General features: G+C 70.3%; 54 protein-coding genes (1 of these 54 cut by a window edge). 22 read left to right on the top strand and 32 right to left on the bottom strand.

Annotated elements, in window-relative coordinates; translation table 11 throughout:
• A protein-coding gene (locus ACFWM2_RS15185; protein WP_383278620.1) for a Maf family protein crosses the window boundary here: on the top strand, positions 1 to 548 show its 3' portion. Its footprint begins 67 nt before the window's first position; 548 of the gene's 615 nt are visible here — the last part of the coding sequence; its start codon lies off the left edge, out of view; the stop codon is at positions 546 to 548.
• A gap of 94 nt (positions 549 to 642) precedes the next feature.
• Here ACFWM2_RS15185 and ACFWM2_RS15180 read toward each other — a convergent pair whose 3' ends face one another.
• On the bottom strand, positions 643 to 1137 hold the full coding sequence (locus ACFWM2_RS15180; RefSeq protein WP_383278617.1) for a hypothetical protein: 495 nt from the start codon (positions 1135 to 1137) through the stop codon (positions 643 to 645).
• 352 nt (positions 1138 to 1489) lie between these two features.
• Between ACFWM2_RS15180 and ACFWM2_RS15175 the strand changes: the two genes are divergently transcribed.
• Positions 1490 to 3262, top strand: a complete 1773-nt coding sequence (locus ACFWM2_RS15175; RefSeq protein ID WP_383278614.1) for an acetyl/propionyl/methylcrotonyl-CoA carboxylase subunit alpha — start codon at positions 1490 to 1492, stop codon at positions 3260 to 3262.
• 629 nt (positions 3263 to 3891) lie between these two features.
• On the opposite strand, the gene ACFWM2_RS15170 is transcribed toward ACFWM2_RS15175, so the two are convergent.
• Together ACFWM2_RS15170 and ACFWM2_RS15165 are read right to left on the bottom strand one after the other, a co-directional pair.
• Complete coding sequence (locus ACFWM2_RS15170) at positions 3892 to 4851, bottom strand: DeoR/GlpR family DNA-binding transcription regulator (protein WP_383278611.1); 960 nt, start codon at positions 4849 to 4851, stop codon at positions 3892 to 3894.
• Between the two features lie 312 nt (positions 4852 to 5163).
• Complete coding sequence (locus ACFWM2_RS15165; protein ID WP_383278608.1) at positions 5164 to 6612, bottom strand: NAD(P)H-quinone dehydrogenase; 1449 nt, start codon at positions 6610 to 6612, stop codon at positions 5164 to 5166.
• A gap of 107 nt (positions 6613 to 6719) precedes the next feature.
• Here ACFWM2_RS15165 and ACFWM2_RS15160 point away from each other — a divergent pair, with 107 nt between their 5' ends.
• From ACFWM2_RS15160 to ACFWM2_RS15150, 3 genes are all read left to right on the top strand, one after another.
• Positions 6720 to 7157 (top strand): gamma-glutamylcyclotransferase, encoded by a 438-nt coding sequence (locus tag ACFWM2_RS15160; RefSeq protein ID WP_383278605.1) that lies wholly within the window; start codon positions 6720 to 6722, stop codon positions 7155 to 7157.
• A 138-nt stretch (positions 7158 to 7295) separates the two neighbouring features.
• Positions 7296 to 8120, top strand: a complete 825-nt coding sequence (locus tag ACFWM2_RS15155; protein ID WP_383278602.1) for a purine-nucleoside phosphorylase — start codon at positions 7296 to 7298, stop codon at positions 8118 to 8120.
• A 205-nt stretch (positions 8121 to 8325) separates the two neighbouring features.
• The gene (locus tag ACFWM2_RS15150) at positions 8326 to 9981 is read left to right on the top strand and encodes a phospho-sugar mutase (RefSeq protein WP_383278600.1); all 1656 of its coding nucleotides are present in this window, start codon (positions 8326 to 8328) and stop codon (positions 9979 to 9981) included.
• 164 nt (positions 9982 to 10145) lie between these two features.
• Here ACFWM2_RS15150 and ACFWM2_RS15145 read toward each other — a convergent pair whose 3' ends face one another.
• Positions 10146 to 10787, bottom strand: a complete 642-nt coding sequence (locus ACFWM2_RS15145; protein WP_383278597.1) for a PH domain-containing protein — start codon at positions 10785 to 10787, stop codon at positions 10146 to 10148.
• Between the two features lie 112 nt (positions 10788 to 10899).
• Here ACFWM2_RS15145 and deoC point away from each other — a divergent pair, with 112 nt between their 5' ends.
• The 3 genes from deoC to ACFWM2_RS15130 are packed head-to-tail and all read left to right on the top strand — an operon-like array spanning position 10900 to position 14205.
• On the top strand, positions 10900 to 11856 hold the full coding sequence (gene deoC, locus ACFWM2_RS15140; protein WP_383278595.1) for a deoxyribose-phosphate aldolase: 957 nt from the start codon (positions 10900 to 10902) through the stop codon (positions 11854 to 11856).
• 5 nt (positions 11857 to 11861) lie between these two features.
• Positions 11862 to 13304: an aldehyde dehydrogenase family protein gene (locus ACFWM2_RS15135; RefSeq protein ID WP_383278593.1), complete on the top strand. Its 1443-nt coding sequence runs from the start codon at positions 11862 to 11864 to the stop codon at positions 13302 to 13304.
• Entirely contained in the window at positions 13297 to 14205 is a 909-nt protein-coding gene (locus tag ACFWM2_RS15130) for an aldehyde dehydrogenase family protein (RefSeq protein ID WP_383278591.1), read from the top strand. Before ACFWM2_RS15135 ends, ACFWM2_RS15130 begins: the two co-directional genes overlap by 8 nt.
• Before the next feature lie 153 nt (positions 14206 to 14358).
• Here the strand turns inward: ACFWM2_RS15130 and ACFWM2_RS15125 are convergent, their stop codons facing one another.
• The gene (locus ACFWM2_RS15125) at positions 14359 to 14760 is read right to left on the bottom strand and encodes a hypothetical protein (protein ID WP_383278588.1); all 402 of its coding nucleotides are present in this window, start codon (positions 14758 to 14760) and stop codon (positions 14359 to 14361) included.
• Positions 14761 to 14887: 127 nt separating this feature from the next.
• Here ACFWM2_RS15125 and ACFWM2_RS15120 point away from each other — a divergent pair, with 127 nt between their 5' ends.
• Entirely contained in the window at positions 14888 to 15523 is a 636-nt protein-coding gene (locus tag ACFWM2_RS15120; protein ID WP_383278585.1) for a uridine kinase, read from the top strand.
• Between the two features lie 209 nt (positions 15524 to 15732).
• On the opposite strand, the gene ACFWM2_RS15115 is transcribed toward ACFWM2_RS15120, so the two are convergent.
• Positions 15733 to 16470, bottom strand: a complete 738-nt coding sequence (locus ACFWM2_RS15115; protein ID WP_383278582.1) for a SigE family RNA polymerase sigma factor — start codon at positions 16468 to 16470, stop codon at positions 15733 to 15735.
• 261 nt (positions 16471 to 16731) lie between these two features.
• On the opposite strand from ACFWM2_RS15115, the gene afsQ1 reads away from it, so the two are divergent.
• From afsQ1 to ACFWM2_RS15090, 5 genes are all read left to right on the top strand, one after another.
• Positions 16732 to 17409 carry a two-component system response regulator AfsQ1 gene (afsQ1, locus tag ACFWM2_RS15110; protein WP_153288946.1) on the top strand — a complete coding sequence of 226 codons (678 nt, stop codon included), beginning with the start codon at positions 16732 to 16734 and terminating at the stop codon, positions 17407 to 17409.
• Positions 17406 to 18971, top strand: a complete 1566-nt coding sequence (locus tag ACFWM2_RS15105) for an ATP-binding protein (RefSeq protein WP_383278579.1) — start codon at positions 17406 to 17408, stop codon at positions 18969 to 18971. Before afsQ1 ends, ACFWM2_RS15105 begins: the two co-directional genes overlap by 4 nt.
• Positions 18968 to 19588 carry a hypothetical protein gene (locus ACFWM2_RS15100; protein WP_383278576.1) on the top strand — a complete coding sequence of 207 codons (621 nt, stop codon included), beginning with the start codon at positions 18968 to 18970 and terminating at the stop codon, positions 19586 to 19588. Before ACFWM2_RS15105 ends, ACFWM2_RS15100 begins: the two co-directional genes overlap by 4 nt.
• Positions 19589 to 20116: 528 nt before the next feature.
• A complete protein-coding gene (locus ACFWM2_RS15095; protein ID WP_383278573.1) occupies positions 20117 to 20668 on the top strand; it encodes a VanZ family protein in 552 nt (183 codons plus the stop codon).
• 92 nt (positions 20669 to 20760) lie between these two features.
• Positions 20761 to 20961 (top strand): PspC domain-containing protein, encoded by a 201-nt coding sequence (locus ACFWM2_RS15090; protein WP_383278570.1) that lies wholly within the window; start codon positions 20761 to 20763, stop codon positions 20959 to 20961.
• Between the two features lie 182 nt (positions 20962 to 21143).
• Here the strand turns inward: ACFWM2_RS15090 and ACFWM2_RS15085 are convergent, their stop codons facing one another.
• On the bottom strand, positions 21144 to 21500 hold the full coding sequence (locus ACFWM2_RS15085; RefSeq protein ID WP_383278566.1) for an ATP-binding protein: 357 nt from the start codon (positions 21498 to 21500) through the stop codon (positions 21144 to 21146).
• A 137-nt stretch (positions 21501 to 21637) separates the two neighbouring features.
• Positions 21638 to 22786 carry an adenosine deaminase gene (locus tag ACFWM2_RS15080; RefSeq protein ID WP_383278564.1) on the bottom strand — a complete coding sequence of 383 codons (1149 nt, stop codon included), beginning with the start codon at positions 22784 to 22786 and terminating at the stop codon, positions 21638 to 21640.
• A 113-nt stretch (positions 22787 to 22899) separates the two neighbouring features.
• Here ACFWM2_RS15080 and ACFWM2_RS15075 point away from each other — a divergent pair, with 113 nt between their 5' ends.
• Positions 22900 to 23664 carry an alpha/beta hydrolase gene (locus ACFWM2_RS15075; RefSeq protein ID WP_383278561.1) on the top strand — a complete coding sequence of 255 codons (765 nt, stop codon included), beginning with the start codon at positions 22900 to 22902 and terminating at the stop codon, positions 23662 to 23664.
• Positions 23665 to 23721: 57 nt separating this feature from the next.
• Here ACFWM2_RS15075 and ACFWM2_RS15070 read toward each other — a convergent pair whose 3' ends face one another.
• A complete protein-coding gene (locus ACFWM2_RS15070) occupies positions 23722 to 24675 on the bottom strand; it encodes a LysR family transcriptional regulator (protein ID WP_383278558.1) in 954 nt (317 codons plus the stop codon).
• A 62-nt stretch (positions 24676 to 24737) separates the two neighbouring features.
• Between ACFWM2_RS15070 and ACFWM2_RS15065 the strand changes: the two genes are divergently transcribed.
• Positions 24738 to 26015, top strand: a complete 1278-nt coding sequence (locus tag ACFWM2_RS15065) for an MFS transporter (RefSeq protein ID WP_383278555.1) — start codon at positions 24738 to 24740, stop codon at positions 26013 to 26015.
• A 148-nt stretch (positions 26016 to 26163) separates the two neighbouring features.
• Entirely contained in the window at positions 26164 to 27171 is a 1008-nt protein-coding gene (locus ACFWM2_RS15060; RefSeq protein WP_383278552.1) for a sigma-70 family RNA polymerase sigma factor, read from the top strand.
• Here ACFWM2_RS15060 and ACFWM2_RS15055 read toward each other — a convergent pair.
• The 19 genes from ACFWM2_RS15055 to ACFWM2_RS14965 form a co-directional block, all read right to left on the bottom strand.
• Positions 27064 to 27450: an STAS domain-containing protein gene (locus ACFWM2_RS15055; protein WP_383278549.1), complete on the bottom strand. Its 387-nt coding sequence runs from the start codon at positions 27448 to 27450 to the stop codon at positions 27064 to 27066. The genes ACFWM2_RS15060 and ACFWM2_RS15055 overlap by 108 nt on opposite strands.
• 79 nt (positions 27451 to 27529) lie before the next feature.
• Positions 27530 to 28813, bottom strand: a complete 1284-nt coding sequence (locus tag ACFWM2_RS15050; RefSeq protein ID WP_383278546.1) for a thymidine phosphorylase — start codon at positions 28811 to 28813, stop codon at positions 27530 to 27532.
• Between the two features lie 66 nt (positions 28814 to 28879).
• Positions 28880 to 29326: a cytidine deaminase gene (locus tag ACFWM2_RS15045; RefSeq protein WP_383278543.1), complete on the bottom strand. Its 447-nt coding sequence runs from the start codon at positions 29324 to 29326 to the stop codon at positions 28880 to 28882.
• Positions 29323 to 30585 (bottom strand): ABC transporter permease, encoded by a 1263-nt coding sequence (locus ACFWM2_RS15040; RefSeq protein ID WP_383278540.1) that lies wholly within the window; start codon positions 30583 to 30585, stop codon positions 29323 to 29325. The genes ACFWM2_RS15045 and ACFWM2_RS15040 overlap by 4 nt, the downstream gene beginning before the upstream one ends.
• A complete protein-coding gene (locus ACFWM2_RS15035) occupies positions 30582 to 31709 on the bottom strand; it encodes an ABC transporter permease (protein ID WP_383278537.1) in 1128 nt (375 codons plus the stop codon). The genes ACFWM2_RS15040 and ACFWM2_RS15035 overlap by 4 nt, the downstream gene beginning before the upstream one ends.
• Positions 31706 to 33370, bottom strand: coding sequence for an ABC transporter ATP-binding protein (locus ACFWM2_RS15030; protein WP_383279738.1), 1665 nt, complete (start codon positions 33368 to 33370; stop codon positions 31706 to 31708). The genes ACFWM2_RS15035 and ACFWM2_RS15030 overlap by 4 nt, the downstream gene beginning before the upstream one ends.
• A 213-nt stretch (positions 33371 to 33583) precedes the next feature.
• Positions 33584 to 34636: a BMP family protein gene (locus ACFWM2_RS15025; RefSeq protein WP_383278534.1), complete on the bottom strand. Its 1053-nt coding sequence runs from the start codon at positions 34634 to 34636 to the stop codon at positions 33584 to 33586.
• Between the two features lie 303 nt (positions 34637 to 34939).
• Positions 34940 to 36007 (bottom strand): BMP family protein, encoded by a 1068-nt coding sequence (locus tag ACFWM2_RS15020; protein ID WP_383279735.1) that lies wholly within the window; start codon positions 36005 to 36007, stop codon positions 34940 to 34942.
• Between the two features lie 231 nt (positions 36008 to 36238).
• A complete protein-coding gene (locus ACFWM2_RS15015) occupies positions 36239 to 37474 on the bottom strand; it encodes an amidohydrolase (RefSeq protein WP_383278531.1) in 1236 nt (411 codons plus the stop codon).
• A 354-nt stretch (positions 37475 to 37828) separates the two neighbouring features.
• Positions 37829 to 38515: a contact-dependent growth inhibition system immunity protein gene (locus ACFWM2_RS15010; protein ID WP_383278527.1), complete on the bottom strand. Its 687-nt coding sequence runs from the start codon at positions 38513 to 38515 to the stop codon at positions 37829 to 37831.
• A gap of 22 nt (positions 38516 to 38537) precedes the next feature.
• Positions 38538 to 38837 (bottom strand): RNase A-like domain-containing protein, encoded by a 300-nt coding sequence (locus ACFWM2_RS15005; protein ID WP_383278524.1) that lies wholly within the window; start codon positions 38835 to 38837, stop codon positions 38538 to 38540.
• A 12-nt stretch (positions 38838 to 38849) separates the two neighbouring features.
• Complete coding sequence (locus ACFWM2_RS15000; RefSeq protein ID WP_383278521.1) at positions 38850 to 39407, bottom strand: hypothetical protein; 558 nt, start codon at positions 39405 to 39407, stop codon at positions 38850 to 38852.
• Between the two features lie 29 nt (positions 39408 to 39436).
• Positions 39437 to 41137, bottom strand: a complete 1701-nt coding sequence (locus ACFWM2_RS14995; protein ID WP_383278518.1) for an RNase A-like domain-containing protein — start codon at positions 41135 to 41137, stop codon at positions 39437 to 39439.
• Entirely contained in the window at positions 41122 to 41442 is a 321-nt protein-coding gene (locus tag ACFWM2_RS14990; RefSeq protein ID WP_383278515.1) for a WXG100 family type VII secretion target, read from the bottom strand. Before ACFWM2_RS14990 ends, ACFWM2_RS14995 begins: the two co-directional genes overlap by 16 nt.
• 52 nt (positions 41443 to 41494) lie before the next feature.
• Positions 41495 to 41926, bottom strand: a complete 432-nt coding sequence (locus tag ACFWM2_RS14985) for a WXG100 family type VII secretion target (RefSeq protein ID WP_383278512.1) — start codon at positions 41924 to 41926, stop codon at positions 41495 to 41497.
• Between the two features lie 115 nt (positions 41927 to 42041).
• Positions 42042 to 43139 (bottom strand): hypothetical protein, encoded by a 1098-nt coding sequence (locus tag ACFWM2_RS14980; protein WP_383278509.1) that lies wholly within the window; start codon positions 43137 to 43139, stop codon positions 42042 to 42044.
• 29 nt (positions 43140 to 43168) lie between these two features.
• On the bottom strand, positions 43169 to 44107 hold the full coding sequence (locus ACFWM2_RS14975; RefSeq protein WP_383278506.1) for an N-acetylneuraminate synthase family protein: 939 nt from the start codon (positions 44105 to 44107) through the stop codon (positions 43169 to 43171).
• Positions 44108 to 44121: 14 nt separating this feature from the next.
• On the bottom strand, positions 44122 to 45435 hold the full coding sequence (locus tag ACFWM2_RS14970) for a cytidylyltransferase domain-containing protein (RefSeq protein ID WP_383278503.1): 1314 nt from the start codon (positions 45433 to 45435) through the stop codon (positions 44122 to 44124).
• Positions 45436 to 45467: 32 nt separating this feature from the next.
• The gene (locus tag ACFWM2_RS14965) at positions 45468 to 46775 is read right to left on the bottom strand and encodes a DUF6716 putative glycosyltransferase (protein WP_383278500.1); all 1308 of its coding nucleotides are present in this window, start codon (positions 46773 to 46775) and stop codon (positions 45468 to 45470) included.
• 198 nt (positions 46776 to 46973) lie between these two features.
• On the opposite strand from ACFWM2_RS14965, the gene ACFWM2_RS14960 reads away from it, so the two are divergent.
• The 3 genes from ACFWM2_RS14960 to ACFWM2_RS14950 are packed head-to-tail and all read left to right on the top strand — an operon-like array spanning position 46974 to position 50457.
• Positions 46974 to 47954, top strand: a complete 981-nt coding sequence (locus tag ACFWM2_RS14960) for a glycosyltransferase family 2 protein (protein WP_383278497.1) — start codon at positions 46974 to 46976, stop codon at positions 47952 to 47954.
• Positions 47951 to 49285: an alpha-2,8-polysialyltransferase family protein gene (locus ACFWM2_RS14955; protein ID WP_383278494.1), complete on the top strand. Its 1335-nt coding sequence runs from the start codon at positions 47951 to 47953 to the stop codon at positions 49283 to 49285. Before ACFWM2_RS14960 ends, ACFWM2_RS14955 begins: the two co-directional genes overlap by 4 nt.
• Positions 49282 to 50457 (top strand): acyltransferase family protein, encoded by a 1176-nt coding sequence (locus ACFWM2_RS14950; protein WP_383278491.1) that lies wholly within the window; start codon positions 49282 to 49284, stop codon positions 50455 to 50457. The genes ACFWM2_RS14955 and ACFWM2_RS14950 overlap by 4 nt, the downstream gene beginning before the upstream one ends.
• A gap of 48 nt (positions 50458 to 50505) precedes the next feature.
• Here ACFWM2_RS14950 and ACFWM2_RS14945 read toward each other — a convergent pair whose 3' ends face one another.
• On the bottom strand, positions 50506 to 51156 hold the full coding sequence (locus ACFWM2_RS14945; protein ID WP_383278488.1) for a TetR/AcrR family transcriptional regulator C-terminal domain-containing protein: 651 nt from the start codon (positions 51154 to 51156) through the stop codon (positions 50506 to 50508).
• 38 nt (positions 51157 to 51194) lie between these two features.
• On the opposite strand from ACFWM2_RS14945, the gene ACFWM2_RS14940 reads away from it, so the two are divergent.
• Positions 51195 to 52667, top strand: coding sequence for an FAD-dependent monooxygenase (locus tag ACFWM2_RS14940; protein WP_383278485.1), 1473 nt, complete (start codon positions 51195 to 51197; stop codon positions 52665 to 52667).
• A gap of 108 nt (positions 52668 to 52775) precedes the next feature.
• Here ACFWM2_RS14940 and leuE read toward each other — a convergent pair whose 3' ends face one another.
• The 3 genes from leuE to ACFWM2_RS14925 form a co-directional block, all read right to left on the bottom strand.
• Entirely contained in the window at positions 52776 to 53450 is a 675-nt protein-coding gene (gene leuE / locus ACFWM2_RS14935) for a leucine efflux protein LeuE (protein WP_383278482.1), read from the bottom strand.
• Between the two features lie 30 nt (positions 53451 to 53480).
• Positions 53481 to 54062, bottom strand: coding sequence for a Uma2 family endonuclease (locus tag ACFWM2_RS14930; protein ID WP_383278479.1), 582 nt, complete (start codon positions 54060 to 54062; stop codon positions 53481 to 53483).
• Positions 54063 to 54154: 92 nt separating this feature from the next.
• Positions 54155 to 55735, bottom strand: a complete 1581-nt coding sequence (locus tag ACFWM2_RS14925; protein WP_383278476.1) for a methylmalonyl-CoA mutase — start codon at positions 55733 to 55735, stop codon at positions 54155 to 54157.
• Between the two features lie 228 nt (positions 55736 to 55963).
• On the opposite strand from ACFWM2_RS14925, the gene ACFWM2_RS14920 reads away from it, so the two are divergent.
• Positions 55964 to 56815, top strand: a complete 852-nt coding sequence (locus ACFWM2_RS14920) for a L,D-transpeptidase family protein (RefSeq protein WP_383278473.1) — start codon at positions 55964 to 55966, stop codon at positions 56813 to 56815.
• The last annotated feature ends 123 nt before the right edge of the window (positions 56816 to 56938 follow it).

The following is a 56938-nucleotide window of genomic DNA, read 5'->3' as shown; positions in this document are numbered from 1 at the left end:
GGCAGGCCGGACTGGCCCCCGAGGTGATCGTGAGCGGGGTCGACGAGGACGCCGTCACCGCCCCGACCCCCGCCGAGCTCGCGCTCGCCCTGGCCGAGGCGAAGGCCTCGGTCGTGGCGGCGAAGCCCGAGGTCCAGGGCGCCCTGGTGATCGGCTGCGACTCGGTCCTCGACCTGGACGGCGAGGCGCTCGGCAAGCCCGCCGACGCCGAGGAGGCCACCGCCCGCTGGAAGGCGATGCGCGGCCGGATCGGGACGCTTCAGACCGGGCACTGCATCTATGACACGGCGGCCAAGCGCTACCAGTCGGCGACGGTGTCCACCGTGGTCCGCTTCGGCGAGCCGACCGACGCCGAGATCGCCGCGTACGTCGCCTCGGGCGAGCCCCTCCACGTCGCCGGCGCGTTCACGCTCGACGGCCGCTCGGCGCCGTTCATCGAGGGCATCGACGGCGACCACGGCAACGTCATCGGCATCTCCCTGCCGATGGTGCGCCGACTGCTTGCCGAACTGGGCGTGGGAATCACCGAGTTGTGGACACCGGCCTAGGGTCTGTCCGGCGGATCCTGCGGTTCCGTCCTACGGTGCCCGGAAACAGGGCGCGACCCACCGCATGATCCGCCCGGACAGGCGCTGGGACCGATCAGGTCGCCGAGGGGGCCGGCGGCGCCGTGACGGGCGCGCCGCCACCGTCGCCCTCACCACCGCCACCGCCACCGCTCCCCGGTACGGCGTCCACGGGGTCCGGCAGACGGTCGTACGCCATCAGAATGAGCAGGATCAGCCCGAGCACCACCATCATGAACGCGAACGCGGCCCAGCCCACCAGGCCCACCGCGAACGCCCCGAGCAGCGCGTGCACCACGGCGGCGCTGATGAGCAGGATGCGGCCGAAGCCGGCCGGCGGGCGGTCGCGCAGGGCGACCAGCAGGGCGGCCAGGCCGCACACCGCGAAGTAGAGGCCGAACAACAGCCCGGCGACCTTCGAGGAGACGGCCATCGTGTCGGGGTCGAGCCCGGCCAGGGACATGTCCTGACGGTCGACGACGATGCCGAGGAACCAGTTCAGCAGCGCAATGCCGACCGCCTCCACGAAGAGCACGATCGCCGCCACCCACGCCACCGGTCTGCGCACCACCGGTCCCACCCACTTCCGCGTGCTGTTACCCCAAGTAGTTCGAGCCATCCGAACGCTACTAACGGGTAAACCGCGGGACAAGGGCTCTGCGCAGGGCAAAGAATCGTTGGGCCATTCGTAGGGACTCCACAAAGAAACCCTGTGGGCCGCAGCACGCCTTCACAGAGACCTTGACCACACCGGAGGGCTAGGGTTCAGACAAGGATTCCCTCGTACCGCGGTGCGACAAGGGTTTTCGCGGGTCGAGCGAGCCTCGAATCACGCTCCGTGTGGGCAAGCTCACCATTGGGGACGGGTCGAAAGGTCGTGTCGGCAGTCCCTAAACTCGGCTTGTTTCAAGGAGGGAGCCATCGTGCGCAAGGTGCTCATCGCCAACCGTGGCGAAATCGCTGTCCGCGTGGCCCGGGCGTGCCGGGATGCCGGGATCGCGAGCGTTGCCGTCTACGCGGAACCGGACCGGGACGCTCTGCATGTCCGTGCGGCGGACGAAGCGTTCGCGTTGGGCGGTGACACCCCGGCAACCAGCTATCTGGACATGGCCAAGGTGTTGCAGGCGGCGGCCGATTCGGGGGCGGACTCGATCCACCCCGGTTACGGCTTCCTGTCCGAGAACGCGGACTTCGCCCAGGCCGTGCTGGACGCGGGCCTGATCTGGATCGGCCCGCCGCCGCAGGCCATCCGTGACCTCGGCGACAAGGTCGCCGCCCGGCACATCGCCCAGCGTGCCGGTGCCCCGCTGGTGGCCGGCACCCCGGACCCGGTCTCGGGCTCCGACGAGGTCGTCGCGTTCGCCCGCGAGCACGGGCTGCCGATCGCGATCAAGGCCGCCTTCGGTGGCGGCGGGCGCGGTCTGAAGGTGGCCCGCACCCTCGAAGAGGTCCCGGAGCTGTACGACTCCGCCGTGCGCGAGGCCGTCGCCGCCTTCGGCCGCGGCGAGTGCTTCGTCGAGCGCTACCTCGACAAGCCGCGGCACGTGGAGACCCAGTGCCTGGCCGACACCCACGGCAACGTGGTGGTCGTCTCCACCCGTGACTGCTCGCTGCAGCGCCGCCACCAGAAGCTGGTCGAGGAGGCCCCCGCCCCCTTCCTGTCGGACGCCCAGGTCGAGGAGCTCTACTCCTCCTCCAAGGCGATCCTGAAGGAGGCCGGCTATGTCGGCGCGGGCACCGTCGAGTTCCTCGTCGGCGTCGACGGCACGATCTCCTTCCTGGAGGTCAACACCCGTCTGCAGGTGGAGCACCCGGTCACCGAAGAGGTCGCCGGCATCGACCTGGTCCGCGAGATGTTCCGCATCGCCGACGGCGAGGAGCTCGGCTACGGCGACCCCGAACTGCGCGGCCACTCCTTCGAGTTCCGCATCAACGGCGAGGACCCGGGGCGGGGCTTCCTGCCGGCGCCCGGCACCGTGACCCTCTTCGACCCGCCGTCCGGCCCGGGTGTCCGCCTGGACGCCGGTGTCGAGTCCGGTTCGGTCATCGGCCCGGCCTGGGACTCCCTGCTCGCCAAGCTGATCGTCACCGGCGCCACCCGCGAGCAGGCCCTGCAGCGGGCCGCACGCGCGCTGGACGAGTTCCAGGTGGAGGGCATGGCCACCGCCATCCCCTTCCACCGCGCGGTCGTCAGGGACTCGGCGTTCGCGCCGGAACTGACCGGCTCCGACGCGCCGTTCACGATCCACACCCGCTGGATCGAGACCGAGTTCGTCAACGAGATCCCGGCGTTCGCGACCCCCGCGGAGACGGACACCGACGACGAGCCCGGCCGCGAGACGGTCGTCGTCGAGGTCGGCGGCAAGCGCCTGGAGGTCTCACTGCCCTCCTCGCTGGGCATGTCGCTGGCCCGCACCGGCCTTGCGGCGGGCGCCAGGCCCAAGCGCCGCGCGGCCAAGAAGTCCGGCCCGGCCGCTTCCGGCGACACCCTCGCCTCCCCGATGCAGGGCACGATCGTCAAGATCGCGGTCGAGGAGGGCCAGGAGGTCAAGGAGGGCGACCTGATCGTCGTCCTGGAGGCCATGAAGATGGAACAGCCGCTGAACGCCCACCGTTCCGGCACCATCAAGGGGCTCAGCGCCGAGGTCGGCGCGTCCATCACCTCGGGCGCCGCCATCTGCGAGATCAAGGACTGACCCTCGCGGCCGTTCGTCCGACATCCGAAGCGCCCGGCGGACTGGAGCAGTCAGTCCGCCGGGCGCTTCGTCTTCCCCGGCGGGGTCACAGCCGACCACGATCTCGCCAACCGCCCGCCAGGAGTCGAGCAGGACAACGGCGTGCCCACCGGTACGGCGATGCAGCCACGCACGCCACGAGGCGCACCGCCCCGTACGACCGGAGCCGAGGTGCAGCAAGGAGCTCGGTCACCCCGGGCAGCACGCGGAGGACCGGTTGCCCCCTGCCCGCAGCAACGACGCCTGCCGCACGCAGGAACACCAACAGCAGCCCACCGAGGGCCCGCACCCGCCACGCACCCGCTACCCGCCCACGCACCGAAGGGGCCGTGCCGGTACATCAAATGCCCGTCGCCATACGCGAGAACACCCACAGAGCGCCCCCGGAAGACAGCACAGCCGGTAGGGCGACGGGCGGATGTACCGGCACGGCCCCGCCCCACCCACAGGCGCGACGCGAGACCGCGACGCGAACCGAGGCAAGGCGAACCGAGGCGACGCGAACCAAGGCGAGGCGAGGCGAAGCGAGGCGAAGCGAAGCGAACCGACCCCGCCCAAGGCGCCCCCGCCAGCGAAAGGCACCCCGCCAGCTACCGCCGACGCAAGTCCGCAACCCGCGCCCGCTCCCCCGGAGGCTGCTCCCCCAGGACGGTCGCGCTGCGCAGTTGGGCGCCCGGAACCTGCCCACGGCGCGGCCCGGGCAGCGGCACTTCCCGGCGCGGCTGGCGCCCCGCCGGGACCGTATCGCCACCCGCACCACTCGACGCCGACCCGCCGGCCACCGCGATCTGCACACCCTGATCCGCCAGGGCCTGCAACTCCGTGGCCGCACGATCGTCGTGCCCGGGCGGCTCGTCCGTCACCAGCCGGGTGATGACATCCGTCGGCACCGTCTGGAACATCGTGTCGGTCCCGAGCTTGGTGTGATCGGCGAGGACGACGACCTCCCCGGCCGCCTGCACCAGCGCGCGATCGACGGACGCCGACAGCATGTTGGAGGTGGAGAGCCCGCGCTCGGCGGTCAGACCACTCCCCGAGAGGAAGGCACGGGATACCCGCAACCCCTGAAGGGACTGCTCCGCACCGCTCCCCACCAGCGCATAGTTGGATCCGCGCAGCGTGCCGCCGGTCATCACGACCTCGACACGGTTGGCGTGGGCCAACGCCTGAGCCACCAACAGGGAGTTGGTGACGACGGTCAGCCCGGGCACCCGCGCGAGCCGGCGAGCCAGCTCCTGCGTGGTGGTACCCGCCCCGACCACAATGGCCTCGCCCTCTTCGACGAGACCCGCGGCGAGGTCGGCGATGGCCGTCTTCTCAGCGGTCGCGAGATGTGATTTCTGCGGAAAGCCGGACTCTCGCGTGAACCCGCCCGGCAATACCGCACCGCCGTGCCGGCGGTCGAGGAGTCCTTCTGCCTCCAGTGCGCGCACGTCCCGCCGTACGGTCACTTCGGAGGTCTGGACGACGCGGGCGAGCTCACGGAGCGACACGGCCCCGTTCGCTCGCACCATTTCGAGGATCAATTGGCGACGTTCTGCAGCGAACACGAAACTGACAGTAACCCCAACGACCGTCTGCTTTCAGCAGTTTGCGCCGAATAACAGAAGTTGTTCGCACACCAGCCCTGGAAGTGGTATACGTGCCTACGCCGCTCGCCTATGCCGCGAGAATGGTCGGCAACTCCCCGTGACCAGCGGGAAATCACCTCAAGCGGTACGGCGCCCCCGCCCGGCGCCTCGCGCGAGACCCCGCGGCGCCCGGCCGCCGGTCGCAGAGAACCCACCCGCGGCCGTACGGCACGTCACCTGTTTCCGTACGCCGCGTCACATCCGGACGTCAGTCTCGGTCCCGTCCGGACGTCAGGCCTCGTCCCCGGACTTCCGGGTGTGCAGCTGTCGTGCCACCTCGGCGATCGAGCCCGAGAGAGAGGGGTACACGGTGAAGGCCTTCGCGATCTGTTCGACCGTCAGGTTGTTGTCGACCGCGATCGAGATCGGATGGATCAGTTCGGAGGCGCGCGGCGCGACGACGACACCGCCCACGATGATCCCCGTACCCGGCCGGCAGAAGATCTTCACGAAGCCGTCGCGGATGCCCTGCATCTTGGCGCGCGGGTTGCGCAGCAGCGGCAGCTTGACGACCCGGGCATCGATCTTGCCGGCGTCGACGTCGGCCTGGGTGTAGCCGACGGTCGCGATCTCCGGGTCGGTGAAGACGTTCGAGGACACGGTCTTCAGGTTCAGCGGGGCGACCGCGTCACCGAGGAAGTGGTACATGGCGATGCGGCCCTGCATGGCGGCCACGGACGCGAGGGCGAAGACGCCGGTCACGTCACCGGCGGCGTACACACCGGGAGCCGTCGTCCGCGACACCTTGTCGGTCCAGATGTGCCCGGAGTCCTTGACCCGGACGCCGGCCTCGTCCAGCCCCATGCCGCTGGAGTTCGGAATGGCGCCGACGGCCATGAGGCAGTGCGACCCGGTGATGACCCGGCCGTCGGCGAGGGTGACCTCGACCCGGTCGCCCACCCGTTTGGCGGACTCGGCGCGGGAGCGTGCCATGACGTTCATGCCCCGGCGGCGGAAGACGTCCTCCAGGACGGCCGCGGCGTCCGGGTCCTCGCCCGGCAGTACGCGATCACGGCTGGAAACCAGCGTGACGCGCGATCCGAGCGCCTGATAAGCACCGGCGAACTCGGCACCGGTGACACCCGAGCCGACCACGATCAGTTCTTCGGGCAGTTCGTCCAGGTCGTAGACCTGGGTCCAGTTCAGGATCCGCTCGCCGTCGGGCTGGGCGTCGGGCAGCTCCCGGGGGTGCCCGCCGGTCGCGATCAGCACCGCGTCGGCGACGAGGGTCTCCTCGCTCCCGTCCGCGGCCCGTACGACGACCTTCCGGGACCCGTCCATGGCCTGCTGCCCGTCGAGCCGGCCACGGCCGCGCAGCACCCGGGCGCCCGCTCGCGTCACGGACGCGGTGATGTCGTGGGACTGGGCGAGCGCGAGGCGCTTCACCCGGCGGTTGACCTTGCCGAGGTCGACCCCGACCACCCGGGCCGCCTGCTCCGCGGGGGGCGTGTCGTCGGCGACGATGATGCCGAGTTCTTCGTACGAAGAATCGAAGGTGGTCATCACCTCGGCCGTCGCGATGAGGGTCTTCGACGGGACGCAGTCGGTGAGCACCGACGCCCCGCCCAGGCCGTCGCAATCGACGACGGTCACCTCCGCGCCGAGTTGGGCGGCCACCAGGGCCGCCTCGTATCCGCCGGGTCCGCCACCGATGATCACGATCCGAGTCACGTACTCCATTGTCCCGCACCCGCCAAGGTGCTTCGCCCCGGGGGCCGCCGCCCGTGCATTCGAGCGACTTCTGATGCACGAGAGACGTCTGTCATTGCTGCCGTACCCTCGACCCCATGTCGCTCTACGCCGCGTACGCCGGCAATCTCGACCCGCGGCTCATGACGCGCCGCGCCCCGCACTCGCCGCTGCGCGCCACGGGCTGGCTGAACGACTGGCGGCTGACGTTCGGCGGCGAGCACATGGGCTGGGAGGGCGCACTGGCGACGATCGTCGAGGCACCGCGCTCGCAGGTGTTCGTGGCGCTGTACGACATCGCGTCCCTGGACGAGGACTCGATGGACCGGTGGGAGGGCGTCGGTCTCGACGTCTACCGCCGTATGCGGGTGCGGGTCCACACCATGGAGGGCGAGGAGCCCGCGTGGGTGTACGTGCTGAACGGCTACGAGGGCGGTCTGCCGTCCGCCCGCTACCTGGGTGAGCTCGCCGACGCCGCGGAGTCGGCCGGGGCTCCCCACGACTACGTGATGGAACTCCGCAAGCGGCCGTGCTGAGCCGCCCCGCCGCTGCCGGCCCTGTTCCCTCCCGTTCGGCCTTCTCTCTCCCTTTGTTGGAAACGACAAGACAACGATCGCAAGACCGTGAGCTCTGTCATCTACGCGCGTAGGCCCGGACCGGCTACGCTCATGCGCGTGAACGCATCTCTTCTTCCGGACGACCTCCAGGGCGACCCCCACGCCGCCGCCGACGCCGCCGCCACGCGCCTGCGTGAGCTCACGGGCGCCGAGACCCACGACGTCGCTCTTGTGATGGGCTCCGGCTGGGCGCCGGCCGTGGACGCCCTCGGCGACCCCGAGGCCGAGCTCCTGGTCACCGACCTGCCCGGCTTCCCGCCGCCGGCGGTCGAGGGCCACGGCGGCAAGATCCGCTCGTACCGGATCGGGGACAAGCGCGCGCTGGTCTTCCTGGGCCGTACGCACTACTACGAGGGCCGTGGAGTCGCCGCCGTCTCGCACGGGGTGCGTACCGCCGTCGCCGCCGGCTGCAAGACCATCGTGCTGACCAACGGCTGCGGTGGTCTGCGCGAGGGCATGCGCCCCGGCCAGCCGGTCCTGATCAGCGACCACCTCAACCTCACGGCGACCTCGCCGATCGTGGGCGCGAACTTCGTCGACCTCACGGACCTGTACTCGCCGCGGCTGCGCGCCCTGTGCAAGGAGATCGACGCCAGCCTCGAAGAGGGCGTCTACGCGCAGTTCCCCGGCCCGCACTACGAGACGCCGGCGGAGATCCGGATGGCCCGTGTCATCGGCGCGGACCTGGTGGGCATGTCGACCGTCCTCGAAGCCATCGCCGCGCGCGAGGCCGGCGCGGAGGTGCTCGGCATCTCGCTCGTCACCAACCTCGCCGCCGGTATGACCGGGGAGCCCCTCAACCACGAGGAGGTCCTCCAGGCCGGCCGCGACTCCGCCGCCCGGATGGGCGCGCTCCTCACCAAGGTGCTGGACCGGCTGTAGTCCCGTCCCCTCCGGGCAGTTTCCGCCCGTCCGGCGTTTGAGGACGAGCGCGGCAGCGCGATACGGGGGTCCGGGGGCTGAGCCCCCGAATACGGGAAGGGTAGGGGCGGAGGGGGCGAGAACCCCCCGCCCGCACCCCGCGAGGCACAGCCCCGCACCCCTCGGGGCACACAGCGACGTACGACGAACGAGAGGTTGACCAGACGTGCAGGACGAACTCACCGCACGGGCCAAGGCGTGGCTGGCCGAGGACCCCGACGCGGAGACCCGTGAGGAACTCGCCAAGCTCATCGACGCCGAGGACACCGCGGAGCTCACCGCACGCTTCAGCGGCACCCTCCAGTTCGGCACCGCGGGCCTGCGCGGCGAGCTCGGCGCGGGCCCGATGCGGATGAACCGCTCCGTGGTCATCCGCGCCGCCGCCGGCCTCGCCGCGTACCTCAGGAGCAAGGGGCAGACGGACGGCCTGGTCGTCATCGGCTACGACGCCCGGCACAAGTCCGCCGACTTCGCCCGCGACACCGCGGCCGTGATGACCGGCGCCGGCCTCCGTGCCGCCGTTCTCCCGCGCCCCCTGCCCACCCCGGTCCTGGCCTTCGCCATAAGGCACCTCGGCGCGGTCGCGGGCGTGGAGGTCACCGCCAGCCACAACCCGCCCCGGGACAACGGCTACAAGGTCTACCTCGGCGAGGGCTCCCAGATCGTGCCGCCTGCGGACGCGGAGATCGCGGCGGAGATCGACGCCGTCCGCGCCCTCGCCGACGTGCCCCGCCCGGACTCCGGCTGGGAGACCCTCGACGACAGCGTCCTGAACGCCTATCTGGCCCGCACGGACGCCGTACTCGCCCAGGACTCCCCCCGCACCGCGCGCACCGTCTACACGGCCATGCACGGCGTCGGCAAGGACACGCTCCTCGCGGCCTTCGCCCGGGCCGGCTTCCCGGAGCCCGTCCTCGTCGCCGAGCAGGCGGAACCCGACCCGGACTTCCCCACGGTCGCGTTCCCGAACCCGGAGGAGCCGGGTGCGATGGACCTGGCCTTCGCCAAGGCCCGCGAGGTCGAGCCCGACCTGATCATCGCGAACGACCCGGACGCGGACCGCTGCGCGGCGGCGGTGAAGGACGGCGCCGAGTGGCGCATGCTCCGTGGCGACGAGGTCGGCGCGCTGCTCGCCGAGCACCTGGTCCGCAGGGGCGCGCGCGGCACGTTCGCCGAGTCGATCGTCTCCTCCTCCCTCCTCGGCCGGATCGCCGAGAAGGCGGGCCTGCCGTACGAGGAGACGCTCACCGGCTTCAAGTGGATCGCCAAGGTGGACGGCCTGCGGTACGGATACGAGGAGGCGCTGGGTTACTGCGTCGACCCCGAGGGCGTCCGCGACAAGGACGGCATCACGGCGGCCCTGCTCATCACCGAGCTCGCCTCGGAGCTCAAGGCCGGGTCCGCCGACGGCTCGGTCGCGGGCGGTCGTACGCTCCTCGACCTGCTCGACGACATCGCGGTCGAGTACGGCCTGCACGCCACGGACCAGCTGTCGGTGCGCGTGGAGGACCTGTCCCTGATCGCGCAGGCCATGCAGCGCCTGCGCGACGAGCCGCCGACGCGGCTCGCGGGCCTGGCGATCACGAAGTCCGAGGACCTCACCCAGGGCACGGACAAGCTGCCGCCGACGGACGGTCTGCGCTACACGCTGGACGGCGCCCGCGTCATCGTCCGCCCGAGCGGCACCGAGCCGAAGCTGAAGTGCTACCTGGAGGTCGTGGTGCCGGTGGACACCCACGACGACCTCCCCGCGGCCCGCGCCAAGGCCACGGACCTGCTGACCAAGATCAAGCAGGACCTGTCGGCGGCAGCCGGCATCTGAGACCCTGAACCACGAACGCCCCGCACCACCAACGCCCCGAACAGCGGAAGCCCCGCACCAAGGAAGCCCCGGCCTGATTCTCCCGGCCGGGGCTTCCGCGGTCCCTACGGCAACAGCACAGGCCGGTCCAACACAGCAAAGGGCTCAACCCGCCACAGGCCGGTTCAGCCCATCAGCAGCAGGATCACCAGCAGCACCGCTCCCGCGACCGCCGGTCCCACCACCTCGTACGCCCACCGCACCGTGACCTCGCCCTGGGAGGTCTCCGCCGCGGCCCGGGTGTCGACGAGCTGGCGCAGGTCGTCCATGATCTGGTCGCCCTGGGCGCGGGGGGACTCGGTCGCGACGGCGGACGTACGGCCGCTGCTGTCCACCGCGGCGCCGCGGGCCTGCCGCCTGGCGACCCGCTTGCGGCCACGCAGCGAGACGGGCACCGCCCACAGCTGGTACTTGGTGCCGGAGGCGTCGACGACCTCGTTGGAGTATCCGGAGCGCAGCGAGGCGACGGTGGCCCAGGGCAGCACGATCAGCCGGAACGGGTTGCGCACCCGCAGCCGGTCCTCGTTCGCGTAGACGGCCGGGCGCAGGGTGAAGGCGACCACCAGCGGGACGAGCAGGATCAGCGAGGCGAGGGCCAGCCAGGGCGTGCGCCCGTGCCCGGCGATCAGCGCGTCGATGCCCAGCCAGCCCGCGATGGCGAGCAGCAGCACGCCGCCCGCGATACCCGCGGGCGACCGGTAGATCCGGTCCGGCGACTCGGGTCGCGAGGTGTCGGATGCGGGAGACTGGTGGTCCGGGGTCGTCATGGCTCCGATTCTGCCCGACAGGGGTGACTGTGCCCGTATCCGGTGGCCGAGCTCACTTCGACCACCGGGGGTGTACAGCCGCTACGCGCGTAGATATGCTCCCCTCGTGACCATGCCCACCACTGCATCCGCTGCTCATGCACTCACGGACGTCGCCGCGTCCGACAGCACGCTGCGCCGCTTCCTCCACGGGCTGCCCGGCGTCGACGCGGTCGGCCTGGAGGCGCGCGCCGCCTCGCTCGGCACCCGTTCCATCAAGTCGACCGCGAAGGCGTACGCGATCGACCTCGCCATCTCGATGGTCGACCTGACGACGCTGGAAGGCGCGGACACCGCAGGCAAGGTGCGGGCGCTCGGCGCCAAGGCGGTCCACCCGGACCCGACGGACCGCACGGCACCCAGCACCGCCGCCGTCTGCGTCTACCCCGACATGGTGACCGCCGCCAAGGAAGCCGTCGCCGGCTCCGGCGTGAAGGTCGCCTCGGTCGCCACCGCGTTCCCGGCGGGACGCGCCGCGCTGGACGTGAAGCTGGCCGACGTGCGCGAAGCGGTCGCCGCGGGAGCCGACGAGATCGACATGGTCATCGACCGCGGGGCGTTCCTCGCGGGCAACTACATGAAGGTGTACGAGGAGATCGTCGCCGTGAAGGAGGCCTCCGGCGCCGCGCGTCTGAAGGTCATCTTCGAGACCGGCGAGCTGTCGACGTACGACAACATCCGGCGGGCGAGCTGGCTCGGGATGCTGGCCGGTGCCGACTTCATCAAGACGTCGACCGGCAAGGTCGCGGTGAACGCGACGCCCGCCAACACCCTGCTCATGCTGGAGGCCGTCCGCGACTTCCGCGTGCAGACCGGGGTACAGATCGGCGTGAAGCCCGCCGGCGGCATCCGCACGTCCAAGGACGCCATCAAGTTCCTGGTCCTGGTGAACGAGACCGCGGGTGCGGACTGGCTGGACAACCACTGGTTCCGCTTCGGCGCGTCCTCGCTCCTGAACGACCTGCTGATGCAGCGTCAGAAGCTGGCCACCGGCCGCTACTCCGGCCCCGACTACGTGACGGTGGACTGATAACCATGGCATCCACATCCGCTTTCGAGTACGCACCGGCGCCCGAGTCCCGCTCCGTCGTCGACATCGCCCCGTCGTACGGGCTGTTCATCGACGGCGAGTTCACCGAGGCCGCCGACGGCAAGGTCTTCAAGACCGTCTCCCCGAGCACCGAAGAGGTCCTCTCCGAGGTCGCCCAGGCCGGCGCCGAGGACGTCGACCGCGCGGTGCGGGCCGCCCGCAAGGCCTTCGCGAAGTGGTCGGCGCTGCCCGGCTCCGAGCGCGCCAAGTACCTGTTCCGCATCGCCCGGATCATCCAGGAGCGCAGCCGCGAACTGGCCGTCCTGGAGACCCTGGACAACGGCAAGCCCATCAAGGAGACCCGCGACGCGGACCTCCCCCTGGTCGCCGCGCACTTCTTCTACTACGCGGGCTGGGCCGACAAGCTGGACCACGCCGGCTTCGGCGCCGACCCGCGCCCGCTGGGCGTCGCGGGCCAGGTCATCCCCTGGAACTTCCCGCTCCTGATGCTGGCGTGGAAGATCGCCCCGGCCCTGGCGACCGGCAACACGGTCGTCCTCAAGCCCGCCGAGACGACCCCGCTCTCCGCCCTCTTCTTCGCGGACATCTGCCGCCAGGCGGGCCTGCCCAGGGGCGTCGTCAACATCCTTCCGGGGTACGGCGACACGGGCGCCGCGCTCGTCGAGCACCCGGACGTGAACAAGGTGGCCTTCACCGGCTCCACCGCCGTCGGCAAGGCCATCGCGCGCCAGGTCGCGGGCACGCACAAGAAGGTCACGCTCGAACTGGGCGGCAAGGGCGCGAACATCGTCTTCGACGACGCCCCCATCGACCAGGCCGTCGAGGGCATCGTCACCGGCATCTTCTTCAACCAGGGCCAGGTCTGCTGCGCCGGCTCCCGGCTCCTCGTACAGGAGTCGATCCAGGACGAGCTGCTGGACTCGCTCAAGCGCCGGCTGTCGACCCTGCGCCTCGGCGACCCGCTCGACAAGAACACGGACATCGGCGCCATCAACTCCGCCGAGCAGCTCGCCCGTATCAAGACGCTCACCGAGCAGGGCGAGGCCGAGGGCGCCGAGCGCTGGTCCCCGGCGTGCGAAATCCCCTCCGCCGGTTACTGGTTCGCCCCGACGCTCTTCACGAACGTCACCCAGGCGCACACCATCGCCCGCGACGAGATCTTCGGCCCGGTGCTGTCGGTCCTCAGCTTCCGGACGCCCGACGAGGCCGTGGCCAAGGCCAACAACAGCCAGTACGGCCTCTCCGCCGGCATCTGGACGGAGAAGGGCTCCCGCATCCTCGCGGTGGCGGGCAAGCTCCGCGCGGGTGTCGTCTGGTCCAACACGTTCAACAAGTTCGATCCGACCTCGCCGTTCGGCGGCTACAAGGAGTCGGGCTTCGGCCGCGAAGGCGGCCGCCACGGCCTGGAGGCGTACCTCGATGTCTGACAAGTCCGAGAAGTCGGAACAGAACCGTCTGAGCGTCTTCAAGACCTACAAGCTGTACGTCGGGGGCAAGTTCCCCCGCAGCGAGAGCGGCCGGGTGTACGAGGTGTCGGACTCGAAGGGCAAGTGGCTGGCCAACGCGCCGCGGGCGAGCCGCAAGGACGCGCGGGACGCGGTCGTCGCCGCCCGCAAGGCGTTCGGCGGCTGGTCCGGCGCGACCGCGTACAACCGCGGCCAGATCCTCTACCGCATCGCCGAGATGCTGGAGGGGCGCAAGGACCAGTTCGTCCGGGAGGTCGCGGACGCCGAGGGCCTGTCGAAGGCCAAGGCGGCCGCGGTCGTCGACGCCGCGATCGACCGCTGGGTCTGGTACGCGGGCTGGACCGACAAGATCGCCCAGGTGATCGGCGGCGCCAACCCGGTGGCGGGCCCGTACTTCAACCTCTCCACCCCGGAGCCCACGGGCGTGGTCGTCGCCCTGGCCCCGCAGGAGTCGTCCTTCCTGGGCCTGATCTCGGTGATCGCCCCGGTGATCGCGACCGGCAACACGGTCGTCGTGATCGCCAGTGAGCGCTCCCCGCTCCCGGCGCTGTCGCTGGGCGAGGTGCTGGCCACCTCCGACCTTCCCGGCGGAGTCGTCAACGTCCTCTCCGGCGGGACGGCGGAGATCGCCGCGCCGCTCGCCGCGCACCAGGACGTCAACGCGATCGACCTCGCGGGCGCCGACGACGTGCTCGCGAAGGAGCTGGAGATCGCGGCCGCGGACAACCTCAAGCGGGTCGTCCGTCCACAGGCTGTGGATTATTTCGTGACGCCGGGCATCGAGCGCCTCACGGCCTTCCTGGAGACGAAGACGGTCTGGCACCCGACGGGCGCCCTGGGCGTCTCCGGCTCGTCCTACTGAGTCGCACCACCGCGGTCTGAGCCGCACCCGGCAAGCCGTACGAGGCCGTTCACGGCCTCCCTGGTCCCGGGACCCCGACCGTGTCCCCGGGGTCCCGCTCGCCGGAGAGCCGCGCTTCCCCTCCGTCCAGGGGGAGCGCGGCTCTCTTCTCGTTCAGTGCAGCAGCCCGGCGACCTGGCCGACCACGGGGATGCTGCTCACCGAGGGGGCCTGCGCCAGCGGTCCCGTGAGGGCCTGCGACGACAGCGGCTTGAAGTCGGCGAGTTGCGTACCGATCCCGTTGTCGAGCGGGTCGACTCCCGTACCTGCCAGCGGGTTGGGCTTCAGGCCCTCGAGCGGTCCCGTGACGTACCCCACCGTGCCGGTCAGCGCCGCGAGCCCGGCCTGCGGGTCGATGTTGCCGAGCGAGCTGGGCCGGGTGCGCATCACGTCGAGGACGGGCTCGGCGTCCGCGACGGCCGCGCCCGCGCCCGCCCCGAGAGCCGCGCCCGCCGTCGCGAGGGCAGCCAGGGCGCGCTGGGCGGTCTGCTTCTTCAGGGGTACGTGTCGTGCCATGGCTGGTGCCACCTTCTGCTGCGCAAGGTAATCGGGTCGACACGTAGGGTAGTTGAGGTGTGATGTGCGCACCAACGGCGACCCGCGGGGTCGGCACGGACGGCGTGATGCCGCACACTGGACTCTCGTGAGTTCCCATCCCCCCATACCCACCCGCGTCGTGCTGCTCTCCGGCCCGTCCGGCTCCGGGAAGTCCCTCCTCGCCGCCCGCTCGGGCCTGCCCGTGCTGCGGCTCGACGACTTCTACAAGGAGGGCACGGACCCGACACTGCCCCAGGTGGAGGGGAGTTCCGACATCGACTGGGACCACCCGCTGTCCTGGGACGCGGACGCCGCGGTCGCCGCCATCACCGAGCTGTGCCGCACGGGCCGTACGACCATCCCCGTGTACGACATCTCGCTGAGCGCGCGCACCGGCGAGGAGACGCTCCACATCGACCGGACCCCGCTGTTCATCGCGGAGGGCATCTTCGCCGCCGAGGTCGTCGGGCGCTGCCGGGAACTCGGCGTACTGGCCGACGCGCTGTGCCTGACCCGCGGCCCGGTCACCACCTTCCGGCGCCGCTTCCTCCGGGACCTCAGGGAGGGCCGCAAGTCCGCCCCGTTCCTGCTGCGCCGCGGCTGGCGGCTGATGCGCGCCGAGCGTTCGATCGTGGCCCGGCAGCGGGTCCTGGGCGCGCACGCGTGCGACCGGGACGAGGCACTGGGACGACTGGCGGACGCGGCGGCGGGACGGTGCGCGACAACGCGGAGCGCGGCCTAGGACGTTGTACGCGTGCCCCGGTGACGCCACCGGGGCACGCACGTCCGTCACCGGCCCCGTGCACACGAAAACGGGACTGGACGGACCCCCCCGGCCCTCCAGTCCCGCCTCTCGTGCTCCCCCGTGGTCCCCCGACCCCGGCGGTTCCCCCCGGTACCGCTCCCCCGCTTCCCCCGGTACCTCCCCCGTTACTTGCTTCCCCCAGACCTTCAGGCGACGAGCTCCCCGAAGGATTCCTCCTCGTCACGGCCGAAGCTGAGGACCTCGTCCTCGCGCAGCCGGCGGAGCGACCGCCAGATGCTGGACTTCACCGTGCCGACACTGATGTCGAGGATCTCCGCGATCTCCGGGTCCGTGCGGCCCTCGTAGTAACGAAGGACCAGCATGGTGCGCTGGAGTTCGGGCAGCCGGGCGAGCGCCTGCCACAGCACGGCGCGCAGCTCGGTGCCGCGCATCGCGTCCGTGTCACCGGCGGTCTCCGGCAGTTCCTCGGTCGGGTACTCGTTCAGCTTGCGACGACGCCAGGCGCTGATGTGCAGATTGGTCATCGTCCGCCGCAGGTAGCCCCCCACCGCGGCCTTGTCACTGATCCGGTCCCAGGCCCGGTAGGTCGAGAACAGTGCGCTCTGCAGCAGGTCCTCGGCCTCGAACCGGTCACCGGTCAGGTGGTAGGCGGTTGCGTACAGGGAGGCGCGGCGCTCTTGGACGTAGGCGGTGAACTCCGCTTCCGACACCGAACGGCGCTCCCCCGTGACCTCCCCGTACGCGGCTCCCCCGTGAGCCTGTCCCCCCGCGTCGACCACCGTCATGTACGACCCGGTGTGCTGACGCCCGGTGCCGCGAGCGCACCCCCGCCCGCTCACGGCACCGGACTTCTCTGCGTTCCGGACTACGTCGTGAAGACGCGTGACCACTGCGCTTGTGCTCGTGCTGTGCAGCGTGTTCATCTCGCGCCCCCCGTCGTGGAGTCCGGTTTCCCTGCCTGCCGTGCTTGTGTGCAAAAGCTTGCCCGGGGCACTTCATGGACGTGTCCGCCGACTGTCACAGACGTGTCACAGGCCTCCTCCCCAGGCGCGTCACAGGGTGATCACAGAGAAGAGCCGTATGACTACGCAGATGACCACGGAAGGCTCTGCTTCTGTGCGGGAGATGGATGGGAGCGCTCCAACGGTCGATACACCACCGTTCGATGGGCCAGAATGACGTTCGTGCCTTCCCTGTTGCTGATCGAGGACGACGACGCCATCCGGACGGCCCTGGAGCTCTCTTTGACGCGCCAGGGACACCGGGTGGCCACCGCTGCCACCGGCGAGGACGGTCTGAAGCTGCTGCGCGAGCAACGGCCGGACCTGATCGTGCTGGACGTGATGCTGCCCGGCATCGACGGATTCGAGGTGTGCCGGCGCATTCGGCGAACGGACCAGCTGCCGATCATCCTGCTGACCGCGCGCAGCGACGACATCGACGTGGTGGTCGGACTGGAGTCCGGCGCCGACGACTATGTCGTCAAACCCGTGCAGGGGCGTGTCCTCGATGCCCGGATCCGGGCCGTGCTGCGGCGCGGCGAGCGCGAGGCGAACGACTCGGCGTCGTTCGGCTCCCTGGTCATCGACCGGGCGGCGATGACGGTCACCAAGAACGGCGAGGATCTGCAACTGACGCCCACCGAGCTGCGGTTGCTCCTGGAGCTCAGCCGCCGGCCCGGGCAGGCGCTGTCCCGCCAGCAGCTGCTGCGACTGGTCTGGGAGCACGACTACCTGGGCGACTCGCGTCTGGTCGACGCGTGCGTCCAGCGGCTGCGCGCGAAGGTGGAGGACGTCCCGTCGTCGCCCACCCTGATCCGTACCGTGCGCGGCGTCGGCTACCGGCTGGACAGCCCTCAGTGACCAAACCGCAGGACAGGCTCCGCGGCTGGGCCGCGGCGCGCAAGGCGATACTGGCGGGTCTGCGCTTCACCAGCCTGCGGCTGCGCCTGGTCGTGGTGTTCGGGCTGGTGGCGCTCACGGCGGCGGTGTCCGCGTCCGGCATCGCGTACTGGCTCAACCGCGAGGCCGTGCTGACGCGTACGCAGGACGCGGTGCTGCGCGACTTCCAGCAGGAGATGCAGAACCGCGCGAGCGCGCTGCACCTGCACCCGACGCAGGACGAGCTGCAGCACACCGCGGGGCAGATGGCGAACAGCAGTCAGCGCTTCAGCGTGCTGCTGGTCGCCGACGACGAGGACGGCAAGGTCGTCACCGGGAACTCCGATCTGGACGCCTTCACCCTGGAGGACGTACCGAAGTCCCTCCAGAAGGCGGTCAACAAGAAGCAGTCGATCTCCTCGAACAACAAGTACGCATACCACCTGTACTGGCAGCGGATCGTCGATCACGACGAGCCGTATCTGGTGGCGGGTACGAACGTGATCGACGGCGGCCCGACGGGTTACCTGCTCAAGTCCCTGGAGCCGGAGGCGAAGGACCTCAACTCCCTCGCCTGGTCGCTGGGCATCGCCACGGGTCTGGCGCTGATCGGTTCGGCGCTCCTCGCGCAGGCCGCCGCCACCACGGTCCTCAAGCCGGTCCACCGCCTGGGCATCGCCGCCCGGCGCATCGGCGAGGGCAAACTCGACACCCGTCTGCGGGTGTCCGGCACGGACGAACTCGCCGACCTCGCCCGCACGTTCAACCACACGGCGGAGGCCCTCGAAAAACGGGTGGCCGACATGAGCGCCCGCGACGAGGCGTCCCGTCGCTTCGTCGCGGACATGTCCCACGAACTCCGTACGCCGCTCACCGCGATCACCGCCGTGACGGAGATCCTCGAAGAGGAACTGGACGCGGAGACGGGCAGCGTCGACCCGATGATCGAGCCGGCCGTACGGCTGGTCGTCAGCGAGACGCGCCGGCTGAACGACCTGGTCGAGAACCTGATGGAGGTCACCCGCTTCGACGCGGGCACGGCGCGCCTGGTCGTCGACAACGTGGACATCGCCGATCAGATCACCGCGTGCATCGACGCACGGGCCTGGCTGGACGCGGTGGACCTGGACGCCGAGCGGGGCATGATGGTCCGGCTCGATCCGCGCCGGCTCGACGTCATCCTGGCGAACCTGATCGGCAACGCCCTCAAGCACGGCGGCTCCCCGGTCCGCGTCTCCGTCCGCAAGGAGGAGACGGATCTGGTGATCGAGGTCCAGGACCACGGTCCGGGCATCCCCGAGGACGTCCTCCCGCACGTCTTCGACCGCTTCTACAAGGCGAGCGCCTCCCGCCCCCGCTCCGAGGGCAGCGGCCTGGGCCTCTCGATCGCCCTGGAGAACGCGCACATCCACGGCGGCGAAATCACGGCGGCGAACACGGCCAAGGGCGGCGCGGTCTTCACCCTGCGCCTGCCCCAGGACACCTCGGCACTGCTCGCCGACGACCAGCGGGACGCGAACGGCACGGAGGAGAACGCCGGATGAGGGCACGACTTCGAGGCGTACGTCCACTGCTGGCACTCCCGCTCCTTGCCGCGCTGCTCACGGGCTGCGGCATCCGGTCGACGCAGGTCCCCACGGACTTCGGGCCCGCGCCCTCCCGGGTCCCGTGCGCCCTGTCGGGCACGGACTTCTCCACCCAGTCGGCGCCCGGCGTCCCGGTCCAGGTCTTCCTGCTCTGCTCCTCCCAGCTGGTCACGGTGGACCGCTCGGTCCGCATTCCCGACGGTACGGCGGAGGCGCAGCGCCGGGTACTGGTCGCCCAGGGCCTCCTGGACAAGCTGGCGGAGAAGCCCTCGGCGCCCGAGACGCAGGCCGGCTACACGACGGACGTGCACGGGGGCACGCGGGTGGGCGGCCCGGGCCCCAAGGACCCCGAGAACACCTTCCGGCTGAGCACACCCCCGGAGAAGCTCACCTCGTACGCCCTCGCCCAGATCATCTGCACCTTCGCCAACTCCGAGGCCACCGCCGCCGACGACGGCTCCGTCATCCTCGGCGGCCCCTCCTCCCGGCCCCTCCACCGCTACCGATGCACCACAGAGGTCCGCTCCCGCCCCGGCACGGAATCTCCCCCCTCCACAGAGATCAACCCGAACTGACCCACCCAGCGCCCCCGCTCACGGCGCCCCCGCCGGCTGTCTACCGCCCGCAGCTGCCCACGCGCCGAAGGGGGCCGGGCGTCCACGGCCCGCACCCCCCACCGGCCCGCAGCCGCCCACGCGCCCAGGGGGCCGGCTGTCCACCGCCCGCAACCCCCACGCACCCGCAGTCGCCCCCGCGCCCAAGGGGGCCGGCTGTCCACCGCCCGCAACCCCCACCGGCCCGCAGTCGCCGACGCGCCGAAGGGGCCGTGCCGGTACATCAAATGCCCGTCGCCATGCGTGAGGACGGGCAACAGAGCGCCCCCAGAAGACAGCACAGCCGGTAGGGCGACGGGCGGATGTACCGGCACGGACCCGACCCACCCACCGCCGGACGGCGAACCACCCACCGCCGGACGGCGAACGGCGAACGGCGAACGGCGAACGGCGAACGGCGAACGGCGAACGGCGAACGGCGAACGGCGAACGAGTGTGACCCCCGCCCCACCCGGAACCGATCCCACCGACCCTCGCGTCTAGGGGATCGTGCAGCGTCAAGGCTCGAACGGCGGCATCGCCGTGACCCGCGTCCGTGTGGCAGGAGGTGTCCTCCTCGTCGCACACCTCGTGCTCGTCGCCTGGATCACGCTGCGCCCCCTCGACGTCCCCTGGGTGAGCGCCGCCAACCTGCGGCCGTTCGCCGGGATCAGAGCCGACCTCGCCCTCGGCCCCCAGGAGGCGGCCCGCCGTATCGCGGAAGGCCTGGCCCTGCTCGCCCCGCTGGGCGTCCTGCTCCCGCTGGCGGGCGGCAAGCTCATCGTCTCCCCGCTCGGCTCCCTGGTCCGCACGGTCGCCGCCGGCGCCCTGATCTCCCTGGGCATCGAACTGCTGCAGACGGGCGTGCCCGGGCAGGTCGTGGACGTGGACTCCCTCCTGCTGAACAGCGTGGGCGTGGCCCTGGCGTACATGGTCGTCGTGCCCGCCGCCCGCACCCGCCTCCGCCGCCAGGCCGAGACGCGGCGCCGCGCGGCCCTCCGCCGGGAGGAAACGACTCAGGGTCTGACCCCGACGATTCCCAGGGTCGGGATCGCACCATAGAGCGACGCTTCGCCCGGTTCGTGACCGTAGCGTTGAAGTCGACGGGGCAGCCACCGGGGAAGCCTCGAGCGACGGTTCACGAAGGAGCCACGATGAGCGCCATTGCCCGCCCCACCGAAGGCCGCATGATCGGCGGAGTGTGCGCAGCGCTGGCCCGGCGCTTCGGCACCTCCGCGACGACGATGCGGGTGATCTTCCTGGTCTCCTGCCTGCTTCCGGGCCCGCAGTTCCTGCTCTACATCGCGCTGTGGGTCCTGTTCCCGTCGGAGGACAAGGCCCGCACGGCCTGGTGACGGCGCCGTACGACCGCGCCCGCACAAGGCATACGACCAGGCGACACCACGAGACGCCGTTGGGGCGCACCCGAACCCGGGTGCGCCCCAGCGGCACAACTACCAGCGGCACAACTACCAACGGCACACGCCGACGACGCGCGAGCGTCAGCCCAGCGAGGCCCGCCGCCGAAGAGAGGACATCAGCCCAGCGGCAGACCGTTCACCGGCAGACCGTGCGTCGGCAGCGCCCCGGCCACCGGCAGACCACCGAGCAGCCCGGCCACCGGCGCGGTCGGCCCGTCGGCGAGGATGCGCGCGACGGCGGGCTGAGCGGCGGCCAGACCCGAGCCCACGGCGTTCTGCCCGTGGGCAACGGCGTCGCCGGCACCGGGAAGCGCCTGGGAGACGTTCTCCGCCGGCAGCGTCTTGGTGACGGTGTCCAGCGCCGAGGAGGCGTCCGGCACGGCCGGCGCAGCATTCGCGGCACCCGCGCCCGCGGCGGCGAAGGCGGCACCGAGAGCGGCGACACCGAGGGTCTTGGCAGCAGACTGCTTCATTTTCAATGCGTCCTTGGATCCGTGTGACGGGGATGTGAGCGGTCCGAAACCGTAAACACGCGAACGCACCGTCCGCAAACATCGAAAAGCGGCCGAGTCGCCAGAACTCGACCGCTTCCCGAAGCTCGCACGCGACCCTAACCAGTGGCAGAACCGCTGGTGGAGGCCGTCTGCTGGAACAGCCATTCGGACTTCAGCTCGGCATAACCAGGCTTGATCACGTCACTGATCATGGCCAGTCGTTCATCGAAAGGAATGAATGCTGACTTCATAGCATTGACCGAGAACCACTGCATGTCGTCGAGTGAATAACCGAACGCCTCGACAAGGTGCTCGAATTCCCGGCTCATACTCGTACCGGACATGAGCCGGTTGTCCGTATTCACGGTCGCCCGGAAATGCAGCCGCCGCAGCAGCCCGATGGGATGCTCGGCGTAGGAGTCGGCGGCCCCGGTCTGGAGGTTGGAGCTCGGGCACAGCTCCAGCGGGATGCGCTTGTCGCGGACGTACGAGGCGAGGCGCCCGAGCCGCACGGTGCCGTCGTCGTGGACCTCGATGTCGTCGATGATCCGCACGCCGTGGCCGAGCCGGTCGGCACCGCACCACTGGAGCGCCTGCCAGATGGACGGCAGCCCGAAGGCCTCGCCGGCGTGGATGGTGAAGTGGTTGTTCTCGCGCTTGAGGTACTCGAACGCGTCGAGGTGCCGGGTGGGCGGGAACCCGGCCTCGGCACCGGCGATGTCGAAGCCGACGACGCCCAGATCCCGGTAGCGGTTGGCGAGTTCGGCGATCTCCAGGGCGCGTGCCGCGTGCCGCATGGCGGTCAGCAGGGCGCCCACCCGGATCCGGTGCCCGTTCTCCCGGGCCCGCCGCTCGCCGTCGCGGAAGCCTTCGTTGACGGCCTCGACGACCTCTTCGAGGGTGAGCCCGGCCTCCAGGTGCTGCTCGGGCGCGTACCGGACCTCGGCGTAGACGACACCGTCCTCGGCGAGGTCCTCGGCGCACTCGGCGGCGACCCGAACCAGCGCCTCGCGGGTCTGCATGACGGCGCAGGTGTGGGCGAAGGTCTCCAAGTACCGCTCCAGGGAACCGGAGTCGGCGGCCTCCCGGAACCAGATGCCGAGCTTGTCCGGATCGGTCTCGGGGAGATCGGAGTAGCCCGACTCCCGCGCGAGGTCGACGATCGTGCCGGGGCGCAGGCCCCCGTCGAGATGGTCGTGCAGCAGGACCTTGGGCGCCCGGCGGATCTGCTCCGAGCTCGGGGTGTTCTGGTGCTGGCTCGTCATTTCCGCACTCTAGCGCCTACGCGCGTAGAGCTCTCGGCGTGACGAACCGTCGATATCCAACGGTGACCCCCACGACGGATGGCGTACACCATTGCTTCTGACACTGTTCTGTCATGGCACAGCAAGCGACGCCGGTTCGCAGGGCCCGGCTGGGCAGGGCGCTCGGCCCGGAGCCGACGGCGGTGAGCGGAGTGGTGCTCCTGCTCCCCGGCGGCGACGAGGTCTCCGCCCGCAGACCGTCTCCCATGGTGGCGACCGCATCCGTCCGCGCGCTGGGGCGACGCCTCACACGCGCGGGACGCACGGAGGGGCTGGCCACGCACGTCGTGCACTACCGCTACCGCGGCTGGAACGGCACCGAGGCGCATCTGGCGGGCGACGCCGCCTGGGCCGCCGACGAGGTCGTACGGCGTTATGGGGACGTCCCCGTCTGCCTCGCCGGGGTGGACATGGGCGGTCGGGCGGCCCTGCACGCGGGCGGGCACCCGGCCGTCAACTCCGTACTGGCGCTGGCTCCTTGGCTGCCCGAGGAGGACGTGGCCGCGGCGCCCGAACCGGTGAAGCACCTCGCCGGGCGACGGGTGCTGATCGTGCACGGCACGAACGACGAGCGCACCGATCCGGAGCTGTCCTTCCGGCTCGCCGCGCGAGCGAAGAAGGCCAACCGCGACATCTGCCGCTTCGAGGTCCACTCCGACGGCCACACGCTGCATCAGCACCGGTCCGAAGTCCACGCGCTGGCCCAGGACTTCGTGCTGGGCGCGCTGTTCGGGCGGAACTTCGCACGGCCGGTGGAGGACGCGTTCGCGGCGCCGCCGCCGTTGGGGCTGCGGATGCCGCTGGCGGCGGGGTTCGGGCAGTCCCTGCACCGCCACTGAGGGAAGGCCGGACCGTACGGCGCCCGCGGCGGACCAGCGCGGGCCCGGGTCGGCGCCTCAGTCCGGGAGGAGCCGGCCCCGCCGGGAGAGCAGGAACTTCTTGAAGGCCGCCACCGGCGGGGTGTCCGGGTGGCCGTCGAGCCAGGCGACGCCGATCTCGCGCACCGCGCGCGGAGCGGTGACCGTCAGTTCGGCAACTCCCGGGCGCGGCACGGCCGGTGGCGGGAGCAGGGCCACTCCGAGGCCGGCGGCGACCAGTCCGCGCAGGGTCTCCGCCTCCTCGCCCTCGAAGGCGATCCGGGGCCGGAAGCCGGCCTCCTGGCAGAGGTCGTCGGTGATACGGCGCAGGCCGTAGCCGGGTTCGAGGGTCACGAAGGTCTCGTCGGCGGCCTCGGCGAGCCGGACGCGCTTACGGCCGGCGAGGCGGTGTTCGGCGGGGACCACGAGCCGCAGCGTCTGCTCGTCCAGCCGGCGGCCGACCAGGTCGGGCGCGTCGGGCACGGGTGAGGTCAGACAGAGGTCCAGCTCGCCGGAGCGCAGCCGCTCGATCATCGCCTCGCCGTAGTTCTGGACGAGGCTGAAGCGGACCCGTGGATGGTCGGCGCGGAAGGCGCGGATCAGCCCGGGCACGGTCTCGGAGCCCATGGTGTGCAGAAAGCCGAAGGCCACCTTGCCGGTGGCCGCGTCCGCGTCCGCGCGCACCTCGTCGGCGGCCCGCTCGATCTCGGCGAGGGCCCGTTCGACGGAGCCGAGGAACGTACGGCCGGCCGGGGTGAGCGAGAGGGTCCGGCCGCGGCGGGCGAACAGGTCGACGCCGAGGTCCTGTTCGAGGCGGACCAGCGCGCGGGACAGGGTCGACTGCGGCACCTGCATCTCCTGCGCGGCCCGTGTGACGTGCTCGGTGCGGGCCACCCCCGCGAAGTAAGCGAGCCGCGGGGCGAGCACCGCGACGATGTCTTCTGTGTCACTGGACGGTGACAGACGCGCCTGTGACCTCTGCTGATGCATCATGGGAACGATTATGGGGTTTCCATGCATTGGACGGATGAGTACGGGATCCCTAGTTTCGAAGCATGCCTTCCGCCAGTACCGGGGCGTCCACCACCGTGGGCGCCGTATCGTCCGTCTCCGCTCCCGACTCCCGTATGGCCCCGGGCGGGCCCGGCTACCGCCGGATGAGCCTCGCCCTCTTCCTCGCGGGTGTCGCGACCTTCGCGCTCCTCTACTCCACGCAGGCCCTCCTCCCCCTCGTCTCCCACGACTTCGGGGTCAGCGCGAGCGAGGCGAGCTGGACGGTGTCGGCAGCGACCGGCGCGCTGGCGCTGTTCGTCCTCCCGATGAGCGCGCTGTCGGAGCGCTTCGGACGGCGGACGCTGATGACGGCGTCCCTGGTGGTCGCCGTGTCGGTCGGTCTGCTGGTCCCCTTCGCCCCCTCGATCGGCGCGCTGGTCGCGCTGCGGGCGGTGCAGGGTGCGGCTCTGGCGGGACTGCCGGCGTCGGCGACCGCGTATCTGGCCGAGGAGGTCCGCCCCAAGGCGCTGATCACCGCGATCGGTCTGTTCGTCGCGGGCAACAGCGTCGGCGGGATGAGCGGCCGGGTCATCACCGGCTGGGTCGCGCAGGAGTGGGGCTGGCGGGTCGCCGTCGGCGTGATCGGTCTGATCGCCGTGGCCTGCGCGGTGGCCTTCCGGCTGCTGCTCCCGACGCCCCGGCACTTCACCCCCGGCTCGCTGCGCCCCCGGGTGCTGGCCCGCACGGTCCGCGACCACCTCGCCAACCCGCTGCTGTGCCGGCTGTACGCGATCGGCGCGCTGTTCATGATGGTCTTCGGCGGGGTCTACACGGTGATCGGCTTCCGCCTGACCGACGCCCCGTTCTCGCTCCCCCAGGGCGTCATCGGCTCGATCTTCCTGGTGTATCTGGTCGGTACGGTCTCGGCGTCCACGGCGGGGAAGCTGGTCGCCCGCCTGGGCCGGCGCGGCTCCCTGTACCTGGCGGGCGGCACGACGACCGCCGGACTGCTGCTCTCGCTCGCCGACTTCCTCCCCCTGGTCCTGCTCGGTCTGGTGCTGATCACCGCGGGCTTCTTCGCGGGACACGCGGTCGCGTCCTCCTCCGTGAGCCACACGGCCACCCGCGGCCGGGCCCAGGCCTCGGCGCTCTACCAGTCCGCGTACTACGTGGGCTCCAGCGTGGGCAGCACGCTCGGTGCCGTGGCCTTCCACGCGGGCGGCTGGGCCGGGACGGTCACGCTCGGGCTGCTCGCGGTGCTCGGCGTCGTCTCCATCACGGTGTTCGGTTCGCACGCGGCCCGCGCGCAGGGCCGCCGGAACCCCCTCCCCGCGCACTGACCGCGGCCCGGCCTCCGGGCCGGCCCGCGGCGCAAATGGCCTGACCTGCGGCTTTCCACACTCCGGGCGCCATTGTCAGTGGGCTGCGGTAGCTTCCGAAGTGCTGGCGCAAAGGTGCGACGGAAAAGGCCACAGGGGTGGGTTGGCTATGAGCGACGGAACGGCGACTACGACAGATCTGGATGTCCGGCTGGAGAAGCACCGGGTCGAGCTGACCGGGTACTGCTACCGGATGCTCGGTTCGTCCTTCGAGGCCGAGGACGCGGTGCAGGACACGATGGTCCGGGCATGGCGCAGTTACGACAAGTTCGAGGGCCGCTCCTCGATGCGCTCCTGGCTGTACCGGATCGCGACGAACGTCTGCCTGGACATGCTCAACGCGGGCAACCGAAGGGCTCGTCCCATGGACCTGACCGCTCCCTCGCCGCTGGCCCAGGCGGCGCTGAACCCGCGCGCCGACAACACCTGGCTCGAACCGATGCCCGACGTGCGGGTGCTGCCGATGGTGATCGACCCGGCCGAGGCCGCGGTGGCGAAGGAGTCGGTGCGCCTCGCCTTCATGGCCGCCCTGCAGCAGCTGCCGCCGAAGCAGCGGGCGGTGCTCATCCTGCGTGAGGTCCTGGCGTGGCGGGCGAGCGAGGTCGCCGAGCTGCTCGGCACCACGGTCGCCTCGGTCAACAGCGCCCTCCAGCGGGCGCGCGCCACGCTCGCCGAGAGCGACGGCGCGGGCGCCGACGCCGTCACCTCCGACCCCCTCGACGAGGAGCAGCAGAAGCTCCTGGAGCGCTACGTCGCCGCCTTCGAGGGGTACGACATGACGGCGCTCACGGCGCTGCTGCACGAAGACGCGATCATGACGATGCCGCCGTTCGACCTCTGGCTGCGCGGCACGGACGACATCACCGGCTTCATGACGACGCTCGGCGCCCCCTGCGCGGGCTCGCGTCTGGTGCCGGTCGAGGTCAACGGCCTGCCGGGCTTCGCCCAGTACAAGCCCGATCCGGAGACCGGCGGCTTCGTGCCGTGGGCCGTGCAGGTGCTGGAGATCTCAAAGGGGCGGATCACCGGGTTCCACTGCTTCCTGGACACCGCCCGCTGGTTCCCGCTCTTCGGTCTGCCCCTCCGACTCGAAGCGCAGACCGACCAGGTCGAGTAGGCCCCGCAGCCCCGGGTGGGGGTTCCGCAGCCGTATCCGTCCCCCGGCCCGCCGGGCGGCGAGTTCGAGCCTGGCGAGTATGTCGACGGTCGTCAGGCCCGGCGGCCCGAGCCCTCCGATGTCGCAGACCACGACCCCGGCCCCGGTCGCCGCCAGCCGTGCGCGCACGTCGTCACAGAGCCCGGGCACCTCGTCCCGGGCGACGGGTCCTGGCAGCACGAGTACTGCGGGTGTCGTTGCATCCACCATCAGTAGACCGTCGGGCGGCCCGGAACTCATCGGAGCCCCCGCGGCCGCCGGCCGGGCGGGACCGGCGGGGATGCGCCGATCCCGCCTCATCCGGACGGGAAAGCCCCGGTCAGGCGATGCGCTCCAGCACGATGGGGGCCGGCTTGAAGTCCGCGCCCGCGGCCGCGATGTCGTAGGAGCCCGCCACCGACTCCAGGGCGTACTCGAAGCGCTCGGGAGTGTCGGTGTGCAGGGTGAGCAGGGGCTGGCCCGCGGTCACCGTGTCACCGGGCTTGGCGTGCAGCTCGACGCCCGCTCCGGCCTGCACCGGGTCCTCCTTGCGGGCCCGGCCGGCGCCCAGCCGCCAGGCGGCGACGCCGATGTCGTACGCGTCGAGGCGGGTCAGGACGCCCGAGGAGGGGGCCTTGACGACGTGCTGCTCGCGCGAGGTCGGCAGCGGTGCGTCCGGGTCACCGCCCTGCGCGGCGATCATGCGGCGCCAGGCGTCCATCGCGGAGCCGTCCGCGAGGGCCTTCGCCGGGTCGGCGTCCTTCACCCCGGCCGCGTCGAGCATCTCGCGGGCCAGCGCGAGGGTGAGCTCGACGACGTCCGCGGGGCCGCCACCGGCCAGGACCTCCACGGACTCGCGGACCTCCAGGGCGTTGCCCGCCGTCAGACCCAGCGGGGTCGACATGTCCGTGAGCAGGGCCACCGTCTTCACCCCGTGGTCGGTGCCGAGACCCACCATCGTGGAGGCGAGTTCGCGCGCGTCCTCGATGGTCTTCATGAAGGCGCCCGAGCCGACCTTCACGTCCAGGACCAGCGAGCCGGTGCCCTCGGCGATCTTCTTCGACATGATCGACGAGGCGATCAGCGGGATCGCCTCGACCGTGCCGGTGACATCGCGCAGCGCGTACAGCTTCTTGTCGGCGGGGGCGAGACCGTCACCGGCGGCGCAGATGACCGCGCCCACGTCGTCCAGTACGGCGAGCATCTCCTCGTTGGAGAGCAGCGCGCGCCAGCCCGGGATCGACTCCAGCTTGTCGAGGGTGCCGCCGGTGTGGCCGAGGCCGCGCCCGGACAGCTGCGGAACCGCCGCGCCACAGGCCGCCACCAGGGGCGCGAGGGGCAGCGTGATCTTGTCGCCGACGCCGCCCGTGGAGTGCTTGTCGGCGGTCGGACGCGACAGCGACGAGAAGTCCATGCGCTCGCCGGAGGCGATCATCGCGGCGGTCCAGCGGGCGATCTCCCGGCGGTTCATGCCGTTGAGCAGGATCGCCATGTTGAGAGCGGCCATCTGGTAGTCGGCGACCTCGCCGCGGGTGTACGCGTCGATGACCCAGTCGATCTGCTCGTCACTGAACTCACCGCGGTCCCGCTTGGTGCGGATGACGGAGATGGCGTCCATGGCCATGGCTTTCCTTCCGAAGAGCAGCGGCCCCTCCCGGCGACGAATCGCCGCGGAGGGGCCGCACATGAATTACTTGGTGAGATGGCCCGGCCCGAAGGCCTGCGGCAGCATCTCGGAGAGCGGCAGGATCCCCGCCGGGGTCTCCAGAAGCAGGTCGGGGCCGCCGAACTCGGAGAGCAGCTGCCGGCAGCGACCGCACGGCACCAGGATCTCGCCGTTCCTGTCGACACACGTGAAGTGGGTCAGCCGGCCGCCCCCGGTGTTCTGCAGCTCGGAGACGAGTCCGCACTCGGCGCACAGCCCGAGCCCGTACGAGGCGTTCTCGACGTTGCAGCCGGAGACGGTCCGGCCGTCGTCCACGAGGGCCGCGACCCCGACCGGGTAACCCGAGTACGGGGCGTACGCACGGGACATGGCCACGCGGGCCGTCTCGCGCAGCGCGTCCCAGTCGACGGCCGCGGAGCCGGACCCGGAGCCCGACGCGGAGCCGGACCCGGCCGTGGAGGACGACGTCACTTGCCCTGCCCCCTCCGGTACGGCATGCCGTCCGCCTTGGGCATCCGCAGATGCTGTGCCGACAGGGAGAGCACCAGCAGCGTCACGATGTACGGCGTGGCGGTCACGACCTGCTTGGGCACCTCGTTGGTGGTCAGGTACCAGACGAACATCAGCACCGAGATCACGGCGGTGACCACGGCCGGGACGTACCGCTTCTTCCACAGCAGGTAGGCCAGGCCGAAGACCAGCAGGATCGCGAGGAGCAGGATCAGCGCGTGGACGTTCGTACCGCCGCCGCGCAGGTTGAGGCTGTCGGTGTAGCCGAACAGACCGGCGCCGAGGGCGAGTCCGCCCGGCATCCAGTTGCCGAAGATCATCGCGGCCAGACCGATGTAGCCGCGGCCCGCGGTCTGCCCGTCCAGGTAGACGTTCGAGGCGACGATCGACAGGAAGGCACCGCCGAGTCCGGCGAAGCCGCCGGAGATGATCACGGCCAGGTACTTGTACTTGTAGACGTTGACGCCGAGGGACTCGGCGGCCACCGGGTTCTCACCGCAGGAGCGCAGCCGCAGGCCGAACGCCGTACGCCACAGCACCCACCAGGTCGCCGGCACCAGCGCGACGGCGACGACGGTCAGCGGGGAGAGGTTGGTGATCAGACCGCCGATCAGACCCGCGAGGTCCGAGACGAGGAACCAGTGTTTCTCGTTGAGCGTGTTCAGGCCGCTCGACAGACCTGGGATGTCGAAGGTGCCGAGCGAGTCGATCGGCGGCGACTGCTTGGACGAGCCCTGCGGGACGCCCTCGAAGGTGAACTTCGAGAGGTAGCGGGTGGTGCCGAGCGCCAGGATGTTGATCGCCACACCGGAGACGATGTGGTTGACGTTGAAGGTCACCGTGGCGATGGCGTGCAGGACACCGCCGAGCATGCCGCCGACGATGCCGAACGCGACGCCGGTCCACGGGCCCCACTGGTAGCCCGCCCAGGCGCCGAACCAGGTGCCCAGGATCATCATGCCTTCGAGGCCGATGTTGACGACGCCCGCGCGCTCGGCCCACAGACCGCCGAGGCCCGCGAGCCCGATCGGCACCGCGAGGCGCAGCGCCGTGGACATCTGTCCGGTCGAGGTGATGCCGTCCGCGCCGGTGATCAGACGGACGATCGAGGTCAGGATCAGTACGCCCGCGATGACGAGCAGGAGTACCGGAAGGGACATACGGCGGCTGCCCTTGCCGGGCTGCTGCGCCTGCGGCTTGGCGACGGTCGCGGTGCTCATCGGGCAGCCACCTCCTTCGGGGAGTTGTTGTTGGCGGCGGCCGCGGCCAGTTCCTCGCCGACGCGCTTCTGCTGGCGGCGCAGGCCCCACACGCGGACGGCCTCGTACGAGATGACGACCGCGAAGACGATCAGGCCCTGCATGATCGTGGCGATCTCCTTCTCGTACGCCACCGGAGTCGCGTAGTCGAGGGCGGGGGACGCCTTGTCGAGGAAGGCGATCAGCAGCGCGGCGAAGGCGATGCCGACCGGGCTGTTGCGGCCGAGCAGGGCGATGGTGATGCCGGTGAAGCCGAGGCCGGTCGGGAAGCTCAGGCTGTAGGTGTGGGCGTCGCCCAGGAGCAGCGGCAGTCCGGAGAGACCGGCGACCGCGCCGGAGATCAGCATCGCGGTGAGCACCATGCGCTTGGCGTCGACGCCGGAGGCCGCGGCGGCCGACTCGGAGGCGCCGGTGGCGCGCAGGTCGAAGCCGAAGCGGGTGCGGTTGAGGACGAGCCAGTACAGGACGCCCGCCAGGACCGCGAAGAAGACCATGCCGTAGATCTCGCCGACGCTCTCACCGAGGTCGAGGCCGGGGAACCAGCCGGACTTCTTCATGATGCCGGTCGTCATGTTGTTGCCGAGCTGCACGCCGAAGTGGTCGGAGAGCGTGAGGTAGCCGATGACGCTGGTGGCGATCGCGTTGAGCATGATCGTCGCGACGACCTCGCTCACTCCGCGGGTCGTCTTGAGGACGCCCGCGATGCCGGCCCAGAAGGCGCCGGTGCACATGGCGACGATCATCAGGACGGGGATCTGCAGGAAGGACGGCAGCGCGATGTGCGCGCCGACCACGGCGGTCATCATCGCGGCGAGGCGGTACTGGCCGTCGACCCCGATGTTGAACAGGTTCATCCGGAAGCCGATGGCCACCGCGAGAGCCGCCAGGTAGTACATCGACGCCTGGTTGATGATCAGCACCTGGACGTCGGAGTACGACGCCTGCTGGAGCATCAGGGAGTACGGCTCGAACGGGCTCTTGCCCGAGGCGAGCAGCACGACCGAGGTCAGCGCGATCGCCGCGACGAGCGCGATGACCGGGCCGGCCAGCGCGAGGAGCACTCGCTCCTTGTCGAACTTCTTCATCGGGCCTCGTCCTCCGGGGCGGCGCTTTCCTCGACATGCTCCAGGTGTCCGGAGGCGGCGCCGGTCATGGCCGAGCCCAGCTCCTCCGGGGTGACGGACGCCGGGTCGGCGTCCGCCACGAGCCTGCCGTTGTAGATCACCCGAAGGGTGTCGGACAGGCCGATCAGCTCGTCCAGGTCGGCGGAGATCAGCAGCACGGCCAGACCCTCGCGACGGGCCTCGCGGATCTGGTCCCAGATCGCGGCCTGCGCGCCGACGTCCACACCGCGGGTGGGGTGGGCGGCGATCAGGAAGCGCGGCTTGTGGCTCATCTCGCGGCCGACGATCAGCTTCTGCTGGTTGCCGCCGGACAGGGAGGCGGCGGTGACGTCGATGCCGGGGGTCCGGACGTCGTACTCCTTGACGATGCGGCGCGTGTCGGCCTGCGCGCCCTTGATGTCGAGCCAGAAACCCCGGCTACCGCGCGTGTTGGGCTTCTCGGTGACGTGTCCGAGGATGCGGTTCTCCCAGAGCGGGGCTTCCAGGAGGAGGCCGTGGCGGTGGCGGTCCTCGGGGATGTAGCCGATGCCGGCCTCGCGGCGCTTGCGGGTGGGCCAGGGGACGATGTCCTCGCCGAGGAAGCCGATGGTGCCGGAGTCGGCGTCCTTCAGGCCGATCAGCGCGTCGATGAGCTCGGTCTGACCGTTGCCCTCGACGCCGGCGATGCCCATGACCTCACCGGCGTGGATGGTGAAGGTGACGTCGTCGAGGACGCGCTTGGCGGCGCCCCCGGCGGCGATGTCGCCGAGCAGTCCGCCGGCCGTGGGCTCCGCCTCGGCGCCGAGGGAGGCGCCGCCGCTGGCGTAGACGGTGAGGCCCTTGACCTCGATGACGGGCTGGTCGGTGACCGTCGACCCCGCCGTCTCCGGGGTGGGCAGTTCGCTGCCGACCATCATCTCGGCGAGCTGCCGGGAGGTCGTCTCGGCGGGGACGGCCGTGCCGACCGTCGTACCGCGCCGGATGACCGTGATCTCGTCGGCGACCGACAGCACCTCGCCCAGCTTGTGCGAGATGAAGATGACCGCCAGGCCCTCGGACTTGAGCTCGCGCAGGTTGCTGAAGAGTGCGTCGACCTCCTGCGGCACGAGTACGGCCGTGGGCTCGTCCAGGATCAGCGTGCGGGCGCCGCGGAAGAGGACCTTGAGGATCTCCACGCGCTGGCGCTCGGCGACACCGAGGCTCTCGACGAGGACGTCCGGGCGGACATTCAGCCCGTAGCGCTCGGAGATCTCCTTGATCTTCTTACGGGCGCCGCCGCCGATGCCGTGCAGCTTCTCGCTGCCCAGGACCACGTTCTCCAGGACGGTGAGGTTGTCGGCGAGCATGAAGTGCTGGTGGACCATGCCGATGCCGCGCACGATGGCGTCGGCCGGCGACGAGAAGGCGACCTGCTCACCGTCGACGGCGATCGTGCCCTCGTCCGGCTTCTGCATGCCGTAGAGGATCTTCATCAGCGTCGACTTGCCGGCACCGTTCTCGCCGACGAGGGCGTGGACCGTGCCCTTGCGGACCCTGAGGTGGATGTCGTGGTTGGCCACCACTCCGGGAAAACGCTTGGTGATCCCCGCCAGCTCGACCGCGGTCGACTGTGCGGTGAGCGGAGGGCTGCTGGACGCGTCGATGGCGCACTCTCCTTGGAAAAGGGGCCTATCTACGCGCGTAGCGCCCCTGCTTTAAATAGTGCCCGGGCCTGACCCTCCCGAGCAGTCTGCCGCGCGAACGGGGCGCGAGGAGGTCATCCTCCCCACACCCCGTTCCGTGGCCGTAACGCTGCCATTACAGCGTTGCCTTGGCCATGGTTGCGACGTTCGGTGCAACGTCTTGACGTTGGTTCGTTACGAGGTCTTCACCTTGATCGAACCGTCCTTGATGCCCGCCTCGGCCTTCTTCAGCGCGGCCTGCAGGTCGGCGTTGTCCTTGAAGGCGGGGTTCGAGTCCGCGAGGCCGACACCACCGGTGGCGAGGCTGGCGCGGACCACACCGGTCTCGGGCTTGCCGTCGTGGACCGACTTGGCGAGGTTGTAGACCGCGCCGGCGACGTCCTTCATGGCCGAGGTGAGGATGTACTTCTTGTACTTCGCCAGCGCGTCCTGCTTGTACTGGTCGGAGTCGACGCCGATCGCCCAGATCTTGTGCGCGGCGGCGGACTTGATGACGCCCTGGCCCGACAGGCCCGCGGCGGCGTAGACGACGTCGGCACCGGCGTCGATCTGGCCCTCGGCGGCGTTCTCGCCCTTGTCCGGGCTGGAGAAGCCACCCTCCTGAGCCGTCTCGGTCAGGTACTGCGACTTGACCGTGACGCCCTTCTTGGTGTCCTCGACGCCCTGCTTGAAGCCCGCCTCGAACTTGTGGATCAGCGGGACGTCGACGCCACCGACGAAGCCGACGATGTTCGACTTGGTGGTCTTGGCGGCGGTGACACCCGCGAGGTAGGAGGCCTGCTCCTCGTGGAAGACCAGGTCGGCGACGTTGGCCGCCTTGTCCTGCTCGTCGTCGACGATGCCGAAGGTCACCTTCGGGTACTTCGCGGCGACCTCCTTGACGGCGGGGGCGTAGGCGAAGCCGACGCCGATCACCGGGTTGTAGCCCGACTTGGCGAGCTGCTCGAGGCGCTGCACCTTGTCGGCGTCGGACTCACCGTCCTGCGGCTCGACGGCCTGGCTGGTGTAGCCGAACTCCTTGTTGGCCTTGTCCATGCCGGCGGTGGCGGCGTCGTTGAAGGACTGGTCGCCCTTGCCGCCGACGTCGTACGCGAGGGCGAGGCCCTTGCCCTTCCCGCTGCTGGAGCTGCTGGAGGCGTCGGTGGACGATCCGCCACAGGCGGAGAGGGAAACGGCGATGGTAGCGGTCGCAACGCCCGCAACCGCGATTCGGGACACCCGGCGCATGGAACGTGACTCCTTTGTGCAAGCGCCCAAACCAGGCGCTGGTTCCGCCGCAGCGTAACGCGCGTAGACCAGACGGAAAACCCCTTCTGTCCGGTCCGTTACCGAGCTGTGGCCACAGTCGTCGCACAGCCTACGGAACGCGGAACGCCCCTTGCGGGAGGCAAGGGGCGTACGACCTGCGCGGCGTCCCCGGGGAGGCACGGGAGGCCTCTGGTTCACCGGCCGCGCAGGGTGGCGCGGGTCACTCGGAGCGGTCCGTCCGCACCGGCCGCGGCGCGGAACGTCCGGACGGGCCGCCGGGAATCACTTGATGTCGACGGTGACCTTGCCGTCGATGATGTCCTGCTTGGCCTTGTCGACGGCCGCGACGACGTCCGTCATGGCCTTGTACTTGGGGTTGCTGTCCGCGAAGCCGACGCCGCCGGACTTCAGGTCACCGCGCACGACGCCCGAGAGCGGCTTGCCGTCGACCACGGACTTCGACAGGTCGTACACGGCACCGCCGACGTTCTTCAGCGCGGAACCGAGGATGTAGTCCTTGTACTTGGCGAGGGCCTTCTGCTGGTACTGGTCGGAGTCGACCCCGATGGCCCACACCTTCTTGCTCGCGGCCTCGGAGATCACGCCCTGACCGGAGAGGCCGGCCGCGTGGTAGATCACGTCGGCCCCCGACTCGATCTGGCCGCTCGCCGCGTCCTTGCCCTTGTCCGGGCTGGCGAAGCCGCCCTCCTGGGGCGTCTCGGTCAGATACTGCGACTCGATCTTGATCTTCGGGTTGACCGACCGCGCGCCCTGCTTGAAGCCCGCCTCGAACTTGTGGATGAGGGGGATGTCCACGCCGCCGATGAAGCCGACGTGGTTCTTCTTGGTGGTCTTGGCCGCTGCGACACCCGCGAGGTAGGAGGCCTGCTCCTCGTGGAAGACCAGGTCGGCGACGTTGGCCGCCTTGTCCTGCTCGTCGTCGATGATGCCGAAGGTGACCTTCGGGAACTTGGCGGCGACCTCCTTGATGGCCGGCGCGTAGACGAAGCCGACGCCGATCACCGGGTTGTAGCCCGACTTGGCGAGCTGCTCGAGGCGCTGCACCTTGTCGGCGTCGGACTCGCCGTCCTGGGGCTCGATGTCCGAGCCGCCGATCTTGAACTCCTTCTGGGCCTTCTGGAGTCCGGCGTACGCGGCGTCGTTGAAGGACTGGTCGCCCTTGCCGCCGATGTCGTACGCGAGGCCGATGCCCTTCCCGGAGTAGCCGGAGCCGGTCTTCTTGCCGGAATCGTTGCTCGCCTCGTCGCTGGACTTGCCACAGCCGGCGGCCGCGAGGGCGATGACCGCGACGGCCACCGCCGCTTGGGAGAACCTGGTCCTCCGAGATATCAGACGCACAACAAGCACCCTTCATCCCTACGGCACCGTCGCCGGTCCGCTTCCCCAGTACGCCGTCACCGCAGCGATTGCGGCGCACAGTAACGCGCGTAGAAGAGGAGGGGAACGGGGTTTCGCCCGGCCGTTACCGATTCGTGCCGCCCACGGGTTACGTTCGCGCGCGGTCGGTTACGGACGGGTGACGCAAGTGGACGAAGGGGTACCCAAGGGGCACCCCTCGCGTCACGGGCGGGCCGCGTCCAGCAGGGCGGCCGCGGTGAACAGCTCGACCCCGACCTCGATGGCCGACTCGTCCACGTCGAAGTCGCCGCGGTGCAGGTCACGGGTGGTGCGGTCGCCCGGCGTACGCACTCCGAGGCGGGCCAGCGCGCCCGGTACGTGCTCCAGATACCAGGAGAAGTCCTCGCCGCCGAGGCTCTGTTCGGTGTCCTCGACGGAGTCGGCGCCGCGGCGGGCGGTCATCGCGCTGCGCACCAGCTCGGTGACGACCGGCTCGTTGACGACCGGCGGGACGCCGCGGACGTAGTTGATCTCGGACTTCGCGCGATGCAGGTTGGCGATCTCGTCGATGGCCGCGTGGAGGAGGTCGGGCGCGCTGCGCCACGCGTCGAGGTCCAGGCACCGTACGGTCCCGGAGAGCTCGGCATGCTGCGGGATCACATTGCAGGCGTGCCCCGACTCGATACGTCCCCAGGTCACGGAGAGGCCGCTGCGGGCGTCGACCCGCCGGGCGATCAGGGCGGGCACGTCGACGGCGACGCGCGCGGCGGCGGTGACCAGGTCGGTGGTCAGGTGGGGGCGCGCGGTGTGCCCGCCCGCGCCGTCCAGCGACACCTCCAGCCGGTCGCACGCGGAGGTGATCGGACCGTGCCGCAGCCCGATGCGGCCCGCGTCCACCTTCGGGTCGCAGTGCACGCCGATGATCCGGGCGACCCCTTCCAGCGCCCCGCACTTGATGGCGTCGGCCGCCCCGCCCGGGAGCACCTCCTCCGCCGGCTGGAAGATCAGCCGTACCGGCTGCGGGAGGGCGCCCGTGCGGTGCAGCTCGGCGAGGACGAGACCCGCGCCGAGGACGACGGCGGTGTGCACGTCGTGGCCGCAGGCGTGGGCGCGGTCCGGCACCGTCGAGCGGTACGCGCAGTCGGTCTTCGTGTCCGGGATGGGCAGGCCGTCGATGTCCGCCCGCAGCGCGAGCATGGGCCGCCCGCCGCTCCACACCCCGTCCTCGCAGCCGATGTCACAGATGAGGCCGGTCCCGGTGTCGAGCACGCGCGGCTTGAGGCCCGCCTGCTCCAGGCGGGCCTTGAGTGCCGCGGTGGTGCGGAACTCCTGGTTGCCGAGCTCCGGGTGCATGTGCAAGTCGCGACGGAACGCCACGAGTTCGGCGCGCAGTGCCTCCGGCAGCGCGCCGGGGAGCACGGCTTCCCCGGGGAGATCGGCCTCGGACTCTCGGGACATCAGTTGGTTCACCCTTTGAAGGGTAGGGCGATCGGGCGGCCAACTAACCCACGATCAACAAAACTTCAGCCCGTTAGGGGAAGAAAAACTGGCCGCCCGGCGCATAGGTATCGGCGGGGATGGGTAAACTCGCCCGGCTTTCCGGACGGTTGATCTTGAACCGGCGGCCGGCGCGGGATGACCGCGGGACCCTTGTTTTCAACGCGCGGGAACACCCATCGCATTCCCGCACCTCCACGGATATCACGTCCGCGTCAGTTCTTCGCCCCGGAACCATCACCGCCACGTGACGCTTTCCGTACGTTCCGTGATGACGGGTGCGCTTTATGTCTGCGCCTGCCCGGCGGCCGCGGATCACCTCGGGCCGGGCGGTCCGTAGTCCGGGGCCGGCCTGCCGACCCTGTCCGCGACGAGGGCGAGCCAGCCGCTGGGCGTGTAGGGGGCGGGCGGGTCGACCTCCATGCCCAGTTCGGCGACGGCCAGCGCGTAGTCGCTCTCGTCCAGGTCCAGGGCGAGGAGCTCGCGCAGTTCGCCGGCGAGGCGGGCGACGAGCTGGGGGTGCGTGCCGGTGACGTAGTCGTCGACGGCCGCGTCGTGGTCGTCGAACTCGTCGGGCATGTCCTGGGAGAACCAGCCGCCGAGGAACTGGGCGGCCTCCGGGAAGCGGGCGTGCCATTCCCAGTGGGTGGCGGGGGCGGCCGGGGGCGGGGCCTCGCCGGTCTCGACGCTGTGCCTGATGTGATCCGCCAGGCAGGACAGCCACTCCTGGATGTCCGCCTCGTCCAGTCCCACGTCGGGGATGGCGTAGAACTCGCCGAGGCGCAGCCGGAGCCGGCCGGGCGGATTGCGGGAGTACTCGCGCAACTGCGCCTGCGCCGTGGCCAGTGCCCACGGGCGGGTGTGCCAGGTGTGGCGCAGGTAGGCGGTCAGGGCCTGGCTCGGCTTGTCCGGGGTGTCGTCCGCGGGCTGCCCGGCGTAGGCACGGACCACCTGGTCCAACTCGCCGTAACGGCGGTCGTGTTCGAGGGGGCTCAAGGGCACGGCGATCAGCCTCTACAGGTCTCTACAGGTAGACGGGGAAGGTGGCGTGGACGACGAAGCCGTGCGGGCTGTCGGCGTCCCGCCGCAGCACCACCCGCGCCGCCCGCACGTCGACGGGCTCACGGCCGGCCAGCATCATCGCCTGGAGCAGCACCCGCCCCACGGGGTCGGGCCGGGACGGCCAGGCCGCCTCGATACTGAGACGCGGCCGCGTGGACCGGGCGAGCCAGCGGTGAACGACCTGCTCGTTGGCGGTGACGACCTGCTGAGTGGCCCACTGGGCGGTCTCACGGTCGGGGTAGGTGGCGGATCGGGTGCGCAACGTCGACTCCTCTCAGTCTTCCCGGAAGGCCCAGAAGACGCCCACTTCGGTATCGGATACAGCCACGAGACCGCAGTCCGTGGTGTACACAGACAGGCAGGACCATTCCGTGTCAGGGTTCATAAGGTCGGCGTCCCGATTTTCGTACGCATCTGATGCATTGGTGAAGAAAATGGCATCCGAGCTGAATCTCGAAATTATTTCCCTGGAGCTCCGGAACAGCCCATCCTTGCGGTTCTCGAATTCCGGGATACCGGCCGCCTGGAACCACTCTCCCTTGAGGGCGACCAAGAGCTGAATTGCCGATTCTCTGCTAATCCCGTAGAGGCTCTCTCCCAGCGACTCAGGGCTCCAGGGCATGAATGGGGACCCAGTGCCGCTCCGGTCGTCGTTGACTTCCGGCGCGTAGTTGATCGTGTGCCAGCCCCGCGGGTCAGCCGTCTTGAGTGCCATCACCGCTGCCACGTCCTGCCGCCAGTCGTCGCGTTCCCTCGAACCCACCCGTGCAAAGGTCCAGCCGCTCCCGTACAGGTCGTGGATGGCTGCTTTCCAAGATACGGCGTCAACCACAGGCTCTCCCCGTTCCGATGTTCTACCGTTCATGACTGCGGGAGATCGTCGCTGGGCGTAGAAGTGAGGACGACGTACGGCGGGTGGCCGCCCGGACGGTATCGCAGCGTCACCTGCACCTTATCGGAGTCATGCGGCTGAGAATCCCCCCGGGACCAGGTCCGGCCGGTAGTCTGGTTTGCGAATTCGAGACCGATAGTCCTGTTTCCCTTGTTCGGCCTGTTATTCGTGAGCCATTTCTCAATCTTCTTCTGGTTTTCAGGGTCATCGAGCACGGCCTGCGTGTATCGCTGGGCATCGCCGAGATTATTGAACGTGGATACCGCAATGGGTCTCACAACACCGTCAGGATACAGCCTCGCCTGGTCCCGCAGCCGTTGCCCCAATTGTTCGTCTGTCTTTCCCACATGCTTGTCGATAACGTGAGCACCCGAAACGCCTTCCTGGTTCGCGAGATCCAACGGATACTTGTGGTTCGACTCGTCGTCACCCGGAACCGTGTAGAGCGGGTCCCCTTTGAAATCGGTCAGAGCGCGGGCACCGAACGCCTCGGCGCGCGCCACCTCCGCGTTGAAGGTGGGAGCGCTGTCGTAGGCCTCATCCAGTGGGGCCAGCAGAGCCTCAAGCCGGGGCACTTGGCGATGCACCCGGTTGTTGTACTCCGTCACCGCCTGATTCATGGCCCCTTCGTCCATATTGAGGACGATGCCGGCAGACAGATCGCCGACTGCGCTCTTGCCCAGCTTCCACAGGCCCTTACCGAGGTTCTTGACATCCTTGAGGTCCACCCCGTCGCTCAGATCGATGTCCGGCAACGTGTCGATGACAGCCTGGCGGTAGATGCGGTGCAGGTCGTCCCGGACATCCTCGGCCGCCTTGGCATAGTCGTAGACGACATCGACCATGGTCTCGCAGGTGTCGAAGAGGACGGCGAACACAGGGTGGTTCGCTCCCTGCCTGCCCACCGCGTCGTTCGCCCAGTTGTAGCCCTCCCGCTGTCTTCCCCAGGCGGAGGTGCCCCACAGCGTGCTGCAGAACGTGCGCATCGCGCTGTACCACTCGCTGTTGTGCTGATCAGTGATGCTGCCGACCAGACCGGTCAGCATGCCGTCGACAGTGGACAGGGTGACCTGCGGCATGCGCCAGGTCTCGGAGATCGAGTTGACCCGGAGATGGTTCGGCAGCGGCAGGATCTCGGCAGCCTTGCCCCAACGGCAGGCGTCCTCCAAAAGAGGGCGCAGGACCGTCAGGATCGCGGCCTCGACACCCTCAAGGGCACGCTCGACGAAGTCCTGGCCGTCGTCGACGTCACCCCATTTGAAGTCCGTGACAGGACCGTAGGCCGGGGCCTTGTCAACAACGATGGGAGCGGGCTGCCTGGTCGGCTGGTGCGACGGCGAAGGGTGGGTGGCGGCGTCGGCGGCCGCGTAGTTGTTGCCGGTCGTCGTGAACCCGACGGCAGCACCGCCCACGCTCACCACGGACTTGGCCCAGACTTGCAGGTAACGCCTACTGACCTGCTTGTACGCCTTGGCGAACTCCCGCACGGCCGTTCCCCTGCCGCCGCCGTCCGGGTAGCGCGCCAACTCGTCGAGGAACAACTTGATGCCGCGGTCGAGCATCCCCTGCTGGGCGGCGACACCGGACGAGACTCCGTAGAGCACGGACGGGGTGACGTCAATGGTCGCAGAAGGCGAAGGGGACGGTGTCCCCATCAGGCGCCGCCCCACCCACGCAGCACCGCCCGATGCGCGGCCGCGTAGTTCGTGTGGCCGGTGGTCACGTACTCGTGCAGCCACTTCTGGGCCGCCTGGAGGTCCTGGGCCGAGCGGTCCCATGCGTCGAGTTTGTCGACGAAGACCTCGCGGGCCTCGCCCTCCCAGGACAGGACTACGGGCACGGCACGGTCGTAGAGGCCGTCCAGTTTGCCGTTCAGCTTCTTGAGGATGTCCTCCAGTTCGGCGGCGAGGTCGTGCAGCGTGGTGAAGGAGACGACTATGTGGTCGTCATCGGCTTCCCCGGTCGGCGTCGGCATGAATCCCCCTTTGAATGACAGCGACTGCGGGCGCGGAACGCGGAGTTCGGAGTCAGAGGGCGTCGAGGCCGCTGCGCGGGCGTGCGGGCGCGGCGGGCGGCGCGGCGTCCGGATTCGGTGTCGACAGCCTCGCCACCTCGCTGTCGACGTCCACCTGGATCTGCCGCATCTGTTCCAGCACGTCCAGGTCGTGCCGCGAGAAGCCGTCCCGGCTCAGCCGGACGGCCTGTTCCAGGTGCTTCATCACGTCGCGGATGCGTACGGCGTCCTCGGCGGCGGCGCGATGGAACTCGCGGTACGCCGTCGCGGCCGGGCCGCGCCAGCCCGCCTCGATCCGGTCGACGACCGCGTCCATGCGCTTGACCTGCTGGTCCAGGTGATCCTGCATGTCGTCGAGATCGTCGGCGAGCTTGGTCAGGTCCTCGTGCGACGCGTGCAGATCATGCCGACCACCCGGCCGGCCGTGCTGCCCGTGAGAACCCACCGTGTACCCCGCCCCGGTCACACCGATCCCTCAACTCACTTCCCGTACAGAGGAATCGTACGGGGTGAGCAGGAATCGTACGGGAGGGAGTGACAGTCCCGAGCCGGGACGTCACTCAGAGCGCCGCGCTCACCGCCGACAGCCGATGCACATCCCGTGCCGTCCCCGTGACCCCCGACAGGAAGCCCTGGGCTCGGGGGGACGCGTTCTGGGTCAGCCAGGTGGGGTCGATGTCGCAGACGGCGACGCGGACCTCCGTGCCGGCCAGGGCCAGGGGGAGGGTGTGGACGACCGTGGACGGGAAGCTGAGGATCGTGCGACCGATGGGGCCCCGGCGGGCGATCAGTTCGAGGGGGAGGTCGGGGCGGACGATCTCCAGGCCCGTTTCCACCGCCAGACGGTGGAGTTTCTCCACGCTCTCGCGACGGTGGGCGAAATAGCGCGTCGCGCCGTGGGCCTTGGACAGGGCCTGGACCGCTTCCAGATAGCGGTCCGGGTCCACCACACCCGTCTCGACGAGGGACGTGCCCACCAGGTCCGCGCCCTTGGTGATGCGGGGCGGCCCGAAGCGGGCCCGGGTCCAGGAGAAGTCGTTGGACGTGATGCGGACGCCATCCGGTGCCGAGTCGATCGGCATGGAGGAGAAGACCTCGACCGAGCGGCGGCCGGTCGGGGTGAGGCGGCGGCGCGCGATCCCCGACACGGGCGCGAAGAGCACGTCGCGGACGCCGGGCCGGCCACCGCGCCGGTGCCAGCGCACCAGGCGCTCACCGCGGGCGAGTTGGGCGACGAACTCCATGGTCGCCGTGCCGTCGTCGACGACCACCAGCTCGCGGGCGCGGGTGATCGACAGCAGCAGTTGTACGTAGCGGGAGAAGGGGTCGCCCATCACGATGCGCCGGGCCCTGCGCAGCAGCCGGGCCAGGCCGCCCACCGTGTGGAACGGGGCCGTCGCACCGCCCCGCGCCTCCTCCCAGCGGACCGCGTACCCCTCGTCGCGGGCCAGTTCGGCCATGCGGCGCAGCTGGCCGCGGGTCATCGGGTCGGTGGGAGAGAGCACTACCAGGGTGAGCCCCGCGCCGGGCGCCGGTGCGCTGCCCTCCGGCGTGCCGAGGGCGTTCGAGTGCGCCCACTCCAGCACGTTCAGCAGCTGTACCGGACTCTCGACGAAGGCGAGAGTGTGGGGGCCGGCGGAACCGGCGCGAGGGCTCATCGGTGTACGACCGTCCCGTCGTAAGAGGCTCAGACCGCGACCGGCTCGCCCGCCGCCGCGGCGATCTCCGCCTCCGCGACGACACCCGGGACGCGCCGCAGCTTCTTCATCGGGCCGAGCTCGGACTCGTAGACCTTCTTGACGCCGTCACCGAGGGACGCCTCGATGGTGCGGATGTCGCGGACCAGGCGGGTCAGGCCCTGCGGCTCGACGGAGGCGGCCTGGTCGGAGCCCCACATCGCGCGGTCGAGGGTGATGTGGCGCTCGACGAAGGCGGCGCCGAGGGCGACCGCGGCGAGGGTGGTCTGCAGGCCCGTCTCGTGGCCGGAGTAGCCGATCGGGACGTTCGGGAACTCGGCCTGGAGGGTGTTGATGACGCGGAGGTTGAGCTCCTCGGCCTTCGCCGGGTACGTCGAGGTGGCGTGGCAGAGCAGGATGTTGTCCGAGCCGAGGACCTCGACCGCGTGACGGATCTGCTTCGGGGTCGACATGCCGGTGGAGAGGATGACCGTACGGCCCGTGCCGCGCAGCGAGCGCAACAGCTCGTCGTCGGTGAGGGAGGCCGAGGCGACCTTGTGGGCGGGGATGTCGAACTTCTCCAGGAAGGCGACGGCCTCGGTGTCCCACGGGGAGGCGAACCAGGCGATGCCCTTCTCCTTGGAGTACTCGTCGATCTGGCGGTACTCGTCCTCACCGAACTCCACGCGGTGGCGGTAGTCGATGTAGGTCATGCGGCCCCAGGGGGTGTCGCGCTCGATGTCCCACTGGTCGCGCGGGGTGCAGATCTCCGGGGTGCGCTTCTGGAACTTGACGGCGTCGCAGCCGGCCTCGGCGGCGGCGTCGATCAGCTTGAAGGCGTTCTCGAGCTCGCCGTTGTGGTTGATGCCGATCTCACCGACGACGTAGACCGGGTGGCCGGGGCCGGCGGTCTTCGAACCGAAGGTGCGCAGACGGGAGTTGGTGCTCATGGCGGGGAAGTTCCTTACTTGTCGAGGGAGTCGAGAGAAGGCCCGAGGATCCAGCTGGCGATCTCTCGGATCGCGCCGTCGCCGCCGGGGAGGGCGGTGACCGCGCGTGCGGCGCCGCGCACGACGTCGTGGGCGCTCGCGACCGCCACCGGCCAGCCCACGAGGGCGAAGCACGGGAGGTCGTTGACGTCGTTGCCGACGTAGAGCACGCGCTCGGGCGCGATGCCCTGCTCCTCGCACCACTGCTTCAGTGCGAGGTCTTTCCGGTCGATGCCGTGCAGGACCGGGATCTTGAGCTTCCGGGCCCGGGCGGCGACGACCGGGTTCTGTTCCGTGGACAGGATCAGCATCGTCAGTCCGCTCCTGCGGAGGGCGGCGATACCGAGGCCGTCCCCGCGGTGCACGGAGACGAACTCCCGTCCGTCGGAGTCGATCAGCACCCTGTCGTCGGTCTGGGTGCCGTCGAAGTCGAGGACGACCGCGTCGATGTCAGCGGCGGTCGGCAGCGAGCCGGGGCGGCCCGCGTCGAAGAGGGGCGCGAGGGCCCGGGCGCGGGCGAGGTCGTGCGGGTCGTCGATCTCCAGCACCCGGGCCGGGTCGGTGCGGACGAGTTCCGTGCGGCCGAAGAAGCGGTGCTTGGCGGTACGGAAGCCGGTCGCGTCCATGCCGTAGACCGCGCCGGTCTCCAGCAGGTCCTGGGGGCGGTCCTGGCGGCGGGGGCGGAAGGACTTGTCGTGGTTGATGCCGTAGCCGCCGCTGGTGGCGGTGCCGGTTTCGGTGACCAGGGTGTCGGTGCCGCCCACGGCCACCGTACGAGCGCTGCCGACCGCGACCGGGGCGGTGGGCTCGTCGTCCCCGTCGCGCCAGACGAAGCCGTGGAAGGGGGCCACGGTCAGCGCCGTGTCCGCGCCCTTCTCGACGACCGCGTTCACGACCCCGTCGATGTCCTCGCGGACGATGAAGGGGCTGGTGCACTGGACGAGCAGGACCACGTCGACCGCGGCGCCGTGCAGGGCCTCGTGGGCCTCCATGGCGTGCAGGACCGCGGCCTCGGAGGTCGCGGTGTCGCCGGCGATGGCGGCGGGCCGCAGCACGACCTCGGCGCCGGCCGCACGGGCGGCCGCGGCGATCGCGGTGTCGTCCGTGGAGACCACGACGTCCGTGACCAGCCGGGTGGCCCGGCACTCGCGCACGGCTCGCGCCACCAGTGGTACGCCCCCGACCGGGGCGAGGTTCTTCGCGGGCACGCCCTTGGAGCCGCCGCGCGCGGGAATCACCGCGAGCACACGGCGTACCGTCGCCGTTCGGCCCGCTTCCGGGTTGGACATTGGCTGTACTCCTTGACGTGGGATCCGGTGGCTCACAGCTCCCCCATCCGCCTGATGACGGGCGCGACGCGCTGGACGCCGTGGCGGTAGGCGCCGCGGGCCGCGCGGCGCACGATCTGCCGTACGGGACTGGGCTCCCGGTCGGCCGCGGGGGCACCCGGCAGCGGGCTGCCGTCGGGGCCGAGGTGGTGGCGGGCGAGGAGGCCGGGCAGATATCCGGGGGCGGTGGCGGGCGTGTAGTAGGGGGCGAGGGGCGGGAGTTGGGCCGCTTCGAGCAGCTCGCGGATCCGGCGGCGGGCGACGTCGAAGGCCGTCTCGTACGACCCGTCGGCGGCGACGCCCTGCCGGGCCACCCAGGCCGCGTCGGGCGCCGGGCGGTGGCCGGCGTCGAGCTGGTCCCAGGAGGCCAGGCACCCGGAGCCCACGAAGTGGTGGTTGCCGAGCGCCTCGCGCACCCCGAGGTCGGTCAGGACGACGGTGGGGACCCGGCGGTGCAGCGACTCCAGGGCCGCGGTGGAGCTGATCGTGACCAGCAGGTCGGTGCGGTCCAGGACCTCGCCCATGTGCCCGTACACCAGACGGAAGTTGGCGGGCGGATCCGCCTTCTGCACCAGCTTCTGGTAGGGCAGTTCCTCGATGTGCGTGGTGTGTTCGCCCGGCCTGGAGCGCAGCTTCAGCAGGACCTCGCGGTCCGGGTGGAGGCGCGCGTGCCGGATCAGCCGGTTCAGCAGGTACGTACGGTCCTTGCGGGTCTCCGGCACGGAGGGCTGGGCGGCGAAGACGACCGTGTACGGGTCGTGCTTCTCGTAGCGGGAACCGCCCAGGAAGGGCAGCGCCACCTCCGTCACCGACCCGGCGCCGGCGCCCACTCCCTCGTACACGGCACGGAAACGGTCCGCGTCCTGGCGGGAGTTGGCGAGGACGAGGTCGGCGCCGTGCCGCAGCAGCAGGCCGTCGGCGAGCTTCTCGTAGACGACACCGACATAGCCGGTGACGACCACGGGCCGCTTCGTCCGCCCGTCCCAGGCACGGGCGAGGCCGTGCAGCATCGCCTGGACGGCACCGCCGACCAGCGCCAGCACGACGATGTCGTACGTCTCCTGGCCGAGGGCGCGCAGGAACTCGACGCCGGTGACCTCGCGGAGGGTGTCGGCGCGGACGCCGACCTCTTCGAGCTGGCGGGGGGTGGGGGTGGCACGGCCGCGCAGGAGGAAACCGTCGAGGCGGATGTCCGATTCGGCAGGGGAAATGCGGTTCGCGGTGAGCGAACCCCATTTCCACCGGGTATCGGAATCCGCGAGAACGGCGACCCGCAGAGACTTCGAGGTACTTGCTGGCACGTCGACGACGCTAGGAACCCATTTCGAGGTCCGGCCCAACCTGAATGCAACAAACGGTTAACAGCACATCGACGAATGGCGAATCGGCCCATGATCGGCACAGAAATCAGCTGGGTTCACTGCTTCGCCACGCGTCGTTCACCTGACATCTCACCAACGGTCAAGACGAATGCCGGGCCGCCGCCTAACGTCACAGGGGTGGTCAAGCTCTCCGTCATCGTGCCGTTCTACAACGTGCAGCAATATGCGCCCGACACTCTGCGGAGTCTGCGGGCGAACGCGCGCCAGGACTTCGAATTCATTCTCGTCGACGACTGCTCGCGCGACGAGACACCTGACATTCTCGCGCGCGCGGAGCGCGAGCTCCCGGGCGCGGTGTATGTCAGACACGAGAAGAACGGAGGACTGGCGACCGCGCGCAACACGGGCATCGACGCGGCGCGTGGCGACTACCTCACGTTCCTCGACGGGGACGACTGGCTCGCCCCCGGTTACTACGAACAACTCCTGGCCTCCATCGAGGGCCTGGGCTGCGACTTCGTCCGTACGGACCATGTCCAGTGCACCGCGCGCGCCCGTTCGATCCACCGTGTCCCGCACGGCCGGCGGGGTGTGGTGATGCGTCCGCGGGACGCGATCCTGCCCACCGACCGGTCCACCTCCGTCGACTACGCCTACGCCTGGGCGGGCATCTACCACCGCCGCCTGGTCGACCGCGGACTGCTGCACTTCACCGACGGGCTGCGGACGGCGGAGGACCGGCCGTGGATCTGGAAGCTGCACCGGGAGGCGGAATCCTTCGCCACGGTGGGGCTCCTCGGCGTGTTCTACCGGCGTGGTGTCGCCTCTTCTCTCACCCAGATCGGCGACGTGCGACAACTGGATTTCATTCGCGCGTTCGACCAGGTGGTGAGCGAAACCGCAGATGACCGTGACGCGGAAAGGCTGCTGCCCAAAGCCGTGCGCACGTATTGCGCCATCATTTCCCACCATCTGGGATCCGTCGAAAGGTTCGAGCCACCGGTGGCACGGAAACTGAAGTCGATGAGCGCGGTCGCGCTGCGGCGCATGCCGCAGGACGTGCTCGACGACGCCCTCGACTCGATGGACATCCAGCGGGCCACGCGGCTGCGCCGGCTGCGCCGCCGTCCGGCTCCCGCCGCGGGGGTGGCCGCGTGACCACCCAGATCTTCCTGACGTCCACGCTGTACGGCACGGCCACCCTCGCCGCGGCGCTGGACAGCGAGTGCTTCGGACCGGCGGACCGGCGCATTCTGCTCGTCTCGAACAACGCGGCGACGCCCGAGACGACGCCCGCCGTGGACGAGATGCCCGGCTTCGGGCATCTGCGCGGCCGGTTCGACGAGGTGATCTCGTGGAACGAGACCATCTCCCCCTTCCACCCGGGCGGTTGGGCGCCGCGGCTCGACGACGTACCGCTGTGGGAGCGGCATCTGCGGCTCGCCTGGGACCTCGGGGACGACGACATCGAGCTGGCCGTCGAGTCGATCCAGGTCAACCCGGCCCTCGGCATCGCCCAGATCTTCACCGGCGCGCCCGTCACCGTCTACGCGGACGGTCTGATGAGCTACGGCCCGACCCGCAACAAGATCGACCCGCTGGTCGGCACCCGCGTGACCCGGCTGCTCCACCTGGACCTGGTGCCGGGGCTGAAGCCGCTGCTGCTCACGGAGTTCGAGGTCGGACCCGAGATCGTGCCGACGGACGCGTTCGCGAAGGTGCTCGCCGAGCTGGCGGACACCGGGGACGAGCTGCCCGCACTCGACGAGCCGGCCATGCTCCTCGGGCAGTACCTCTCGGCGCTCGACATCCTCACCGCCGAGGAGGAGGAGAACCTCCACGTACGAATGCTGAGGGGTGCCGTCGCGCTAGGCCACACCCGGGTGGTGTTCAAGCCGCACCCCACGGCCCCGGCCCGCTGGTCGCGCCTGCTGGAGAAGGAGGCCGAGCAGCTGGGCGCCGATCTGACGGTGGTGGACACCCCGGTCCTCGCCGAGGTGCTCTACCAGCGGATGCGGCCCGCCCTCGTCGTCGGCTGCTTCTCCACCGCGCTGCTCACCGCGTCCGCGCTGTACGGCCTGCCGGTCGCCCGGATCGGCACGGAGACCCTGCTGGACCGCCTCACGCCGTACGAGAACAGCAACCGGGTGCCCGTCACCGTCGTGGACGCGCTGCTGCCCGAGCTGACGGACCGGGCGGCGGTCACCGGACAGCACCCCGGCCTGGACGTGGCGGCCCTCACCGGTCTCGTCCAGGCCGTCGGGTTCGCGATGCAGCCGAAGATCTACCCGGAGCTGCGCCCGCACGCCGAGCGCTATCTGACGACACGGCTGGACCAGCACACCTGGCGCTACTTCAAGCGGCGACGGCTGACCTCGCTCGCGCTGCCCGGCGCGGTCCCGGCCCAGCTCGCGTTCATCCCGCGCAACGCGACGGTCCGCCGGGTGGCCCGCCGTGCGCGCTCCTTCAAGCGGGCGGCGCTCGGATGAACACCTCCGTGGAGCCTTCTGTCGAAGCACAGCTCCCGGCATCGCCGACGTCCTCTGCGTCCGCTGCGGATGCGGAGCCCGTCGGCGTTCCCCCTCGGATAATCCCCCGAGCGCACGCGCCTCGCCTGCGTGCGCTCGACGGGCTGCGGCTGATCGCCGCGCTGATGGTCGCCGGGTACCACTACGGCGGCCGGGACGGCGAGGTCACGGAGGCGTGGGGCAGTTCGCCGAAACACCAGTTCCCCACGCTGCACGAGTGGTTCGCGTACGGCTGTCTGGGCGTGCAGGTCTTCTTCGTGATCAGCGGCTTCGTGATCTGCATGAGCGGCTGGGGCCGTCCGCTGCGCGCGTTCTTCGCCTCCCGCGCCTCGCGGCTGCTGCCCTCGTACTGGGCTGCGGTGATCCTGGTGACGGCGGTGTTCGCGCTGCCCGTCGTCGCGTACGACGCGGTGTCGCCGAGCGACGCGCTGGTGAACCTGACGATGCTCCAGCAACCACTGGGCGTGGACCGGGTGTTGGGGGTCTGCTGGACGCTCTGGGCCGAGGTGCGCTTCTACGCGCTGTTCGCCCTGTGCATCGTGCTGCCCGGCGCCAACCGGCAGCGGGTCATCCTGTTCTGCGCGGGCTGGACGCTCGCCGCCGCCATCGCGCAGACCGCGAACCAGCCCCTGCTGAACATCATCCTGATGCCGGAGTACGCGCCGTTCTTCATCGGCGGCGTCGGCCTGTACCTGGTGCACCGCAACCGGCGGGACGCGTACGCCTGGGGCATCGTCGGCGTGAGCTGGCTGATCGGCCAGCACTACGCGGTGATGCGGCTGTGGCACGCGCCGAACCCGGACTTCTTCTCGTACCGCACCTCGTTCGGCATCATTCTGGTCGTCAGCTTCGGCTACCTCGCCGTCGCCGCGATCGCGCTGGGCCGGCTGAACTGGGCGAACTGGCGCTGGCTGACGGTCGCGGGGGCCCTGACGTACCCCTTCTACCTGGTCCATGAGCATCTGGGCTGGGTCGCCATCAAGGCCTACCACCAGACCCTGCACATCCCGTCGTACGGGACCTTCCCGCTCACCGTCGCGACGATGCTCCTGCTGGCGTGGCTGCTGAACCGCTACGTGGAGAACCTCCTGGCGCCCCGGCTGCGCGCGGTCCTGTCGGCGGTGCGCCGGTAGGACGCCGGCCCCGCAATCGAGCGGCACGCTGACGAAGCGACCCGGAACTCAGGCGACTCCGTACCGCGCCTCGATCCCCGCGATCAGCAGCCGGAGCCCCTCCTCGAAACCCTCGTCGTAGGTCTCGAACAGCTCGGTGCCCGCTGCGGCGGCGAGGGGGAAGTCCGCCATACGCGCGGCGCGCTCCTCGACGTCGTAACCCTCGCGGGGCTCCCCCGGCACCGGGTGGACGCCCTGCTCCTCGGTGACGAAGCCGACGGTGAAGAGGAAGACGGTGAAGGTGGCACGGGCGGCCTGCGGGAGGTCGAAGCCCGCCTCGACCAGGGAGCGGAGAATCGCTTCCTGGTCGGCCGCGTGTTCGGTGTTGGTCAAGCGGGAGCCGCTGAAGACCTTCGCGCCGTCGCGATAGCTCAGCAGGGCCGCGCGCAGGCCGCGGTTGGCCGCGAGAAGCCGCTCCTGCCAGGTGCCGGCCCGCGGAGGCCCACCCTCCGCAACCATCCGGCGGTACATCTCGGTCGCCATCTCGTCGAGCAGCGCCTGCTTGTTCTTGAAGTGCCAGTACAGGGCCGGCGCCTGGACGTCGAGCTCCTTCGCGATGGCCCGGAGGGTGAGCCCGTCGAGGCCGACCTCGTTGAGCAGCCGCAGCGCGGTTTCGCTGACCAGACGCTTGTCCAGTTTGGGGGTTCTCTGAGTAGCCACGCTTGACAGTTTAACGTCGTTAAGGGCATGCTCAGAACATGGAACTTAACGACGTTAAGGAAATATCCGTGGACGCCACAAACTCCGTGGACGCCATAAACACGGACGTACTCGTCGTCGGGGCCGGTCCCTCCGGTCTCGCCCTCGCCATCGACCTGGCCCGGCGCGGAGTACGTGCGCTGGTCGTCGAGCGCGGCGAGGCGCTCTCCCCGGGCTCGCGCGGCAAGGGAATCCAGCCGCGCACGCTGGAGGTGCTGTACGACCTCGGCGTCCTGGAGGCGGTGCGGACGGCCGGCGGCCCGTATCCGGCGCGACAGACCTGGCAGGACGGGATCCGCCTGGGCGAGGACGCGATGAGCGACAAGGCCGAGCCGACGGAGGCCGAGCCGTACGCCGAGACCTGGATGCTGCCGCAGTGGCGTACCCAGGAGATCCTCCACGCCCGGCTGCGGGAGCTGGGCGGCGACGTGGTGTTCGGCCGGGAGCTGGCGGCGATCGCACAGGACACGGACGGGGTCAGCGCGTCGTTCACCTCGGGCCCCCCGGTCCGCGCCCGCTACGCCGTGGCCGCAGACGGCGGCCGCTCCACCGTTCGGCGTGAGCTCGGCATCGGCATGACCGGCGAGACGGTGGATCCGAACCCGTTCCTCGTCGCCGACGTCCGCCTCACCGGACTCGACCGCGACAATCTGCACATGTTCCTGCCGCGAGGCGACGACGGCGGCTTCACGGTGATCTTCCCGCTGGCGGGGACGGAGGACTTCCAGTTCATCGCCCAGTTCCCGGAAGGGACGGACATCGATCTCTCCCCGGACGGCGTCCGCAAGGTCGTCGCCACGCGCACGCACCTCAGCCCCGACGACGTGACCGAGTTGCGCTGGGCCTCCAACTTCCGGCCGCGGGCCGCGCTCGCGGACCGGTTCCGCGTGGGCCGCATCTTTCTCGCGGGCGACGCCGCGCACGTCCACTCGCCCGCGGGCGCACAGGGCCTCAACACCAGCGTCCAGGATGCGTACAACCTGGGCTGGAAGCTGGGCGCGGTGCTGAGCGGCAAGGCTCCGGAGTCGCTCCTCGACTCCTACGAGGAGGAACGGCGGGCCAACGCCGCCGCGATGCTCGGCCTGTCCACCCGGGTCCACCGCGGTGAGACACGGCGCGGGGCGGAGACCCGGCAGCTCGGCCTCGGTTACCGCGACTCCGCGCTCACCCAGGAGACCCGGGCCGGCCTCGCGGACGACGCGCTGCACGCGGGCGACCGCGCACCCGACGGCCACCGCGGCGGCGTACGGCTCTTCGACGCGTTCCGGGGCCCGCACTGGACCCTGCTCGCGGTCGGCACGGAGGCCGGACTCCCGCCCCTCGACGGCGACCTGGTGCACACGGTCCGCATCCCCGCGTACGAGGTGTACGGCACCGGCGTGTTCCTGGTGCGCCCCGACGGCTACCTGGCCTGGGCGGGCGGGACGGCGGACGGGGTGACGGACTACCTCGCGCGGGCCCTGGGCGGCTGAGTCAGCAGCGGCCGCGAGTCCTGAGCCTCTGAGGCGAACTGCGCCCGGTCGGACCGGTGGAGCCGCCTCGGACGGAGCTCGCCGGCCTCAGGCGGAGCTCGCTGGGCCTCAGATGGAGCTCGCCAGCGACAGCTTCACCGCGAAGCCGAGGAACAGCGCGCCCGCGGCCGAGGTGGCGCCCGCCGACAGCCTCCTGCGGCGGCGGAAGGCGGCCGCGAGCTTCGTACCGCTGAAGATCAGTGCGGTCAGGTAGAGGAAGCTGAAGATCTGGGCGAAGGCGCCGAGCACGACGAACGAGAGCGCGGGATAGGCGTATCCCGGGTCCACGAACTGCACGAAGAAGGCGACGAAGAAGAGGATCGCCTTGGGGTTGAAGAGGCTGACGACCAGCGCCCGCCGGAACGGCCGCTCCTCGGCGGCCGACGCGGGCGAGGCGGGCGAGGCGGCTTCCGTGTCCAGGGCCTCCGCCCGGTCCCGCCGGGTCTGCCACATCGACCACGCGGCCCGCAGCATCCCGAACGCGAGCCAGGTCAGATAGCCGGCTCCCGCGTACTTCACGATCCCGAAGAGCACGGCGTTCGCCTGCAGAAGGGAGGCGACTCCGGCGGCGGACAGGGTCATCAGCACGGTGTCCCCGCACCAGACACCGGCCGCGGCCGTGTACCCGGTCCGTACCCCGCGCCGGGCGGCGACGGACAGCACGTACAGGGAGTTCGGGCCCGGGAGCAGCACGATGAGGACGAGGCCCGCGAGATAGGTCGGGAGGTCGATGACGCCAAGCATGCAAACGAGTGTCGCACGGGCGTACGACAGTCAGCCGTCGCCGTCCAGGAGGGTGTCCACGGAGAGGTCGAGGGTGACGCCGACGGCTTCGGGGACCGGGACGCTCTGGCCGCGCTTGAAGCGCTGGGGCGCGTCGTACTTCCCGTCCATGGGGTTCTGGTAGAGCAACACCTCGCCATGCTTGCGGTCGGCCACCATGTACACGGGGATTCCGGCCTCGGCGTAGCACTCGACCTTGGGTCCGAGGCCGTCGGACCAGTTCGAGGACGTCACTTCCACGACAAGGCGGAAGACGTTCGGCGCGTAGCAGTTCTTCTGGACGAGGGCGTCCCGGAAATCGTCATCGACGACGGAGAAGTCGGGGATCGCGTAGTCAGCAGACAGGGTGGGCAGCCAGAGGCCGATGCCCTGGACATACTCACGCCCTGCATCCTCGATTCCAGCCCGGTCGAACGCCCTGCCCAACTTCGTCAACGACAGCGCATGCGAGCCGTCCGGCGGCGGTGTCACAGTGAGCCTCCCCTGGAGAATCTCCACGCGGTGCCCAGGCAGTGCACGAGAGAGCAGGTCGGCGGCTTCGCCCAACGTCAGCTCGTGTTGCAGTACAGCCACGGCATCCTCCTTTTCGGGGGTCACTCTTCACGAGCGTAACCGGGGGTGGGTGATATCCGCCCCTGATCCCTCATAGGGAGTAATTGCCCAGCTCAGAAGGCATCCGTCGGCACGTACGTCCCCCACACCTCCCGGAGGGCGTTGCACACCTCGCCCACCGTCGCCCGGGCCCGCAGCGCGTCCTTCATGGGGTACAGGACGTTGTCCGTGCCCTCCGCCGCCTTCTTGAGCGCGGCCAGGGCCGAGTCCACCGCCTCCTGGTCGCGCTCGGCGCGCAGCTTGGTGAGCCGGGCCGCCTGCTGGGCCTCGATCGCGGGGTCCACCCGGAGCGGCTCGTACGGCTCCTCCTCGTCCAGCTGGTAGCGGTTGACGCCGACCACGACCCGCTCGCCGGAGTCCGTCTCCTGCGCGATGCGGTAGGCGGAGCGCTCGATCTCGCCCTTCTGGAAGCCGTGCTCGATGGCGTTGACCGCGCCGCCCAGGTCCTCGACCTTCCGCATCAGCTCGACAGCGGCCGCCTCGACGTCGTCCGTCATCCGCTCGACGACGTACGAGCCCGCGAAGGGGTCGACCGTCGCCGTCACGTCGGTCTCGTACGCCAGCACCTGCTGGGTCCGCAGGGCCAGGCGCGCGGACTTGTCCGTCGGCAGCGCGATCGCCTCGTCGAAGGAGTTCGTGTGCAGGGACTGCGTGCCGCCGAGCACCGCGCCGAGGCCCTGGACCGCCACCCGCACCAGGTTCACCTCGGGCTGCTGGGCGGTCAGCTGCACACCGGCCGTCTGCGTGTGGAAGCGCAGCATCAGCGACTTGGGGTTCTTCGCCCCGAACTCCTCGCGCATGACCTTCGCCCAGATGCGGCGCGCGGCACGGAACTTGGCGACCTCCTCCAGGATCGTCGTACGGGCGACGAAGAAGAAGGACAGCCGCGGGGCGAAGTCGTCGACGTCCATGCCGGCCGCGACCGCGGTGCGGACGTACTCGATGCCGTCGGCGAGGGTGAACGCGATCTCCTGCGCTGGAGAGGCCCCTGCCTCCGCCATGTGATAGCCGGAGATCGAGATGGTGTTCCACTTCGGGATCTCGGTGCGGCAGTACTTGAAGATGTCCGCGATCAGCCGGAGGGAGGGCTTGGGCGGGAAGATGTACGTCCCGCGCGCGATGTACTCCTTGAGGACGTCGTTCTGGATCGTGCCCGTGAGCCGGTCGGCCGGGACGCCCTGTTCCTCGCCGACGAGTTGGTACATGAGCAGCAGGAGGGCCGCGGGCGCGTTGATCGTCATCGACGTCGAGACCTTGTCGAGCGGGATGCCGCCGAACAGGATCCGCATGTCCTCGACGGAGTCGATCGCCACGCCCACCTTGCCGACCTCACCGTGTGCGATCGGAGCGTCGGAGTCGTGACCCATCTGGGTGGGCAGGTCGAAGGCGACGGACAGGCCCATCGTGCCGTTCGCGATCAGCTGCTTGTAGCGCGCGTTGGACTCCACGGCCGTACCGAACCCGGCGTACTGGCGCATCGTCCACGGGCGGCCGGTGTACATCGACGGGTACACACCGCGGGTGAACGGGTACGTCCCCGGCTCGCCCAGCTTGTCCGCCGGGTCCCAGTCGGCAAGGGCGTCCGGACCGTAGACCGGTTCGATGGGCAGTCCGGACTCCGACTCGCGCGCCATGGTGTGTGCCTCCGCATTGCTTGGTTACTCGCTGGTACAGAAGACCTTCGCTACGGACTGTAGCGGCGGGCATGCGCCCGGTGGAGGGGCCCACGCTGGGAGCTTCCTCACAGACCTGGCCGTGGCCCCAACACCACCATGCCGCGTAGTTCGCGACCGGTCATGTGCGGGGAACATCTCAGGTGACACGGCCGTGCTGCGGCGATCCGTGAGACGACGGGGGCGGGAATGCGTACCACTGGCATGGGGAGATGGATCGCCACCCTCGTGGCGCTTGTCGCGGTGACCGGTTGCACGGCCCGGGCCGGCGACACGGACGGGCACCGCTCGCCGGTGCACATCGACATCCCGGCCACGCCGGACAGCGGCAAGGACAAGGGCAGCGGCAAGGACGACAAGGGCGACGGGAAGAGCAGCGGTGCGCCTGCCACGACGCGGGCACCGGCCCCCGAAGTCCTCTGGGCCCGCGGCGACAAGGGCGTCGACGTCCGCGAGGTACAGGCCCGACTGCACCAGCTCGCCTGGCTGTTCGAGGGCCCGACCGGGTCGTACGACGGCTCCACGGTCACCGCCGTCGAGGGTTTCCAGCGCAAGCGCGGACTGCCGAGGACCGGCAGGACCGACACCGTCACCTGGCAGCGGCTGGTGAAGATGACGCACAAGCCGGGCAAGTGGGAGCTGTACGCGTTCGGCGGGCAGCCCGCGGCGAAACCGGACCCGCGCTGTATGACCGGCCGGGCGCTGTGCATCAGCAAGACGAGCCGGACGCTGCGCTGGATGATCGACGGCAGGACGGTCTCGACGATGGCCGTGCGGTTCGGGGCGCAGTACACGCCCACCCGCGAAGGTGTGTTCAGCGTCTACTTCAAGTCGCGCCACCATGTGTCGACGATCTACGACTCCCCCATGCCGTACGCGATGTTCTTCAGCGGCGGCCAAGCGGTGCACTACTCGTACGACTTCGCGGCGCGTGGCTACGCGGGCGGTTCGCACGGGTGCGTGAACGTACGGGACGAGGGGGCGATCGCTTCGCTGTTCGCGCAGGTCCGCACGGGTGACAAGGTCGTCGTCTACTGGTGACGGAGGGCGCGGCGAGAGGTGTGGGGCGCGGGCGGGACCGGGGGAACGTGTCCTCTGCCTTTCCCTGTTCTCTCCTATACGTTTTTGGGGGTGGGCCCTCATGTCCCTGCATCGCTCCCGCCA

The organism is Streptomyces sp. NPDC058371, from assembly GCF_042723265.1.
Classification (GTDB): Bacteria; Actinomycetota; Actinomycetes; order Streptomycetales; family Streptomycetaceae; genus Streptomyces.
Note: the sequence above shows the minus strand (reverse complement) of the source record. Positions and strands in the feature narration are given on the sequence as shown.

Coding starts and splice junctions, on each gene's coding strand:
- ACFWM2_RS15165 (WP_383278608.1), bottom strand. CDS start 6,612: ATGGAGTACGTGACTCGGATCGTGATCATCGGTGGCGGACCCGGCGGA.
- ACFWM2_RS15160 (WP_383278605.1), top strand. CDS start 6,720: ATGTCGCTCTACGCCGCGTACGCCGGCAATCTCGACCCGCGGCTCATG.
- ACFWM2_RS15145 (WP_383278597.1), bottom strand. CDS start 10,787: ATGACGACCCCGGACCACCAGTCTCCCGCATCCGACACCTCGCGACCC.
- deoC (WP_383278595.1), top strand. CDS start 10,900: ATGCCCACCACTGCATCCGCTGCTCATGCACTCACGGACGTCGCCGCG.
- ACFWM2_RS15135 (WP_383278593.1), top strand. CDS start 11,862: ATGGCATCCACATCCGCTTTCGAGTACGCACCGGCGCCCGAGTCCCGC.
- ACFWM2_RS15130 (WP_383278591.1), top strand. CDS start 13,297: ATGTCTGACAAGTCCGAGAAGTCGGAACAGAACCGTCTGAGCGTCTTC.
- ACFWM2_RS15125 (WP_383278588.1), bottom strand. CDS start 14,760: ATGGCACGACACGTACCCCTGAAGAAGCAGACCGCCCAGCGCGCCCTG.
- ACFWM2_RS15115 (WP_383278582.1), bottom strand. CDS start 16,470: ATGAACACGCTGCACAGCACGAGCACAAGCGCAGTGGTCACGCGTCTT.
- ACFWM2_RS15100 (WP_383278576.1), top strand. CDS start 18,968: ATGAGGGCACGACTTCGAGGCGTACGTCCACTGCTGGCACTCCCGCTC.
- ACFWM2_RS15090 (WP_383278570.1), top strand. CDS start 20,761: ATGAGCGCCATTGCCCGCCCCACCGAAGGCCGCATGATCGGCGGAGTG.
- ACFWM2_RS15085 (WP_383278566.1), bottom strand. CDS start 21,500: ATGAAGCAGTCTGCTGCCAAGACCCTCGGTGTCGCCGCTCTCGGTGCC.
- ACFWM2_RS15080 (WP_383278564.1), bottom strand. CDS start 22,786: ATGACGAGCCAGCACCAGAACACCCCGAGCTCGGAGCAGATCCGCCGG.
- ACFWM2_RS15075 (WP_383278561.1), top strand. CDS start 22,900: ATGGCACAGCAAGCGACGCCGGTTCGCAGGGCCCGGCTGGGCAGGGCG.
- ACFWM2_RS15070 (WP_383278558.1), bottom strand. CDS start 24,675: ATGATGCATCAGCAGAGGTCACAGGCGCGTCTGTCACCGTCCAGTGAC.
- ACFWM2_RS15065 (WP_383278555.1), top strand. CDS start 24,738: ATGCCTTCCGCCAGTACCGGGGCGTCCACCACCGTGGGCGCCGTATCG.
- ACFWM2_RS15060 (WP_383278552.1), top strand. CDS start 26,164: ATGAGCGACGGAACGGCGACTACGACAGATCTGGATGTCCGGCTGGAG.
- ACFWM2_RS15055 (WP_383278549.1), bottom strand. CDS start 27,450: ATGAGTTCCGGGCCGCCCGACGGTCTACTGATGGTGGATGCAACGACA.
- ACFWM2_RS15050 (WP_383278546.1), bottom strand. CDS start 28,813: ATGGCCATGGACGCCATCTCCGTCATCCGCACCAAGCGGGACCGCGGT.
- ACFWM2_RS15040 (WP_383278540.1), bottom strand. CDS start 30,585: ATGAGCACCGCGACCGTCGCCAAGCCGCAGGCGCAGCAGCCCGGCAAG.
- ACFWM2_RS15035 (WP_383278537.1), bottom strand. CDS start 31,709: ATGAAGAAGTTCGACAAGGAGCGAGTGCTCCTCGCGCTGGCCGGCCCG.
- ACFWM2_RS15025 (WP_383278534.1), bottom strand. CDS start 34,636: ATGCGCCGGGTGTCCCGAATCGCGGTTGCGGGCGTTGCGACCGCTACC.
- ACFWM2_RS15015 (WP_383278531.1), bottom strand. CDS start 37,474: ATGTCCCGAGAGTCCGAGGCCGATCTCCCCGGGGAAGCCGTGCTCCCC.
- ACFWM2_RS14990 (WP_383278515.1), bottom strand. CDS start 41,442: ATGCCGACGCCGACCGGGGAAGCCGATGACGACCACATAGTCGTCTCC.
- ACFWM2_RS14980 (WP_383278509.1), bottom strand. CDS start 43,139: ATGAGCCCTCGCGCCGGTTCCGCCGGCCCCCACACTCTCGCCTTCGTC.
- ACFWM2_RS14975 (WP_383278506.1), bottom strand. CDS start 44,107: ATGAGCACCAACTCCCGTCTGCGCACCTTCGGTTCGAAGACCGCCGGC.
- ACFWM2_RS14970 (WP_383278503.1), bottom strand. CDS start 45,435: ATGTCCAACCCGGAAGCGGGCCGAACGGCGACGGTACGCCGTGTGCTC.
- ACFWM2_RS14950 (WP_383278491.1), top strand. CDS start 49,282: ATGAACACCTCCGTGGAGCCTTCTGTCGAAGCACAGCTCCCGGCATCG.
- ACFWM2_RS14940 (WP_383278485.1), top strand. CDS start 51,195: ATGGAACTTAACGACGTTAAGGAAATATCCGTGGACGCCACAAACTCC.
- leuE (WP_383278482.1), bottom strand. CDS start 53,450: ATGCTTGGCGTCATCGACCTCCCGACCTATCTCGCGGGCCTCGTCCTC.
- ACFWM2_RS14925 (WP_383278476.1), bottom strand. CDS start 55,735: ATGGCGCGCGAGTCGGAGTCCGGACTGCCCATCGAACCGGTCTACGGT.
- ACFWM2_RS14920 (WP_383278473.1), top strand. CDS start 55,964: ATGCGTACCACTGGCATGGGGAGATGGATCGCCACCCTCGTGGCGCTT.